Consider the following 57,671-nt stretch of genomic DNA (forward strand, 5'->3'; position numbering starts at 1 on the left):
CAGATGCTGCAGCCATGGTTGACCGGGGTGAGGTTTGTTATGGGGAGTATAAGGGCGAGAAAGTCCTCGGCATGCGTGTGAACTGGCACAAGCGGTATATTACCTTGGGACCGGTAGCCACGGTATTGGGACTAGCTTTCAAACTCTACGATCCAGAGCACATTTTGGGAGACAAGGAAGCGCTGGGAATTACCGTTGCACTAGTACCCACCGATACTCCCGGAATCACAATTGGCCAGCGTCATTTACCAGCCATGCAATCTTTCCAGAACGGACCTAATTGGGGAAAGGATGTTTTTATTCCCATGGATTGGATTATTGGTGGCGAGGAAAATGTCGGGAAGGGCTGGGAAATGCTGATGAGTGCCCTGGCTGCAGGGCGCGGTATTTCTTTACCCTCACTGTCTACTGGCGGGGCCAAGATGGCGGCGCGTACCACAGGTGCCTATGCGCGTATTAGAGAACAGTTCAATGTGCCAGTTGGGCGTTTTGAAGGAGTACAGCGACGCCTGGCAGAGATTGCTTCTATCGCCTTCGTGCTCGATAGTGCCCATAAAACCACAACCCGAGCCCTTGACCATGGACGAAAGCCAGCGGTAATTACAGCCATAATGAAGGCTAATGCCACCTCTGGATTGCGTCATGCAGTTAATGATGCAATGGATATCCATGCTGGCAAGGCGATAATGGATGGCCCCCTGAATTACCTGGGGAATGCCTACCGTGCCGTACCGGTAGCGATCACTGTAGAGGGTGCAAATCTACTGACCCGCAGCCTGATGATTTTTGGTCAGGGTGCAGTTCGTTGTCACCCCTACTTACTGGATGAAATGTTAGCGGCGGAGAATCCAGATGAAGAAGAGGGCTTGGACCAGCTGGATAAGTTATTGCCCAAGCATATGTGGTTCCAGGTAAAGACTCTGTTACGAGGGTTTTTCCATGGCTGGACAGTAGGGCTTTTCGCCAGCAGTCCTCGCAATGTCGGCGGGGCAGCAAAATACTATCGACAATTGAATCGCTATTCGGCAGTGCTCACTTTAGTAACAGAAATTTCTTTGATGAGCCTGGGTGGAGAGTTGAAAAGAAAAGAACTGATTTCCTCGCGCTTGGGAGATGTTCTCAGCCAGCTCTATTTACTCAGCTGCACTTTGAAGCGCTTCTACGACGACGGAAACCCCAAGGATGATTTACCCCTGTTGGAATACTCCATGCGTGATGGACTACACAAGATAGAGGTGAATCTTCTTGAAGTTTTTCAGAATTTTCCTCGACCATTCCTCGGCCAGGTTATGCATTTTCTAACCATGCCCTGGGGACACAGTGTACATACCGCATCAGATCGCCAGGCTCATGCTTGCGCGGAATTATTGCTGACTCCCTCTAAAACCCGGGATCGTCTCACTAGAGGTGTATTCCTGGGCAACCCTGGTGATGGGGTGGATATTGTCGAGCAGGCATTTATAAAAGTTTGCGCGTCAGAGAGAGCTAGGGAAAAGCTCAAGAAAGGGGGAGTGCGTACCCTGAGCCGTGAGAGTGTGGATGAGGGCTTGCAGCGTAATTTGATTAGTGATGAAGAGGCTGATGCTTTGCGTGATGCTGCTGATGCCGTGGATAAGGCAATCCAGGTCGACCACTTTGAGCATTTGGGGGAGGAGTCTGGAAAGATAGAATAACGCTACGTGGAACAAAAAAACTCCATGGAAGGCTCTTCCAAAGAAGCTCCAAGACGCTTTGCCAGTGTCGAGGAGTGTATTGATGCTCTGTTGGCAAAAGTTGGCAAGAAGGTTGTACTGGGTTTACCCCTTGGACTTGGTAAGGCCAACCATTTTGCCAACGCTCTTTATGCCCGCGCTGTTGCCGATCCCTCAATTTCCCTGACCATATTTACGGCTCTCACACTGGAACGGCCTCAGGGGGACAGCGATATCAGTCGTCGTTTTATCCAGCCATTACTGGATCGTTTATACAGTAGTTACCAGGACCTGGGTTATGTCTCACCACGCAGAAAGGAACATCTACCAAAAAATATTAATGTTATTGAATTCTTTATGGAGCCAGGTGCACTGTTGGGAAATCACTATGCCCAGCGACATTATGTAAGTGCGAATTACACCCAGGTGCCTGAAGATCTTCTGCGCTTTGGAGTGAATGTTATTGCCCAGATGGTGGCACCGATGGAGGGGGGAGGACGTTACAGCTTGAGCTGTAATCCCGATTTGACTTTACCTTTGTTGAAACTGACAGCCAATCGGAAAGATCATCGGTTGTTCTTAGTGGGGGAGGTCAATCCGCAGCTGCCTTATATGACCGGTAGCAGTGAATTGGAAGAGAGTGAGTTTGACCTGCTGCTAGAAGGGGAGGTTTTTGATACCCCTTTATTCGCGGCCCCGGCTATCCCGGTCAGCTTTACCGAATACAGTATCGCATTCCATATTGCTAGCATGGTCGCCGATGGAGGAACCTTGCAAGTGGGTATTGGGGCTTTGGGAGATGCGGTCTGCCATGCACTGCGTTTGCGGCATAAAGAAAATGCCCATTACAGAAGTATCATTGAAAAACTGGTTGATCGTGAATCACTCCATTACCGGAAAGATCTTCCGCTGCTTTTGGAAAGTTTTAAGCAGGGTTTGTATGGCGCAAGTGAAATGGTGCCCCATGGTTTTCTGCACTTGCGCAGGGCGGGGGTTTTGTCCCGGGAGGTTTATCAGGATGCTGGGCTGCAACAGTTGTTGGATGGGGATGAAATCACCCATACCGTAAATGAGGAAACCCTGCTCGGATTGAAGAATGCAGGTCGTATCAGTTGTCCTCTCACTCCCGAAGATACAGAATTCTTACAACGCTTTGGTATAGTCGACCCCAGCTACAGTTGGCGCGGGCACAAGCTATTAACGCCTGACGGTGAGGAAGAAGAGTGTGACCTGCACAGCGAGCATGGCCGCAGACGCCTGATTGGCAGCTGCCTGAATAAGAAACTGCGCGGCGGGATCTGGTTGCATGGAGGTTTCTACTTGGGGCCGGAATTAATGTATCGGGAGCTGCGGGATCTTTCTCCTGATGAGCGCGCGGGAATTGATATGACCGCCATTGACTTCACTAATGATCTGCAGTCCCAGGGAGAACTGAAGCGCGCCCAACGTAAACAGGCTCGCTTTATCAATTCCGCCATGATGGTCACGCTGGGGGGCGCAGTGGTTTCAGATGCGCTGGTGGACAACCAGGTCGTCAGTGGCGTGGGTGGCCAGTACAATTTTGTTGCTCAGGCATTTGCGTTGCCGGGAGCACGCTCGGTGATTGCATTACCCAGCACTCGTGTGCGCGGTGGTATATGCGAGAGCAATATTGTATGGGAGTACCCCCATGCCACTATTCCCCGGCACCTTCGCGATGTAGTGGTTACTGAATATGGCGCAGTGGACCTGCGCGGAAAAACCGATCGGGACGTAATGGTTTCCATGCTGAGTATTTGTGATAGCCGTTTCCAGGCAGTATTGTTGGAGCAGGCAAAATTCGCCGGCAAAATCGAAAAGAGTTTTGTCATCCCGCAGTCTTTTAATAACAACACCCCGGAACATATCACTGAAATTTTCTCCGTCGAAAGCACACTGGCGATATTGCCTTATTATCCCCTGGGTACAGATTTCACTGATGAGGAGGCCCTGCTTGCAGTCTCATTGCAGCAGTTGCGTGCGGCGGATCGCAGCTGGTGGCGAATGCTGATGGCAGTGATCCAGGGACGTAAAGTGTGGCATGACAAGTCGACAGGCACTGAGTGGTTACAGCGTTGTTTGGCGCGAATGGGTTACGATCATACCGAAACTTACGAGCACCGCCTGGAAGCTTACATTGTTGCCGCTGCATTACGGAATCACATCGACAGGCGCCGCCCACTGCGTTGGGAGTAAGCCGTTGCCTGCTTAGTATTGTTTTTAACCCTGATAATCACGTTGTTGCGCCTGAATTGCCGTGAGTGCGATGGTGTAGACAATATCGTCGACCAGGGCACCGCGGGATAAATCATTCACCGGTTTGCGCAACCCCTGCAGCATGGGGCCAATACTGACCAAGTCCGCACTGCGCTGCACAGCTTTATAGGTTGTGTTGCCTGTATTCAAGTCGGGAAAAATAAATACCGTTGCACGTCCAGCAACAGGGCTATGTGGTGCTTTCTGAGCGGCTACATTTTCGGTAACGGCCGCATCGTATTGTAGGGGGCCATCGATGATCAGCCTGGGCCTTTTGCGTTTGGCAATTTCGGTTGCTTCGCGAACCTTGTCTACATCTGAGCCACTGCCTGAGGTTCCTGTAGAGTAGCTGATCATGGCTACACGAGGCTCTACGCCAAATGCTTTCGCTGAATCGGCGGACTGAATAGCAATCGCTGCCAGTTGCTCTGCGTTTGGGTCGGGGTTAATAGCGCAGTCCCCATAAACCAAAACTTGTTCGGGCAGCAGCATAAAAAATATAGAGGAAACCAGCTCTTCACCCGGTGCGGCTTTTATTAGCTGCAGAGCGGGACGGATGGTATTGGCGGTGGTGTGAATAGCCCCGGATACCAGTCCATCGACCTCATCCAGAGCCAACATCATAGTGCCGAGTACTACATTGTCATGGAGCTGCTCCTTTGCGACCACTTCTGTCAGGCCCTTGCTCCTACGCAATTCCACCATGGGCTCAATATAATTGTCACGCACAGTTTCCGGATCGGTAATGTGAATTTTGTCAGAGAGTGTTAGACCTTGCTGCTCTGCGACCCTGGCAATGGTTTTTGTATTGCCGAGCAGAATAGGTTCGGCAATATCGCGCTCGGTGCAAATCAATGCTGCCCTGATGGTGCGTGGCTCTTCACCTTCGGGAAGTACAATACGCTTTTTTTTTCGGCGGGCCAGTTCCGTCAGATGATATCGGAAGGCTGGAGGGGAAAGTCTCCGGGGGCGGTTGGAAACCTGGCTCAAAGAATTCACCCAGTTTTCATCCAGGTGACTGGCAAAAAAATCTTGCACCCGGTTCACCCGCTCACGGTCATCTGCCGGTGTACGCAGGTTGAAGGTCTGTAAGTCCACTACAGTGCGCCAAGTATTGCCACTTACCAGCATTACTGGCAGGCCGGTCTCCATTGCTGGTGTGCAGAGTTTATGGACTTCACGATCCAGCCGATAACCCCCAGTTAGCAGCAGGCATCCGATTTTTACCCCGTTCATAGCTGCCAAGCAGGCCGCGGTGACTACATCAGGTCTATCGGCAGAAGTAACTAACAAAGCCCCGGGCTGAAATCGCCTGAGCATATTGGGGAGTGAACGGGAGCAGAAAGTTACATTGTGTAATCTCCGGGTCTCCAATTCTCCCCGGTTGATAAGTTGAGCATCGAAATGCCGCACCAGATCTAATGCGCGGGGAGCCAGAAGATCTGCATTCCAGGGTATACAGCCGACAATACGTAGAGGGGTTTGCCGGTAGAGGGATTCCCTGGTGATTGTGACTTTGTTTTCTGCGGGATCTTCACGTCCGGCACGCATACCTGCCGGTTGAGCACCGGGAGTATCAGTTTGCTCTTCAGGGGCTCCAACCTTATTGATAATGCAGCCCACTACACGGTTGGATTTTTCTCCGCCGAAGGAGTGAACAGCGAACTGTAACCGCTCTCGCAATTGCCTGATATCTCCACCATGAGGGCAGGCTACCAGTACTACTTCCGCATCCAGTGTCTTGGCAATCTGGTAATTGAGTTGGTTGGCAAACTGATTTTCACTGCTGGGTAGTACGCCTTCGATGACGGTCACGTCTGCATGCTGGCCGCCGCTTTGATATCGGGCCAGTATTTCTTCTAACAGATCTGGCATTTTCCCTGTAGAGACCATGGACTCAACATGTTTGGCACTGAAGGAGCGTGGAATATCCAGGTTGGAAACCTGCCGCAATATTTCGTTGGTCCGTTCAATGGTACCGTCTGGAGGCGGCGGCTCGGCCACAGGCTTGTAGAATTTAACTTCCACCTGGATACGCTCCAATGCCCGAATTAAGCCCAGGCTTACGGAAGTAATTCCGACTCCAGCGGCAAGGGGAACGAGCATCAGTGTGCGAGTGCGATGAGACATTTCTAGCGCACCTCAGATGCGAGCCTTGCGGCATCCCTGGCGATTACCCAATCCTCCCTGGTTGGGATTACAAAGATATCCAGCGTACCCGCCTTGGATATGAGCCCCTCGGCACCGAAGCGGGTTGCCTCATTGCGCTCCTGATTCAGTTGATAGCCGAGTGCGCTAAGCCAGCTAATGGTCCTATGGCGTACCCAGGAGGAGTTTTCTCCAATGCCCCCGGTAAATGCCAGGGCGCTGACCCTGCGCAAGGGCACAGTGTAGGCAGCGATATATTTAGCCAATCTATAACAGAATACCTCCAGGGCCAGGCGGGCTCCCTCGTGGCCGTTTTCCATTGCCTCTTCCAGTTCGCGACAGTCATTACTCAAACCGGATAGGCCGAGCAGGCCGCTCTCTCTATTCAGCAGCTGCTCCAGCTCGGCCAGGGAATAGTCCAGGGATTCTCCAAGGTGCAATAGCAGGCCTGGGTCCAGGTCGCCACAGCGGCTACCCATTACCAGTCCTTCGAGGGGCGTGAGTCCCATACTGGTATCCACACTGTGCCCGCCTTTGATAGCGGCAATGGAAGCGCCGTTACCCAGGTGTGCGGAAATTACGTTGGCCTCAGTAGTTGGTTTTCCCAATAGCTCGGCACTGCGCTCGGCAATATAGCGGTGGCTGCTCCCATGCATGCCGTAACGTCGAATATGGTGATCCTGGTATAGCCGGTAGGGCAGTGCGTAGAGGTAGGCATAGTCCGGCATACCCTGGTGAAATGCTGTATCGAACACGGCAGCTTGGGGTACTTGGGGAAAAGCGATCAGGGCAGTCTGGATCCCTTGCAGAGCAGCCGGGTTGTGCAGTGGTGCCAATTCGCAGCAGGAGCGAATTGCGGTCAGGACCTGCTGGTCTATCAATACTGAATCTGCGAATAACTCGCCGCCGTGGACCACCCGGTGGCCAATGGCGAGCAGACGGGCTTTTAGTCCGAGCCAGGTCCCATCAAACCGCTCAACCAGCCAACCAATCACACTTTCGCAGTCATCGCTTGGGGAGAGCGGCTGGCTGTTGTCCTCACTGCAATAACGCCAATTGAGAACTGCCCCGGAACTTCCCAGGGCATCGGCTTGACCTGATAAGTATTCCTCTCCACTGAATGGATCGAGTGCGGCAAACTTCAGTGAGGAGCTGCCACAGTTCAGAATTAGTACTAAGCCGGGGTTGGGCATAGGATGGGTGTCCCTGCGTATATACCCTAAGGCTAGCCAAGTTGGCGCAAAAGTCTTTTGAAAACATGGCTGGGGGTGAGAATAAAAAAGGGCCGCGATTGCGGCCCAAATTTAAAATGCAGAGATTAAAGCGCAGTTTGCTTCAACTGTACTTCTTCAGCAGAAACTTAACTCTCAGGCTGAGAGAAATCGTCAGCTTTTATCAGAAGAAGGCGGCTGGCGCCGCCTTAAACATACCTTTTGGGTATATAAAGAGGGCTTAGCCGAACTGGTTCATGGTGTTGTCTTTACCAGCAGCCTTCAGGGCAGCTTCACCAGCGAAGTACTCTTTGTGGTCGTCACCGATGTCAGAACCTGCCATGTTCTGGTGCTTAACACAGGCAATGCCCTGACGGATTTCTTTACGCTGAACGCCTTTCACGTAGCCCAGCATGCCTTGCTCACCGAAGTACTCCTTGGCCAGGTTGTCGGTAGACAGGGCTGCAGTGTGGTAAGTTGGCAGGGTGATCAGATGGTGGAAGATGCCTGCTTCGCGAGCCGCGTCGGCTTGGAAAGTACGGATCTTCTCATCAGCTGCTGCAGAAAGGTCAGAGTCGTCGTACTCGGCGCTCATCAGGTTGGCGCGGTCGTAAGCGGATACGTCTTTGCCTTCTTCACTCCAGGTATCAAAAACCTGCTGACGGAAGTTCAGTGTCCAGTTAAAGGACGGGCTGTTGTTGTAAACCAGTTTCGCATCGGGAACGACTTTACGGATTTCATCCATCATGCCGCCAATCTGGCCGATATGGGGCTTCTCGGTTTCGATCCAAATCAGGTCAGCACCATTTTGCAAGGAAGTGATGCTGTCCAGGATGCAGCGAGCTTCGCCGGTACCTTTGCGGAACTGGAAAAGGTTGGAAGCCAGGCGCTTAGGACGCAAAAGTTTGCCTTCGCGGTTGATTACAACGTCACCGTTAGCCAGTTCAGAAGCGTCGATTTCTTCGCAGTCCAGGAAAGCGTTGTACTGATCGCCCAGGTCGCCAGGCTCTTTGGTCACAGCGATCTGCTTGGTCAGGCCGGCACCCAGGGAGTCGGTACGGGCAACAATAACTCCGTTATCTACGCCCAACTCCAGGAACGCGTAACGAACAGCCCGGATCTTGGCCAGGAAGTCCTCGTGAGGAACGGTCACTTTACCGTCCTGGTGGCCACATTGCTTTTCGTCGGAAACCTGGTTCTCGATCTGGATACAGCAAGCACCCGCTTCGATCATTTGCTTGGCCATCAGGTAAGTGGCTTCCGCGTTACCAAAACCGGCATCGATGTCAGCGATGATTGGTACAACGTGGGTTTTATGGTTGTCGATCTTGTCCTGTACTGCCTTCTCGGCAGCCTTGTTACCGGCCTCGCGGGCAGCATCCAATTCGCGAAACAGGTCGTTCAGCTCGCGAGCATCTGCTTGACGCAGGAAGGTGTACAGCTCATTGATCAGGTGTGCAACAGAGGTTTTCTCGTGCATGGACTGGTCGGGCAGCGGACCAAATTCACTGCGCAGTGCAGCTACCATCCAGCCGGACAGGTACAGATAGCGGCGGTCAGTATTGCCTTCGAAGTGCTTCTTAATAGAAATCATCTTCTGCTGGCCGATGAAACCGTGCCAGCAACCCAGAGACTGAGTGTACTTGGAGGTGTCCTTGTCGTAATTCTCCATGTCAGCGCGCATGATATTGGCAGTGTACTTGGCAATATCCAGACCGTTCTTGAATTTGTTCTGGGCGCGCATACGGGCAACAGATTCGGGATTGATAGCGTCCCAAGTGCCGCTTTTGCTGTCACGGAGCTTAGCTACCGCGTCGATGTCTTGAGTGTAGGTGGACATGACAGTGTTTCCTTAAAACGGTGACTGCGATTAGGTGTTGAGTATCTTAGGAGGAGTGGCATAATTTGCCTAATTTATTGATTTTATTTTCACTATCGATCTGGCGAATGATGTATGCAACTGGAAAGAGCTGACCTGAACCTGCTGGTGTATCTTGATGTACTGCTGCGAGAACGTAATGTAACCCGTGCGGCAAACTATCTAGGCCTATCCCAGCCAGCTATGAGTAACGGCCTTAAGCGTCTGCGAGAGCTGTTCGATGACCCCCTTCTGGTACGCACTCGCGAGGGCATGATGCCCACCGAGCGTGCCCTGGAGTTGCAGCCGATGGTGCGAGAAGCCCTGTCCAGTATCGATCGGGTGATTCAGCCTAATCGGGATTTTGATCCGGCGAATACACGCCGAACATTTCGAATCATGGCCAGTGACTATGCAGAATCCACTTTGATTCCGCCGCTACTCAAGCAGCTGCGTGATGATGCTCCTGGAATCAGCCTGGATATCATGACCCCCAGTGATGTGAGTTTCGTTGATGTGGAGCAGGGCAAAGTGGATATGGTAATCAACCGCTTTGACAGCATGCCGCAGAGCTTCCATCAGGCTACTGTGTGGCGAGACAGTTTCTCCTGTGTGATGCGGGCAGATAACCCCATGCTTGAAGACTACAATCTGCAAAGCTATTTGAAGGCCCAGCATATCTGGGTCAGTAAAACGGGCATGGGGGTTGGGGTAGGGGTAAACCCAGAGGATGTTCAGAGGCTCGGCTGGGTGGATGAGGCTATTGGGCGCTTGGGGGAAAAGCGCGATATTTCCGTGTTTACACGCCACTATCAGGTAGCCATGCTATTGGCAGAACAGAGCGATTTGATAGTGACAGTTCCCACCCGGCTGGCGCAGCTGGCCAGCGATAATCCGAGGGTTGTGCGAAGGGATCCCCCCCTGGATATTCCACCTCTGGAACTGAAAATGGCTTGGAGCCCCTTATTGCAGCAGAGTGCGCCGCACCGCTGGTTACGCCGCCTGATCTTGGATATCGGTCGGGCTCTGTAAGTGACTGGTGAGTAAGGAAGCATGCGCCTTGTAGGTGAATGCGTAGTTTTACTGGTAAGGTTTCACGCGCCAACCGCATTCATAAAAATTTGATCTATGAATAGTGGAAATTGCGCCTATAAATTAGCGGTATGTCGAAATGGCTGTTTAGAATGCCGTAATTCCAACAATTAGCGAGAGGCCCAGGGTATGACGGAACGAGTCCAAATCGGTAATCTGCAAATCGCACCGGAACTATACAATCTGGTTAGCGAGGAGGTGATTCCAGGAACCGGGGTCGATGCCGATAAATTCTGGGGTGGGCTCGATGCCATCGTCCGTGATCTGGCGCCAGTTAACCGCGAATTACTGCAAAAGCGTGATGAACTCCAGGAAACCCTGGATCGTTGGTACACAGAGAACCCCGAGGGTGTTCGCGACCTGGAAGGGTATCGTGAATACTTGCGTGAAATTGGCTACCTGGTAGATGAGCCTGCTGATTTTGCCGCTACTACCGAAAATGTCGACGAAGAGATTGCCACTCTTGCGGGGCCACAGTTGGTGGTGCCGGTGATGAATGCCCGTTACGCACTCAATGCAGCCAATGCCCGCTGGGGCAGCTTGTATGATGCCCTGTACGGCACTGACGTGATCAGCGAAGAGGGCGGTGCGGAAAAAGGCACCGAATACAACCCTGTACGGGGTGCCAAAGTTATTGAGTTTGCTCGCAACTTCCTGGATCAGTCTGCTCCACTTACCTGCGGCAGCCACAAAGATGCTGTGCAGTACCGCGTAAATGGCTCCCTGCTGGAAGTGGTACTGGCGAATGGTGATATCGCCACCGTCAAAGATGGTAAACAGTTTGTCGGTTATCGCGGTGACAGCGAAGAGCCCAGTTGTATTCTGCTTAAACAGCACGGCTTGCACTTTGAAGTTCAGGTAGATCGGGAAAGCCCTGTCGGTAAGACTGACGATGCTGGTGTAAAAGATGTGCTGCTGGAATCTGCTTTGACCACCATTATGGACTGCGAAGATTCCGTTGCCGCGGTCGATGCCGAGGATAAGGTTGTCGTTTATCGTAACTGGCTCGGCCTTATGCGAGGAGACCTGAAAGAAACCATTAATAAAGGTGGCAAGACCTTTGAGCGTAATTTGAATGCCGACCGTGAGTACACTACTCCAAATGGCAATCAGTTAACTTTGCCAGGTCGCAGCCTCATGTTTGTACGCAATGTCGGCCACCTGATGACTAATGATGCTGTTTTATTTGGTGATGGCCAGGAGATTCCTGAAGGCATCCTTGATGGCATGATTACCAGCCTGATCGCGCTACACGATCTACGCGGCGATGGAGAGATTAAGAACTCCCGTACCGGTAGTATCTATATCGTGAAACCAAAGATGCATGGTCCGGAAGAAGTGGCTTTTGCCAACATCCTGTTCAACCGTATTGAAGATGTCCTTGGCCTACCGCGTTTCACTGTAAAAATGGGCATTATGGATGAGGAGCGTCGTACCACGGTAAACCTGAAATCCTGTATTGCCGAAGCTAAAGAGCGTGTGGTATTTATCAATACCGGCTTCCTCGATCGCACTGGCGATGAAATCCATACCTCAATGCTTGCTGGTCCGATGATTCGTAAAGGCGATATGAAACAGTCTACCTGGATCAATGCCTATGAAGAGTGGAATGTAGATGTTGGTTTAAACTGCGGCTTAAAGGGCCGGGCTCAAATCGGTAAGGGAATGTGGCCAATACCTGACCAAATGTCAGCTATGATGCACGCCAAGCTTGCCCATCCCATGGCCGGTGCCAATACTGCCTGGGTTCCCTCTCCAACTGCCGCGACACTGCACGCATTGCATTACCACAAGGTAGATGTAAACCGCCGTCAAGAAGAAATCCAGCATCGCCATCACGCCAAGCTGGAAGATATCCTTACCGTACCCGTGGCTAATAATACCAATTGGAGCGCCAAAGAGATTCAGCTAGAGCTGGATAATAACGCCCAGGGGATACTTGGTTATGTTGTACGTTGGGTAGAACAGGGTGTAGGTTGTTCCAAAGTACCGGATATCAACGATGTTGGCCTGATGGAAGACCGCGCAACTCTGCGTATTTCCTCCCAACATATTGCCAACTGGTTGAAACATGGCATTGTTAGTGAGAAGCAGGTGCGAGAAACCATGGAGCGTATGGCAGCGATAGTAGATCGCCAAAATGCGGGTGATTCCAACTACAATAATATGGCCCCTGACTTCGATAAAAGCATTGCCTTTCAAGCTGCTTGTGAATTGGTTTTTGAGGGTTGTGCGCAGCCTAATGGTTATACTGAGCCGGTTCTGCATCGTCGCAGGCGGGAATTTAAGGCTCTAAATGCATGATGATTTTGCTGCAAGACCCCTTAAGGGGTCTTTTTACTGGTCAAATCATTATGAAATCAAATCTAGCGCATACTTTAACGAGCTAAGGCGGTCGTCAGTACCCTCCTCTCTATGGGGAAGTTGATAAGAAATACCTACTAGACAAGGAAAGGGGTGCAGAGGTAACTGACGTAAGATCGTATATCCCGGGAATCTAGCAATTAGCCTTCCGGGAGACATTTACTAAAATACTGAATGAATTAGTATTTTATTTGACATATATAGATCTTGGAGACAGTGATTATAAGTTGGGTAAGCTATAGTTATTCTATAATTTTGGGATAAAAACAGTTCCGTAATTTAAAAACACCCAAATAATAAGAGAGCCTTCAATTTATTTATTTGTAATATATACATATAGAATACGTGCTAACCGAAAAAATCACATTTCATTAAGGTCAGCTGAATTAGAGTTACGAAATAGTTTCCAACAATATCAGTTTAAAAAATGATATCTATCAAAGTTGGTGTGTTGTTCAAGACACCAAGTAATCTTTAATGAAATGCTTTAAGCTATCAAGTATTATGAAAAGCTTAAGGAGCTACTTGTAGAGAATAATAACCAGGGCTATATAATCTTTCACGTTGAATTCAGGTAGTTTTCTTTATAGTATATTTCAGTTTCTGTTGCAAAAAGAGGGGCGCCTCTATAAGTTGCACTTTCCTTAAATTTAGTTTCCTCATAATATTGGCTAGAGGATGCTCGAGCAATATTTTGTAGAGAAGCCAAGCCTTAAGGAGGGTTTTCGGAGTTCTTAGTGTTTTATTTTCCCTGCTTTATAGTTAGGTGTTTAATTAAACATGGAGGATGTTTTGATGTTTCCTGGATTGATTCGGTGTTTAAGAACTGTATTTTTAATTAATTTTTTTTCTGCATCTATTTTTTTCAATATAGCAATTGCGGAGTCGATTATTGATCCACCAAAGAACCCATTCTTGGCTGATTCTCCCTGGCCGATGAGCCATAGAAATCCCTACAACCAGGGGTCTTCATATTTAAAAGGTATAGAGTTGGATGATATTGCAAGCCTTCAAAAGGAGCTCTCTGAAACGATACCTGTTCCAATTATCCTTGCTTACTCTCCAATCTATGAAGTAAATGGTAAGAGAGTGGTTTGGGGAAGTACACTTGGATCTGTTTTTAAAATGGACATGAGTGGAAATCAGATAAATAGGATTGATACAAAGTTAAAAGATGAAATGACAGGAGGGCTCTCTGGTGCATATGTCCTTGTGGATAAAGATTACAAATTTTATGTGCCGGATGGCTCAAGTTTGTTGGTTTATGGGGATGCAATAAAGGGCGACCCAGGATCGGGTATAAATCTATATAAAAAGTTTGATATACCTGAGGAGCTTTTGACTGCTGAGAGTGAAGTAATTGTTGGGATGAATATGACTTACGATGGTTATATTTGTCTCGCAACCTCCAAAGGGTTGGTATTGGTAATCAATAGAAGTCTAGATAAGTTCTATCATACAAAGGTTGATGAAGGTGAGGAGGTATCAAACTCAATCTCTATAGATGAAGAAGGAGGTATCTATGTTGTTTCCAGTAAAAAGATGTATCGATTTCAGTGGTCTGGAGATAGGGTGAGCGCCGACGAAGGAAAAGGAGCCTGGAAGGCAGCCTATGAAGCTGGGGGAGAGACACCTTGGCCGGGTCGACTGGGAATTGGTTCCGGCTCCACGCCCACATTAATGAATGCGGGTAATGATAAGCTGATAGTGTTTACTGATGGTCAGGAGCTTATGAATCTGGTGGTGATGTGGCGAGACCAGATACCGATGGATTGGAAACCGATTTCTGAAGAGAAAGATAGAAGAATTGCAGCGGAAATTCCTATTACTTTTGGTAATCCCAATGCGACAAGGAGTATATCTGAGCAATCGGTCTTGGTTCGAGGTGATCGAGCAGTTGTTGTTAATAATGACTATGGCTGGGATTTTTCGCGATTGCCGGGTGTTCCCCAAAGGCTTACGGTGTTGTTTTCTAATTTCCCTGAGAATGCCCCCTATGGTATCGAGCAATTTCATTGGAATTCTTACAGTCGCAGTTTGAGTAGTCTTTGGGCGAATAAAGAAATAAGCTGTCCTAATGGCGTGCCGACCATGAGCGAATCCTCTAATTTAGTTTACTGTTGGGGGCAGCGACAGGGTATGTGGACACTAGAGGCTGTGAATTGGGATACGGGTGACAGTGTGTTTCATATTCCGTTAGGATATCGAGAGAAATATAATAGTGTTTATTCAGCTGCTCAAATTGGGGGTAAGGGCGAAATAGTATCGGGTACTTTTGGAGGTGTAGTTCGTCTGCAAACTTCTAAATATTAAAGTGCTGATCAGCCCCACTTCCTCTTAAAGTAAGTAGGGTTGATCTTATCTCGTAAATACACATTTAGGTAAATAAAGCTGGCCTTAATATCATATTCCCATTAGGTATAGTGGTTTAGAGTTGATCTAACATTTATCGGTTTTTCCGGAAGTGTTCTGTCTGGCCAAATTCAGTTTACAACCCTCTCCCCAGATGCTTTTCCACCTTCAAGTGTGGCTATCGGTATGCGGCCATTACACTTTTTACTCTGGTAGTGCAATCATTATAGTAATGTACTAGAGGCTGCTTCATAACTAGCAATCGACCATTCTCGCACACTCTCGGAGTAAAAAGACAAGTAGTTGTGAGCCGATTCAAGTCAGAGTTGGCCCGACGATCAGTGGAAAGTAATTCATCCTTGCCTTCCCCAGCTAAAACGTGGGAAGGGTGGCGCGAAACCCATTGATAACCGAGCCTGTTTTGAAGGTATTTTATGGGTTTTGAGCTTATGCGCAAGAAGGAAAGAGCCTCCCTCTTATTATCTATCATCGAGTGCTTGCTGGAGATGGCTTCAATTTTGGGAAGAGCAAGTAGCTTGGTTGCAAGCCTTGAGCCAGCAACACTTGGCCGTTGTATTTTCCATTAGTCTAAGGATTGTGCAGAGATTAGAGAAGACCGAAAGTGCTTCCCGGGAGTCAGTAAAATCCATAGCTTCGGCATTTTCCATGGCGCCAGAAGGTATTCTTTTGGTTGAGAAAGAAAAAGAGCCTGTTAAGGAAAAGAGAACGGGGATTGGTGGGTGTATATAAGCATATAGAAATTGCTATTGTGGTTGTTATGTCGACATTTGTATATGCATTATTTAGCACTGCATCACCTATGATGCTAAAAGTAGATGCAATCCCCAACGGTGCTAAATTGGCCTCTTTACACTTGCTAAATGAAGGGGATGTAGAAAGTGAAATACATTTAGATAAATTAATTAAGCTCCTATTATTAGAAGAACAAACACCTGAAGGCCAGCTTCGTGTAGTCGCAAGTATATATGAGTATCAAGAAAGTAATGGCTATGTGAATTTGGCGACTCCTACACTAATTACCTCTTATAATGTCCCGGCAGAAGTTAAGTTTATTGATTCTAGTGGCATGCCATTTAAGGTGGTGATTACGCCGGAGATCTGAGCTGAAAAAGGGGAATATATATTTTGAATGGGTTTAGTCGTCATTGTATTTTAATTTCTCTCATCCCATTGCCTAAGAGTTATATATCCAGTGCTTGCTCTCAGGATTGCATGTCATTATTTATATTGGCATACCTTTTCGCCAAGCGATCATGGAGTATTGGAGTATAAAATTCTGACGTTCTTTGATGACAATCAACCCCCATTGACACTTTATAATACAGTCCATACTTACCATATCTATTTATAAATCCCTGATTTTATTGCTTCCTTATATGCCATACTTCTTCCTGTCAAATAAACAATCCCGTAGTTAATTAGTATTTTGGCGTCATTGAATAAAAAGGCGTAACCGCTATATCGTGAAAATTCTCGGAGATAAAGTTGCACCTGTCTCGTAATGCGAAAGAGTCGATAAAAATTGCGCTGGCTCTGGTAATTGTTTATGCCATTGCAATGGGTATTAATTGGGAGAAACCTTTTTGGGGTGGATTTGCAGTTATTGTGTGTAGCCAAGCAAATCTCGGACAATCCTTAAATCGCGCCATTTTGTGGATCTTGGGGACTCTTTTTGCGCTATTAGGCGGCTGGATAATCGTTGCGTTGTTTCCCCAGGATCGCTGGCTCTTTATGATTGCCCTTTCTACTTGGGTTGCAAGCTGCGTATATTTTCTGCAGAGATCAAAGCACCAATATTTTTGGATGACTTGTGGCTATGTCATCTTATTGTTATGGGATGCGACAGGAGGTGACTTATCAATTTCCTATGAGGAAGGCATTTTACGTATCCAGGAGTCATTGCTTGGTATTATCGTCTATGGCCTAGTCGCTGTGCTGATATGGCCGAATTGTAGCCGTGAAGAACTACATCAAGCCGCGGTTTCCCTACTAGATGCTCACCGCGCATTTGCAGATAGGTGTTTTACAAGGATTCTAGATCGAAAAAAGGTGAAAATTCGTAGAGAAAAGAGAGTTGAACTGTTAAAAGCAGATGCACGCTTACGTACTGCAATTAATGATGCCAGTTCTGACAGTTACGAAATCTGGGAATGCCGTAGGCAGTGGAATCATTTGGGATGTCGTGCAACAGCGGTTACCCAGTCGTTGCTTAAATTAGAAGAAGGTCTGGCTCTATCCAGTGATCTGGGAATAATGAAGTTTCTTCTGGGAATGAAAGACTATTTGGAGGATATGAAGAGCCGATTTAAGAGATTGCGCTTCGCCATTGCTGAAGACCAGTTAGCAGGCAGTGCTCAGGAGAGAGTGATTAGAGGAAATATTGATAAGGTAAAGGAACTATCAACCTCGGAGACCGCGGCAATAGCCGTGACACGACGTTCATTGAATGATCTAGAGGTTGAAACTCGAGCACTAATAAGCTCTGTCAATGATATTAAAAGTTTAGGGAGTTCGTATTTGAAATTCCCTGGTGAAGAGGGCGCATATTGGTTTGGTTTGCTGATGCCTGATCCGGATAGGCTTGCCAATGTTGTTCGTGTGCTTGTTGGTATATGGATTTCCTATCTGGCCTATTTGTTTGTTCCGGATATGATTGGCGGATTGCTAGTTGTATTGTTGATTACAATCATAGCAATCATTGCTGCTGTTAGTCCACAAATTAGATTGTTTGAAACTTGTGCCTACACGATTCTAGTTTGTTTAATGTCTGCGCCATTGTACTTTTTTTTAATGCCCAAGCTTCCTGGGTATTATGCTTTGGGGTCGATGATCTTTGTCTGGACTTTTGTTATCTCTTACTTTGCGAATAAGTATTTTGGCGCTCAATCTATGATAAGGACTTTGGTTCTTATTTTTCCGCAGATCATATTCAATTTTAATAATGATCAAGTTTATAGTTTTGTTGTATATACAAACTATATATTTGTCTTGGCGATAATTTTTTGCATACTAGCTATATCAAGAAATATTCCCTTTTCCTCACACCCAGAGAGAAACTTCAAGAAAAATATAGATAGGCTTCTTGATAGTGCTGCTCGTCTCGTGGTTGAGGGCGATATACAACGTTTAAAAGATCGGTCGATATTCCATCGGCTATATGTCTTATATCATCTTAATATCGTTATGATTTCACATAAGAATATCCTCTATTGGAAAGAGGGAATCAATGAAAAGACTATTAAGGGTATGTCTACTGATCAAATGCGGAGGATTATTGATTTGCTTATGCTGGTCGCCAATCAAGTAGAAATTTTATATGGAATTGATAGGTCAAAAATGAATTTAGTGGCGACAAAAAGAATGCTCCGAGAAGCATTCATATGGCGGTGTCTAGCAGGAAAAATATTTTTTTATTTGTCAGGTAGAAAACGAAGGATTCATATCGATTCATTAAAGAGAGGGTATAGGCGGATATTTGATAGGGCCAACGTCGATGTCGGCGAACTAATGGAGCTTAGAGAGTGTAGCGAACAGTCAAAAGAAGGAGTGTCTAATTTCTTGTATTTTTTGGGTGTTACGCATTGTATTAATAACTATCTGGCTGAATTTTTTCGTTTGTCAGAATCAGTGGACTGGAAATACTTCTGTGAAGAGAGATGCCTCTGAACCGAATAGGTAAAAGTATGGAAAAGGTACCTCACGATGTATCTATAGGTGGGTTTTTTATTTCTCCTGTTCTGGTTGCAGGCGTACTTGGAGTTATAGCGGCATTACTTACAGCTAGGGTTCTGGATCGTTATCGTCTATCTAGATACTTTGCAAATCCGCCAATTGTAGTTATTTCGTTAAGCATAATTTACTCAGTCTTTATTGGGTCGGTATTTGTGGGTATATGAGGGTGAAAAAGCATAGAAAATACATACTGACGGGAGGTATGGTTTTCCTTGCTTTATTTTCGCTGGTTCTCCAGTTCTGGAAATACCTTAATAATCCGTGGACAAGAGATGGGAAAGTCCAAGCGGATATAATTCAGGTTACTCCCAGAGTTTCTGGTCAAGTAGTAGAATTACCAATTCGAGATAACCAGTTTGTCAATGCAGGCGAACTCCTATTCCAAATAGATCCAAGAATCTATGAGGCTGCCTTGGCGGAAGCCCGGGCTCAATATGAAGAGGCAATTGATACCTATAACGCACAAAGGGAAAATATTCTGGCTTATGAAGCCAGACTGCGGGAATCCTCTGCAGCAATAGACCTGGCTCAGAGTAATATCAATGCTCTGGATGCGGAAATCATGAAATCCAGAGCAGAGTTTGAGCGTCAACAGGAATTACTTCCTCAACGTGCCACTTCAGTGCGGTCCCTTCAGGCTGCGCAAGCTGATTATGAATCCTCTGTGGAGTATCGTGCGGGTGCAGAGGCCAGCCTCGCTGAGTCCTTAGCTGTTTTAGAGCAGTCACAAGCAGATTTGGCGAGAGTTCGGGCGCAACTTGGTGCTCTTGGAGCGGATAATCCAGGTGTGCGTGCAGCTCTTGCGATGGTGCGACAAGCTGAACTCAATCTTGAGTACACAACTGTTACTGCACCAGTTTCAGGTTATGTGACAAATCTGGACTTTCGCTATGGTGATCAAGCTGTAGCGAACCAACCGGCACTATCAATAGTAGATGTTAGTACTTACCGAATAGAGGGCTATTTTCGAGAGACCTTTATCCGTCGAATTTCGCCAGGGGATAAGGCAATTGTGACATTGATGGCTTATCCTCATAGGCCCCTCAAGGGTTATGTAGAGAGTATTGGCTGGGGGATAGCGCAGGATGATGGAACTGCTGGTAATGACTTGCTGCCAAGGGTAAACCCAACATTTGAATGGATTCGTCTAGCACAGCGGATTCCTGTGAGAGTTCACTTGACGGAAAGGCCTGAGTCTGTTGATCTTCGTGTTGGGTTTACCAGTTCAGTGCTCATATTGAGCGATACTGCGAGCGCCGAACAAGATGAAGCGGCGCACTCTCCATAACTCCAGCTATATAAGCTCTATAAGCCAACGATTGGCTCTGGGCATTATTTATCTATTTATTGGCAGCGGCTGTATGCTGGGCCCAGACTATGTACCACCTCCCGTAACCATTGAGGATTCATGGGTTTACCAAAATGATAAACGCCTAGATATCCTGGAGGCGGTCAATCCCTTTTGGTGGCAATCGGCTTTCTCTGACCCGGTACTGGATGAGCTTGTAGCCCAAGCAATAGAAAATAATCTGGAGTTAAGATCTGCTGCTCTCAGGGCACTGCAAGCGCAACAGCTTTTGGCTATCGCAATTGGAGATCAATATCCACAAATACAGCAAATTGAAGGGCTTGTGGATCGTTCAAAATACGTTCGCTCGGGAATAACTGGAAACCTACAAAGTGAATATTATCTTAACTTTAATTTAACTTGGGAATTGGATATGTGGGGGCAGCTGAGGCGTTTGGTGAACTCGGCTGCAGCGGATTTTGAAGCTAGTATGGCTGAATATGATGGGCTACTCATTTCTATCATTGCGCAAGTAGCTCAGACATATATCAATATACGCACCGTCAAGCGTCGAATTGAAGTAGCAAGAGAAAATATTCGTATACAGAGAGAAGGTTTAAGAATTGCGGAAGTGAAATTTCAAGCAGGTGAAGTTAGTGCATTGGATGCTGAACAAGCACAAACTTTACTGAGTAATACAGAAGCTACTGTTCCCGGATTGGAAATTATTCTCCAGCAACTAAAAAATACCTTGGCAATACTGCTTGGTATGCCTCCGCATAGTCTGAACGATATACTTTCCGTATCGCCAACGGTACCTCATGTACCCGCAATCACAGCTATTGGTATGCCTCAAGATCTCTTAAGGCAGCGCCCGGATATCCGACAGGCAGAGCGCCTACTTGCTGCTCAGGGGGAACTGATTGGGGTTGCGAGAGCTGAGCTTTACCCAAACTTTTCGATTGGGGGGTTGATCGGAGCGATCGATATCAGAGGGGGGCAGCTTAATGGTAGTAGCGATGCATGGGATATATTTTTGGAATTTGATTGGAATATCTTTAATTATGGACGACTGCGTAATAATGTCCGCTTACAGGATGCAACCTTCCAACAGCTTGTTTCAGACTACCAACAAGTTGTTTTACAAGCGCAGGTGGATGTAGAAAATGCAATAGTTGCTTATCTTAAATCACAAGAGCAACAGGTTTTCTATGAAACGGCTGCTCAGGCATCGAGGGAATCTGTAGACCTCTCATTTACACAATATATAGGTGGAGAAATAGAATTTAATACGGTCATTACAACCTTGGTTTCCAACCTTAATCAGCAGGATATACTTGTTGTCGCACAGGGTGCAGTGGCAACAAGTCTGGTGCAGGTATATTTGTCTCTTGGGGGAGGGTGGCAAATAAATGATGGACTTATGCCTTTAGAATTACTACCAGAGGAAACTATAGAGGATATGCTTAGACGTACTCATTACTGGGATAAGCTTTTAGATTAACTCATTACTATTAATCCAGATTCAGTTGTTTGATTATTCAATTGAGAATGGGCTCACTAACTTTAAAATATAAGATATGTATTCTTGATTATTAATTTAGAAATTTTTAAGCTTGGCTTTTCCGGGTAGTTCTGAGATTTTTTTTGCCCCGACCTGTTGCATTATCTGTGTTAGCTGTGCTTTCAATAGGTAAATTGCATGATCTGCTCCCTCTTTACCTAGTGCACAAACACTGTACATAAAAAAACGACCCAGAAAGCTGAATTGCGCTCCAAGAGAAAGGGCACTTGCTACATCTGCGCCCGACCTAAGCCCACTGTCTATAAGAAGTGGAATCTTACTCTGGTATGTCGTTTTAAGCTCCTGAACTAAGGGTAATGTAGCCTCTCCTTGGTCTAGTTGACGTGCGCCATGATTCGAAATAATCACTCCATCGGCACCTAATGCGATTGCTTTATCAACATCGGGTTTGCTCATAATACCTTTGATGATTAGTTTGTGTGGCCAACGATCTCGAATACTTTTTAAACTGTCAAAATCCAGTGGCCCCATAGTAGCTGTATTCATAAACTCAGTGAGTTCCAATTTCTTGCTCTCTTTGCTCATATATGGAGTAAGGTTCTTGAACTGGGGCAGCCCGTGCACGAGAGTGGCTAAACTCCAATGAGGCCGGATGGCTGCTTGATAGATGTTTTTTAGTGTAAGTTTTGGAGGCATAGCAAGACCATTGTGGAAGTCCCGCGGCCTTAAACCGAAGGTGGGTACATCAACGGTAATTGCTAGATTTTGATATTGAGCTCTCTCCAAGCGCTTAAGAAGATCGGTTAGGATGGAAGGTTCAGTGGGATTATATAGTTGGTACCACGCCATTCCCTGGGTTACTTCCGCTATGCGTTCTAGTGATTCAGAGGATACGGTACTGAGAATGTAAGGAATTTCATGTCTATAGGCAGCATCTGCCAGTATGACAGGAGCATCTGGCCACATTAGTCCCTGGAGACCTACGGGTGCAATTCCAAATGGTGCGCTGTAATGGTAATCAAACAGTTTGCAGCTTATATCCGGCTCAGTCGGCCGCTTGATGTATTGCGGTGTGAATTCGACAGATTTAAAGGGAATTCGATTTCGGCTAAGGCCTATATCATCCATACAGCCTTCAGTGAGGTAGTCATAGGCAAACTTCGGAATTTTCTTTTTAGCTTTCTTCCTTAATCTTTGGCTGCTTGCGAAGTGCCGATTAAATAGTTCATTGATTTGTACCATTTGGTATTTCCTGCCCGGTTATTTCCTTCAGGTTAGCAGTTGAAGTGTGAAGTATTAGTTCTTATTGAATTGCAGGAATCTTGGAGAGTATTAATTGTATCCAGGCTTCCTGTTCTGCTTTCGGTGAAAACATAGAGCATAACTTTAAATGTGCGACCTCAGTTTTCCAGTTTTATCTAACTCGAACCGTTTAAAGTCAGAAGCTAGTTGTAGATTGCCTCTGTATACAGATTGAGCTTCGAGGTATATGTCATTAATTGAGGGAGTTATATCAGCTCTTGATTGGTATCGCGGGCTGAAATGGGTCAAAATCAGGTTGGGTACAGTTGCTTGCTCTGCAAAAGATGCCACCTGCTTGGCACAGCTGTGTCCGACCTTTACAGCTTTTTCAGCCATATCATCAGTAAAAGTAGACTCATGAACGAGAAGGTCACACTCTACGCAGGCTTTTTTTAACAATTCTGGGCTGTCATTATCTCCACAGATCACAATTTTTCTTGGCTTTTGCTTTTGGTGAAGAAACTCTGTAGAAGAGTATTCCCGGCCATTATGGATAATATTAATCCCGGCTCTCAGTTTGCCCCATAAGGGCCCTTGGGGGATGCCTGCTAGACACAATTTTTCGATATCTAAGGAAGCCCGTATTTTTCTCTCGGTAAAACTGTAAGCGTACGAGGGCACCCTGTGGGAAAGTTTAGTCAGGGAAATCATAAACTGTCCTTGGTCCAAGGTAGGTAATTTCTCCGAAGGAAAAAAATTCAACTCAAATGGTAGGTAGAGTTCAGTGCATGCCTGCGTAGATATAAGCCAGTCACGTATAGCCTTTGGTGCTACTACAGTCAGTGGTTTAGCTCTGCCTTGCATCCCCGCACTTGCCAATAGTCCTGGTAGTCCATAGCAATGATCACCATGGACATGGGTGATGAAAATTGCGCTTAGAGAGTTTAAGGACAGGGGAGTATGAAGGATTTGATGTTGAGTTCCCTCACCGCAGTCGATCAGGTACCAGCTTTTACCTTGACTTTCTATTAATGCGACAGCGCTTACGTTTCTGTCCTTTGTGGGAGTACCGGACGATGTACCCAAAAACAATAGTTCCAATGAGCATTTACCTCTGTTGTTGCCCCCAATCATACACACGATGTCAAGTCGGGAAGAGGGAATCATAGTTAGTATATTTGGCGATATCACAGTAACCAAGAAGCTGGGTAATCGGTGTTGACCTAAAGTAAAGTTGAGGTATTAAACTACTTTGCAAAATTGATTGGCAAAGAGGAAATGAGACAAATGACCGCAGAAACACAAAGAATCAACTTGCGAGGTTACTTGGAGCGTATCGGCTATAACCGCATGCCTGCTGTTGATTTACCGACGCTCAAGGGTCTCTTATCCCATCATGTGCGGACAATTCCTTTTGAGAATGTGACATCTTTTTTAGGGGGGGCAGTAGATATTGAAATTTCCGCTATCGAGGATAAGCTCGTACGCCACTTGAGGGGGGGATACTGTTTCGAGCAGAATGCTCTCTTGCGCGCTGCTTTGCAGCAGATAGGCTTTGCAGTTATCGGCCTTGCCGCGCGTGTCCTTTGGCAAACCCCTGTGGGACATCAACCTGCACAATCACACATGATACTGTTGGTAGAAGTAGATGAAGTCCCTTACTTGTTGGATGCAGGGTTTGGCAGTAATACACTCACTGCGCCGATGCGTTTGGATTCCACAGATCTCCAGACTACTCCCCACGGCACTTATCGTTTGACCCGAACAGATAATAGAGATTACCTGTTACAGGTAAAGGTCGAGGGGGTTTGGCAAGCTATGTATAGCTTTGATTTGAGCCCCCGTACGGCTGGTGATTATAAAATCGCCAATTGGTATTGCTGCACCCACCCGGAATCCCGCTTTGTAGAACACTTGATTGCAGCGCGGGCATTTTCCGAGGGGCGACATGCTTTGATCAATCGTCAATTGAGCTACCAGCCGATTATTGGCCCCAAAAGCGTAATAATGCTCGCCAATGTTAAGGAGCTTCGCCGAACTTTGTTGGATGTATTTGGTATTGAGGTGCCGACAGGTGCCGAAGTTGATCGGAGGCTGGCCAGTATTTTTCAGGGGCAGTCTTTCCATCAAGGTACAAAAAACGTCGGTGCAACAATCAGCAGAGTAGCCTCATGATTAAGGTGGGAGTTGTTTACCATTCAGTTTGCGGCACTACCAAGGCACTCGCAGAAGCTGTTGTAAAGGGGGTTAATAATCTAACCGGGTGTGAGGGGATAGCCTTGGCTGTTGAGGGACAGCATATACGGGCAGGGCGCTTCGATAACCAAAGAATAATGGCTCAGTTGGACGAGTGTGAGGCGATTGTGCTGGGTTCGCCAACTTTTATGGGGAATGTTTCAGCGCAATTTAAGTCATTTATAGATGCTGCCAGTGATCGTTACAGTGAGCTTAAATGGGCGGACAAGTTGGCTGCGGGATTTACTATTGGCAGCAACTACAGTGGAGATCAGCTTAATACCATCCAGGCCCTGCAGATATTTTCCTCCCAAATGGGAATGCTCTGGGTCCCTCTCGATATCTTACCTAGTCGGGATATGCAAGGGAGAAATCGAGGTGGTTGCCAGTTGGGTTTGATTGCCGTAGAGGAGAGTGGGGGTGGTATTCATGAGCTGGATCGGCTAACTGCAGTATATTTGGGAGAGCGGGTCGGGCGTGTTGTCTCTAGAGGAAATTATACCGCCAGTATTTCTACGGTCGCTACCCTGCAAAGAGAGGAGGTGGAGAGAGTTTAGAGCCAATTAATTTGGCAGTCTTCTCCTGGGAGTAGTGCTTGAATTTTGGCTACTTGTTACTCATCTATCGACCTACCAAGTGCGAAGGGTTCGTAAATACCTGTGGCGCCATATGCAATTGCAAGTGAACAGCAACCTTTCGCTGCGGGATGCTTCTCCCGCAGCGAAAGGGCTGGGAATCGATTGACCCACCAATAGCATTAGCATCAAGTCTTTTATCTTTTGAATACAGCTTGGGGACTGCATATTTAGCCAACAGTAAATGTAAAAACTATACACTTACAAAGTCGTTATCATATATTTTAACTAATTAATTTAAAAATCCGAGTATTCGGTAATCAGAAGGTAAGGTTGAAGTTATATAGCGAACAAAGGGCGACTATTTGCGCTAGCAGCGGCTAAAAGAAGGGTTTGGACTTAACTTAGTAATAGCTAGCTTTGCGCGATAGAAATGATGCAACACAAGTCCTTTTTGTCTAGTCGTATCAATGCACTCAGTGATGGCGTTTTTGCTATCGCCATGACCCTGCTGGTGTTTAACATTCAAATTCCTGACTTGGTAGATATTAAGCCGGGCGAGGATTTTCAAACCAAAATGCAGCAACAGATTCCTCATATATTTTCCTGGCTATTGAGTGTTGCAATCCTTTGTCGTTTATGGATCAACCACAATCACTTGATGGCTGATCATGAGTCTAAGTCTGTGGGCTTTACCAGCCTTAACTTTCTATTACTTGGTGCGGTTGCTTTTATTCCTTTTCCATCGGCTTTGTTGGGAGAGTATCCAGATCAAGCCTGGTCGGTAATTTTATTGTCCATCAGTTACGCAGTTGCTGCGCTGGCAATTGCAGGAATGTGGTTTATTGCTCCAAATAGAGCGAGTGTGAGTGGGAAAAGGGTGCTATTAGTGAGCATGGTCATGTTGCTGACCAGCATTTTGGCATGTCTCTTAACAATCTTTAATCCCTATTGGGGATTGGCGCTTTGGATAACGTACGTTGTGGGTATAGCTCCATTAGCTTACCTAATGGAGCGTTATGTCTTTGTCGAGGCTGATTAGTCTCTGATGGGAAAGGCCTGTACAGTGTAATACTACGGTTAACTCTTTTGTAAGGGGCAGTCGAACTCTTGCAACATTTTAATATGAGGGATTCCGGCTTCATAAAAAACAGGCCCCTCCGTTGTAAAACCAGCTTTAGCATAAAAGCCTTTGGCATGTTGTTGGGCGTGAAGGTAGACTTTGCGATAACCATGCTGTTTAGCATGATTACAGATTGCTATTAGTAGTTGAGCACCGAGTCCCAGGCCACGGGCAGCTTTGCTAATCGCCATGCGGCCAATCTTACCATCTGTTGTCAACCGACCAGTGCCAACTGGAATGCCTGTACGAAAAACCAGGAAGTGTTGTGCGCTTTCTTCTTGATCATCCCACTCCAATTCCATGGGAACATTTTGTTCTCGCACAAATACGGCTTCTCGAATTGCCCGAATTCTCTCCCTTTCACTATTCCATTCAGCTGGGCGAATGAGAGTGTCCATTTCAGAAGTCCTCAGGTGGATAGATCAATGTGCCCTGTGCAACCAGTTGATCGAGAAGGCCGCTGACTTCGGCTATTTCCGGGAAAGCTTCGATATCATTCCAGGTTACTTCATGGGAGTCAGCGAACTGTTCGGCAAATACCAGTGGGCAGGGGAAGGCCTCACCATCAACAAACAAAGTGGCTGGTTCGCGGCAAAAGGCAGCGCGGGAGGCGGGGTTTAATACCAGTTGTACTCCCTTGGGCATCTGCTCGCGCCAATCTACTGCGTCATCTGCATCCAATGCCACTGTGTCCGGGTATTTTGCTTCAGTCATAACCGCGCCAAACCACTGGGCGATTTTTTCCGGTTGCTGCAGCCACTCGCCGAGCTGTTGTTGCAGGCGGGCAACAGAGGCGGGATCAATTTCCGCTGGGTTTTTCGCCACTTCAGCACCGGCATCGGTGTAGCGCTGGCTGTCCGGTAAATCCATAGCGATTTCAGCGGCGAGATCTTCGAGGATCGCGGCGGCGGAAGGGGCGCGGAAACCAATGGAAATTGTGGTGCATCCGCCTTCGGCTATTCCCCAGTGGCTGTATTGGGGCGGCAAGTAAAGCATATCGCCGGGCTCTAGTACCCAGCTGTTTTCTGCTTCGAATTCTTTCAGGATATTGAGGGACGTTCCTTCAAGGCGAGGATTGCTTTCATCCACCTTGGGGCCTTGTTGCCACAAACGCTTGCCTTCGGCCTGGAGAAGAAACACATCGTAGTGATCGTAGTGGGGACCAACGCTGCCCTTATCGGCGGCGTAACTGATCATCACATCATCCAGGCGCCAGTCGGGGATAAAGCGGAAGAAATCTTTCAGTTCAGCAATTTCTGACATCCACTGATCGACAGCTTGTACCAGCAGGGTCCAGTGGGTTTTAGGGAGGGAAAGAAAATCTTCTTCAGTGAATGGACCTGTGCGCAGCTCCCAGGGACCGCTCTTGCCATTCTCCAATACCAAGCGAGATTCGACCGCTTCCTCCAGGGCCATACCTGCGAGTTCTTCCCCGGAAATGGGCGACTCAAAATTGGCGAAAGCATTGCGTATCAGCAGGGGTTTCTGCTGCCAATAGTCACGCATAAAAACTTCGATGGGCATGTCGCCAAGGTGGGTAAGGGGGCTGGCCACGGTAACTCTCACTGTCAGAAGGCTGGGGTTTGTGTCTGGATATTCTGAGGCTCGGAAACTATCCAGCGTACTTTTGTATTTTTTAAAAGATGACCAGCCGCACCAGGTGCGGCTGGTAGCCGGACTCGTTTAAATTTTACGAGCCTGTTCCACGGCGTTACCGATATAGGATGCCGGAGTCATTTCCAGCAGGTCGCTCTTGGCTTCCGCGGGAATCTCCAGGTTCTCGATAAATACTTTCAGGGTTTCACGGGTGATGCCCTGGCCACGGGTGAGGGCCTTCAGTTTCTCGTAAGGCTCTTCAATGTTGTAGCGACGCATAACCGTTTGGATCGGCTCTGCCAATACTTCCCATGAATTATCCAGGTCTTCCGCCAGGCGCTCGCGGTTGATTTCCAGTTTGCCCAGGCCTTTCATGGTGGCGGCATAGGCAATGGTGGAGTAGCCCGCACCCACCCCCATATTGCGCAGCACGGTGGAGTCTGTCAGGTCGCGCTGCCAGCGGGATACTGGAAGTTTGGCTGCCAGGTGCTGGAATACGGCGTTGGCGATACCCAGGTTGCCTTCGGAGTTTTCGAAGTCAATGGGGTTAACTTTGTGCGGCATGGTGGAGGAGCCAACTTCACCGGCAACGACTTTTTGCTTGAAGTAACCCAGGGAGATATAGCCCCACACATCGCGGTCAAAATCGATCAGGATGGTGTTAAAGCGGGCAACAGCGTCGAACAGCTCAGCAATGTAGTCGTGGGGCTCGATCTGGGTGGTGTAGGGGTTCCAGGTAAGGCCCAGGGAAGAAATGAATTCTTCAGCATTTTGCTCCCAATCAATATTGGGATAGGCGGACAGGTGAGCGTTGTAATTACCTACCGCGCCGTTAATTTTACCCAGTAGCGGTACCGCTTTAATCTGTGCTACCTGGCGGCGCAGGCGCGCGGCCACGTTGGCAAGTTCTTTACCAACAGTAGACGGGCTGGCTGTCTGGCCGTGAGTACGGGACAGCATGGGTACGTCGGCAAAGTCCTGGGCCAGGTCTACGATAGCGTCAATCAGGGCTTCCATCGCAGGCAACATGACGTTGTCGCGACCGGCGCGAAGCATCAGGGCGTGGGACAGGTTGTTAATGTCCTCAGAGGTGCAGGCAAAGTGTACGAATTCGCTCACTGTTGCCAGCTGGGCATTGCTGCTGATTTTATCCTTGAGGAAGTATTCAACCGCTTTTACATCGTGGTTGGTGGTGCGCTCGATTTCCTTGATGCGCTCAGCATCTTCCAGGGAGAAGTCGGCCACAATGCTATCGAGCAGCTTGTTGGCAGCTTCGTCAAACTGCTCAACTTCGGCGATCTCTTTATGTGCGGAAAGTTTTTGCAGCCAGCGTACTTCCACTTCAACGCGGGCGCGGATCAGGCCGTATTCACTGAAAATTTCACGCAGGGGGGCAGTCTTGCTCTCGTAGCGACCATCAATAGGGGATACCGCTGTGAGTGCGGAAAGCTCAACTGTCATAGTAAATCTCCGGGATTAGTGTTCTATAGATTCGATATGTGCGATCCATTCGTCGGTCGCACGCAAAAGCTTTTTGCGTTGGAACAACAGGTGTAGGCGACGCCCACCCAGCTGTCGCCATAGTGTCGCCGAGCGAACACCGGCAAACAGCATTGAGCGAATTTGATTGGCGATACGTTGCTGTTGCAGGTAGTTAAAATCGCCAAGAACCTGAATACGAAAGCGGAAGGTGCCGAGGGTGTCACTATAGGTGCTGGCCAGATTGGAAAAGATATTTTCGTGAGTCAGTGAAAAGTGTTCGGCTTGACCCTTGGCTTTCTCCAGGCGGCTGCCGATAACGGAAAGCAGGTCCTTTTTCTTGCTCAATTGTCGTTGCAAGTAGAGGACGGAGAGTGTGTAGCGCAGGCAATCTGTGTACTCGGGATGTTGCCGGGACTGCAATATTTGTTTGGAGACCTTAAGGCCGGGCAGCAGGTGCTTTGCCCCTGCAAAAATATCCTCAGTGCGGTCGGGGTTAATCTGGAAGAGGCTGTACACCCCCGTTTCCAGTTGCGCCTGGGGCGCCGTGCCAGTTTTGGCAAGGCGCTCCACCAGAGTTGCGGATTGAAAAATTCCGGCCAGTGCCAATGCCTGATCCCGCCAGTTATTCAAAATTGCTCCTTAGTGCTTCTTGTATTTTTCCGGTATGGCGGAGCCGATGCCTGTGGCTCGCTCAATAACCGCGCCACCGAGGCAAACCTCGCCATCATACAGTACCAGGGATTGACCTGGCGTGATGGCACGCTGCGGCTCATCAAACGCTACGACCAAGTTCCCATTTTCCTGTACATGCACTGTGCAGTCCTGGTCTGGTTGGCGGTAGCGGGTTTTAGCCTGGCAGCGGAATGTTTCACCTGGTGCGGCTGCGTTAATCCAGTGCGTCTGGCTAGCCTCTAAGCCAGTTGCGTATAGCAGGGGATGATGTGCGCCTTGTGCGACAATTAATACATTGCGCTCCAGGTCCTTACCCACAACATACCAGGGTTCTTCACCGGCGCCTTTTACGCCGCCGATACCCAGGCCTTGGCGCTGGCCAATGGTGTGGTACATCAGGCCCGCATGACGCCCCATTGTTTCACCTTCCGGCGTTTCCATATCCCCGGGTTGTGCGGGCAGATATTGCTCAAGAAAGTCCTTGAAGCGACGCTCACCGATAAAACAGATACCGGTGCTGTCCTTTTTATTGTGAGTAATAAAGCCATTTTCCTCGGCAATACGTCGGACTTCCGGTTTCTCCAGCTCCCCCAGCGGAAAAAGGGAGCGGGCAAACTCTTCTTCTCCAACGGCGTGCAGGAAATAGCTTTGATCCTTATTGCCATCGAGTCCTTTGAGTAGATAGGTGCGGCCATCTATATCACGGCGGCGAGTGTAGTGCCCGGTAGCAATCGCATCAGCCCCGAGAACCTCGGCATATTCAAGGAAAACCTTAAATTTGATCTCCCGGTTACAAAGGATATCCGGGTTGGGGGTGCGTCCTTCTTTATACTCTGCCAGGAAATATTCGAATACATGGTCCCAGTACTCTGCGGCAAAGTTAGCGGTATGTAATTTGATACCAAGCTTTTCACAGACTGCCTGGGCATCCGCCAGGTCTGCCATGGCGGTGCAGTATTCTGTGCCGTCATCTTCATCCCAGTTTTTCATGAACAGGCCTTCCACCTGGTAGCCCTGCTGGATCAGCAGGTGTGCAGCTACAGAGGAATCCACACCGCCGGACATACCGACGATGATGCGCTTTGGCTGTTTGTTGAGGGTGGAATCAGGCATAAGAAGAACAGTCACTACTTCACTGGCATGAAAGGGGGGCGAATTTTACCTGCGAACGCCCCATTTGACCAAGACCGCTTTGATCTTCCGTTATAGATTATCGCTTTCGGCGAGGTCGATTGCGGTTGAGTGCTGGTTTTGTTCGGGGTTTGGGGGCGCCAAAAACCTCTTCTGTTCGATACTCGCCAGGCTTTAATGAGTCGAGCTTCCAGCTGCCTATCGCCACCCGGATTAGCCGCAGGGTAGGGAAGCCGACCGCTGCAGTCATCCGCCTTACCTGGCGATTCCGCCCCTCGGAAATAGTCAGCTCCAGCCAGCTGGTTGGAATCGACTTGCGTTCGCGAATTGGCGGTGTGCGGGGCCAGGGCTCCATATCAGGCAGGCGCCTGGCCTTGGCCGGTGCGGTTCGGCCATCCTTCAGGTCTACCCCTTGCCTGAGCATATAAAGAGCATCATCAGTAATTTCACCCTCCACCTGGGCCCAATAGGTCTTGGGCATCTTCCGCTTGGGGTGGCTGATTTGATGTTGTAGCGCTCCATCATCAGTCAGCAGTAGTAAACCTTCAGAATCGTAGTCCAGGCGGCCCGCCGCATAGAATCCCTTGTGCTGGATATAGTTAGCCAGAGTGGCGCGATCCTGATCATCTGTAAATTGGCTTAATACGCCAAAAGGCTTGTTGAGGAGAATAATCTTTGCCATAAGAAAAATTGAGTATTGTAATCCAACTACAAAAATTAACCGAGGCTGCTATAATCCCGCCGTTTTTTATCCCCGCCCAATGGTCCCGGGGGAGCGGTGCAAGCAACGCTGGACCTAAAAAGTCATAGAATTTTGGGAGTTTACGCAATATGGGTCATATCCAAGTGCCGGCAGACGGCGAAAAAGTTACAGTCAATTCCGACGGTTCGCTGAATGTTCCGAATCGCCCGGTTATTCCTTTCATCGAGGGTGACGGCATCGGTGTGGATATCACCCCGGTAATGCGCAAGGTGATCGACGCGTCTGTAGAAAAAGCTTTCGGCGGCGAAAAGAAAATCGAGTGGATGGAAATCTACTGCGGTGAGAAAGCGGCAGAGACTTACGCTGGCGACTGGTTCCCGGCTGAAACCCTCGAAGCGATCAAAGACTACGTTGTTAGCATTAAAGGCCCTCTGACCACTCCAGTAGGTGGAGGCTTCCGTTCCCTGAACGTTGCCCTGCGTCAGGAGCTGGATCTGTACGTATGTCAGCGCCCGGTGCGCTGGTTCAGCGGTGTACCTTCTCCGGTTAAAGAGCCGAACAAGGTAGACATGGTTATCTTCCGTGAAAACTCCGAAGATATCTACGCTGGTATCGAGTGGAAAGCCGACACTGACGAAGCTAAGAAAGTTATCAAGTTCCTGCAGGACGAGATGGGTGTTAAGAAGATCCGTTTCCCTGAGAACTGTGGTATCGGTGTTAAGCCGGTTTCTGCAGAAGGTACCAAGCGTCTCGTGCGCAAGGCTATCCAGTACGCTGTCGACCAGGATCGCGATTCTGTAACCCTGGTACACAAAGGCAACATCATGAAGTTCACCGAAGGTGCCTTCGCTGATTGGGGTTACGAGCTGGCTCGCGACGAGTTTGGCGCTCAGCCGCTGGACGGCGGCCCCTGGCACAGCTTCAAGAACCCGAAGACTGGCAAGGAAATCGTTGTTAAGGACGTAATTGCTGACGCTATGTTGCAGCAGATCCTGCTGCGTCCGGCGGAGTACGACGTAATTGCTACCCTGAACCTGAACGGTGACTACCTGTCTGACGCACTGGCTGCACAGGTTGGTGGTATTGGTATCGCTCCGGGCGCAAACCTGTCCGACGACGTTGCCCTGTTCGAAGCGACTCACGGTACTGCGCCCAAGTACGCTGGCCAGGATAAAGTTAACCCGGGCTCCCTGATTCTTTCCGCTGAGATGATGCTGCGTCACCTGGGCTGGAACGAAGCTGCTGACCTGGTAATCAAGGGCATGGAAGGTGCTATCGAAGCCAAAACTGTAACCTACGATTTCGAGCGTCTGATGGACGGTGCTGAGCTGAAGTCCTGTTCTGCGTTTGGTGACGAAGTTATCAAGCACATGGCATAAAGGTGCCAAATTGGATGCCGGGCTTTGAGGCTCAGCTCCGATAGTAAAAAGGCCCTTCACTGTGCAGTGAAGGGCCTTTTTTTGCGTGCGAACTTGCCGCAATAAGGCTAGTCGAGAGCCTCCGCTTCCTTTTCTCTCGCGCTCTCGGCATAGGCCGGTTCGGAGTTTGGAATGGAAGGTTTGCTGGCAGTGGGCATATCGCCCGAGGGCACAGTAGAAATATTGGCGGCGTGGTAGCCTTTATCGCCCCTGACGATATCAAAGGTGACTTGCTGACCAGCTTTCAGGGTTCGGTAGCCTTCCATCTGAATGGCGGAATAGTGCGCGAACAGATCCTCCCCTCCTTCATCTGCAAGAATAAACCCATATCCCTTTGCGTTGTTGAACCACTTCACGGTACCGGTAGGCATAACGAATTCCCTCTAATTGCCTGAGTGACCAGTTGGCCACCTTACAGAGTTTTTATATTTATTTGACCTGCGGATTAATCGACTGCGATCCTATCTGCGATTAACGGCTGTGAACGTGCAGGCACTAACTCTTGTAGTCAACTGGTATGGGAATGTCAAGAAACGCAGGTGGACTCTGTGATGTCTCTGTGTCGTTGGTCAAATAAGGTTACAATGGCAGGTTGTTGATGGTTGCGCAGGTTGCAACATCGAGGCTTTAAAAAATTCATTGATAATTGTTATGAGTATTCCGCAGATCATTACACTAAGCTCCGATATGTCAGAGGGAGACAGTTACGACTTGGAGGATTCCGATGGCGGGCTTGCACTGGAGGAGGCGCCACCCAAGTTAAAGCAGCCTCCCATGTATAAGGTCATTATGCTCAACGATGACTACACCCCCATGGACTTTGTTGTAGAGACTTTGGAACTGTTTTTTTCAGTCAACCGGGAGCGCGCCACGCAGTTGATGCTGCAAGTACACACGCGGGGAAAAGCAGTGTGCGGTGTCTATACTCGGGATATAGCGGAGACAAAGGCCGCGCAGGTCAATCAATTCGCCCAGGAGAATGAGCACCCCCTGTTATGCGAAATTGAGGCGGATGAAAGTAAAGAAGATTGATCTTGAATAGAGCTGCTTTTAAACAAGGGTCCCGTCACCTGAAGGGAATCAGCCAGGATATAGACGCCGGCAAAGGGTGCGCGCCTACCAGCGGAGTCGGCGGGAAATATTGGCGATTAGGGTTTGAGGTTTAGATGCTCAGCAAGGACTTAGAGGTAACGCTTAATCTGGCGTTCAAGGGTGCGCGCGCTAAACGGCACGAATTCATGACCGTAGAGCACCTATTGCTGGCGCTTTTGGACAATGAATCTGCGGCTGATGTGTTGCATGCCTGTGGAGCCGATCTAAGCGCGTTGCGACGTGAGTTGCTGGAGTTCGTAGACTCCACAACGCCATTAATCCCAGAGGCTGATACAGACCGTGAGACTCAGCCCACACTCGGGTTCCAGAGGGTCCTGCAAAGGGCCGTTTTCCATGTCCAGTCATCCGGTAAAAAGGAAGTCACAGGGGCTAATGTCCTCGTTGCTATTTTTTGTGAGCAGGAAAGTCAGGCTGTTTACTATCTGAAACAGCAGAGTGTTGCTCGTATTGATGTGGTGAATTACATCACCCATGGCATTTCCCGCGTAGGATCCAGTGGTAATAATCACCACCATGGCTCCGATACGACGCCTGAACAGGTTGATGAAGAGATCAGCGGGGGTGCAGAGCCAGGTGGCTCCGATCCACTGGAAAGTTATGCGACCAACCTGAACCAAGAGGCTATCCTCGGCCGCATTGACCCCCTGGTAGGGCGTGGGCCCGAAGTGGAACGGGTAACCCAGGTTCTGGCCAGGCGCCGTAAAAACAATCCGCTGCTTGTTGGTGAGTCTGGTGTTGGTAAGACCGCCATTGCTGAGGGGCTTGCTCGCCGTATAGTGGACGAAGATATTCCTGAACCGCTCAAAGACAGCACTATTTATTCCCTTGATCTTGGCTCCCTTCTGGCCGGGACAAAATACCGGGGAGATTTTGAAAAGCGCTTTAAAGCATTGTTGGCTGAATTAAAAAAGCGCGAGCACGCAGTACTGTTTATTGACGAAATTCACACGATTATCGGTGCGGGTGCGGCTTCCGGTGGAGTGATGGATGCCTCCAATCTGCTTAAGCCACTGCTTTCCAGTGGCCAGCTGCGCTGTATAGGCTCAACGACATTTACTGAGTACCGTGGGATTTTCGAAAAAGATCGGGCACTTTCCAGGCGCTTCCAGAAAATTGATGTCAGTGAGCCTTCGGTTGAAGAAACCATCCAAATCCTGCAGGGGTTACGGAGTTGTTTCGAAGACCACCACAAGGTGCGTTTTACCGATGCGGCCCTGGATGCCGCGGCACAGCTTTCCAGTCGCCATATCACCGAGCGATTCCTGCCGGATAAAGCAATTGACGTTATTGATGAGGCCGGCGCCTACCAATCCCTGCTACCTGCGGAGACTCGGAAGGAAGTAATTGGAGTTGGTGAAATTGAGTCCGTGATTGCGAAAATGGCCCGGATTCCAGCCAAGAGCGTATCGGCATCGGATAAGGAACAGTTATCCAAATTGGACGACAACCTGAAGATGGTTGTGTTTGGCCAGGATAGTGCCATTGAGGCGCTGAGTACGGCGATCAAGCTTAGCAGGGCGGGTCTCGGTGCGGAGGAGAAGCCCATAGGTTCCTTCCTCTTCTCTGGCCCAACCGGTGTCGGGAAGACTGAGCTGTGTCGCCAGTTGGCTAAAGTGATGGGAATCGAGTTGATTCGTTTCGATATGTCCGAGTATATGGAGCGCCATACGGTTTCCCGTCTGATTGGTGCTCCGCCGGGCTATGTCGGTTTTGATCAGGGCGGACTGCTGACTGATTCTGTGACCAAGCATCCCCACAGTGTTGTGTTACTGGATGAAATTGAGAAAGCACATCCAGAGGTGTTTAACCTGTTATTGCAGGTGATGGATCACGGTACTCTGACTGACAATAACGGCCGCAAGGCTGATTTCCGCAACGTTATTCTCATCATGACCACCAATGCAGGTGCTGAGCTGATGAGTCGGCGTTCTATTGGCTTTTCAAATCAGGATCACTCCACCGACGGCATGGAGGAGATCAAGAAAATGTTCACGCCGGAATTCCGCAATCGCTTGGATAGCATTATCCAGTTCGGGTCATTGCCGCTGGATGTGGTGAAGACGGTGGTGGACAAGTTTATTGTTGAGCTGCAGGCGCAACTTGATGATTCCCGCGTAACCTTGGCTGTAGATGATGAGGCCCGCGAGTGGCTGGCAATTCGTGGTTATGATGAAAAAATGGGTGCGCGTCCAATGTCGCGCCTGATTCGTGACAAGCTGCGCAAGCCCCTGGCCGAAGCTGTGTTGTTCGGTGAATTGGCCGAAGAGGGTGGGCGTGTTGCGGTCACTATCGAGGGTGATGAGCTGGCGATAAAAACTGCGGTTCCAGCCTGACTTTACCTCAGGTTCAACCGAAAAAAGCCACCTTGCGGTGGCTTTTTTTTGTCTGGACAAGCGGCCCGTAAGGCACTTCCCCAGGCGAGCAGTTTAACGGGCGCGGTAAGTAATGCGGCCCTTGCTCAGGTCGTAAGGGGTGAGTTCCACCTTGACCTTATCGCCAGTGAGGATACGAATGTAGTTTTTGCGCATTTTTCCAGAGATGTGCGCAATTACCACGTGTCCGTTTTCCAGCTTTACGCGGAAAGTGGTATTTGGCAGGGTGTCAATCACCTCGCCTTCCATTTCAATATAATCGTCTTTTGCCATGCGGCAGCAACCTTCAAATAACTTGATCAGACCATTTACCCCGGTGGCGCTTTGGCCTAGCCGCGGCTTGACGGGCGAGCATTTTGCACGAAAAGGCTGAATAGAGCAAAGGGCGTGTGCTAGTGCTTTAGAGAGACTTCAGGCTCCAGCGGTTTTCCTTAAGCATTTCAATCGGTCGAAACTGGCTTTTGTAGGCCATTTTGTGGCACTGCTCTATCCAGTAACCCAGGTAGAGATTGGGGAGTCCGAGTCGCCTGGCCCATTCAATCTGGTAGAGAATGCAGTAACTGCCCAAGCTGCGCTTGTCCTCATCCGGGTCGAAGAAAGTATAGATGGCAGAGAGGCCAGCGGTGAGCAGGTCAGTAACAGCTACTGCAACCAGCTTGCCTCTAGCGCGCAACTCAATATAGCGGGTGGCTCCCCAAGCCTGGCTCAGGAAACTTCGGTATTGCTCCCGGCTGGGTGGATACATCTCTCCGTCGGCATGGCGTTGCTCAATGTAGCGAGCATACAACTCGTAGTGCTCGTCAGTATCAATAGATTCGATGTGGAAGATATCCAGGTCTCGATTGCGTTTCCAGCAGCGGCGCTGGTTGCGATCTGGTACAAACAGGTTCACCGGCACCCTTGCCGGAATGCAAGCCCTACATGTGGCACATTGTGGGCGGTATAGGTAGGCGCCACTGCGGCGGAAACCCAGCTCGGACAGACGGTTGTACAGGCGTTGGTCCACCTCTGTCTGGGGGTCCACAAATACTGTGGTGGCCTCCCGGTCCGGCAGGTAGCCGCAGGGGTGGGGCAGCGTGGCCAGCAAGCGTACAGAATCCAGTTGCGAATATTTACCCATAAGTCCAACAAAGCTTCCAAGGCTGTGGAAACGCGGGCTGTTTAATACCGCTTTCCAGCAATTGTTCGAAATCCCTACGGCACAATTCAATGGCCCCCAGGCTGGTCAGGTGCGGGTTACTAACCTGGCAGTCGATGAGCGGGCAGCCCCACAATTCTAATTGCCGAATGAGGTGGACAAAAGCGACTTTGGAAGCCTCTGTTTCTCTGTGAAACATCGACTCGCCAAAGAACACTTTGCCAATGGCCAGTCCATAGAGTCCTCCAACAAGCTTGCCCTCTCGCCACACCTCTACAGAGTGGGCATGGCCGAGATGATGCATATCTACGTAGGCCTGGCACATCTCATCAGTGATCCAGGTGCCATCTTCGCCGGACCTGGGCGCGCGGCAGGCATCGATGACCTCCTCGAATGCCTGGTCAAATGTAACCTGAAAGGCTCCGCGGCGCAGTACTTTGCGAAGGCTTCGCCCGATCTTAAAGTCGTGGGGAATAACTACACAGCGTGGTGAGGGGCTCCACCAGAGAATGGGTTGCTCGTCGGAGTACCAGGGGAATATCCCGCGTCGGTACGCTGCGAGCAGCCAGTCTGGTGACAGGTCACCGCCAACTGCGAGCAAACCGTTGGGATCATCCAATGCCGCTCTAGTAGGGGGGAAGTCGATATGGTTTTCATCGAGCCACATCAAGCGGCTTTGGGTATTCCTTGCCACAAGCTGACTCCTGTCCGAGGAGATGGTGGGGGTCCGGGCGGAGAGATTCCGCCCGGAGTGGGAGGGTGTTACTGGGCGTCCAGGAAGCGCTCGGCGTCCAGGGCTGCCATACAGCCGGTGCCGGCAGAAGTTACAGCCTGACGGTAGATATGATCAGAGACGTCACCGGCTGCAAATACGCCGGGAATGGATGTTTGGGTGGCATTACCCTCCAGGCCGCTTTGAACGATGATATAGCCACCATTCATTTCCAGTTGACCTTCAAAGATGCCGGTATTTGGCTTATGGCCAATGGCGATAAATACACCGGACACATCCAGCTCTTTGGTGGAATCGTCCTGGGTGCTACGAACCCGCAGTCCCGTTACGCCGTTGTCATCGCCCAAAACCTCATCCAGGGTGTGGTGCCAGCAAACCTTGATGTTGCCGTTTTCCACTTTTTCCATCAGGCGGTCCTGCAGAATTTTCTCCGCACGCAGTTCATTGCGGCGGTGAATCAGGGTTACTTCACTGGCGATATTGGACAGGTAAAGCGCCTCTTCAACGGCGGTGTTACCACCACCTACAACTGCTACTTTTTGATCGCGGTAGAAGAAACCATCGCAAGTTGCACAGGCGCTCACACCGCGCCCCTGAAAGGCTTCCTCGGACGGAAGACCTAAGTACTGGGCTGAAGCGCCAGTGGCGATGATCAGTGAGTCACAAGTGTAAGTCTCATTGCCCTTGAGGGTGAATGGGCGCTGGTTGAGGTCAACAGATTCAATGTGATCGAAAATGACCTGGGTGTCGAAACGCTCTGCGTGTTGCTGCATTTGTACCATCAAATCTGGGCCCTGCAGATCAGGGATGCCGCCCGGCCAGTTTTCAACTTCGGTTGTGGTGGTCAGCTGCCCACCTTGCTGCATACCGGTGATAACTACAGGATTCAGGTTAGCGCGGGCAGCGTAAATGGCGGCAGTGTAGCCTGCGGGGCCCGAGCCGAGAATGATCAGTCGATGATGATTGTTGCTCATGAAATTCTCTTTAAGACTGTCGGTGTGCAAAGTTTCCCCGGCGAACCGGGTTTCACAAGTCTGGCTACTTTTTGATCAGCCGAGACTATCAAGTTGGCGGATATAATAGGCGATAGTTACAAATGGGCGAAATAGTTTGCCTTAATTTGTTCCATTGGAAAGTGCTATCTGTGAGAGAGGTGTGTGACAGAGGCTCCCCCGACAGTGGTTAAATGATGACAGATCATGTGAATAAATTACCTTAGTAAGATAAGCTAATTCATTGATATATATGAAATTATATTTAATCAAAGTTAATTCTTGGAACGGAACAAGGTTGTGCCTAAAGGTTAGGCGCCAGCCAGTTTTATATTGGTTCAGATGTTGCCCTTGGATTTTAGGTAGAGGCAGGTGGGGGCCTGAGACTGTCAGCAGCAGGATAGGGCACCCCGCCCTTATTTCAGTTTGAATGAGGCAGTCCAGACCTTCGCATCAGTGAGAGATAGTGGATGACGTTTTTTCTATCCGGCCACTTTTTGTTTTGAAGCCCTGTGGACACCATCGTGCAAGCCAGCACGACCACCGGACTTGGCGGAGATCGTATCGCTCAGCCTTAAAGCCAGGTGCGATATTGTTGCGGATGGGTACAATGTCTGCACTGTGGATGTTCTTGGCGCCACAAAGATTTCCCCGGAAGTGTTGAAGTCTTCGTTAAAGACGCCAGGCATTGCCCTCCAGAAGGAATCTTTTGATGCGGTGGTGCACAAAATGGGCTTGCACTAGGTGATTAGTGTTGATCAGCCAATAGTCATTCAGGGGGCTTATTGAGATTGAAGCCTGGAGGACGGCTCATAGTTTGGGGGTTATTGCCTGGTACTGGCATTCTGCAGGCTGCTTTTATAGATTTTGTACAAAAATTCAGCATGCCAGTTCATTGTGAGTGCCAGGCGTTTGATCGCTAATTTCTCTGAGAGAATCAGTTGCTATGGCACTTCAAGAGTGCTGACTTTGATGAAGTAGTACAAGTTTCTGTACTGTCTATCGTTTTAGTATGGAAGCCATACTGGGTGCTGAATTGGCCGAAGACCGCAGTAAACTGGTTGCTTTGAACCGGTTTGCGCGAAATAGGATATCGGTGAGCTTAAGACATGGGGCATCCTGGAAGGAAAGTGGGGAGGATCCATCTATCAAGGTATCTACTGCTTCTTTCGCGCATATAAGCCAAGTTGGCGAAAAACAAATGTGCACAATCCGCGAGCGAACTAACTGAATGTTACTCATAAAAAGACTAGGGTAGAGAGCTGGATAGAAAACTGGGTCAAAGTTAGATGGTAAGGCTGGCCCCAGCTGAGCTGAAAAGCTTTATATTTAGCCAATCTTCAAAAAATCGGCATAAATTTTAGACAGGTGCCGGTTTTGCTAATCATTCTACAAACAACAAATTAGTATTGAGGTAAGCCATTGAAGGCCGAAAGTGCTACTGAAGAGACCTCTGACAAGAGCGGTGCTTTGCCGGATTCACTGATCGCCCGTTTGATTCGCGAAGGCGCATTGATCAGTTTACTAGCTGGGGCGTTATTACTCGCGATCAGTCTGCTGAGTTACGACTCTCAGGATCCCGGTTGGTCCCATACCGGGCAGTCCAGTCAAATTCACAATGCTATCGGCCCAGCTGGCGCTTGGCTTGCGGATGTATGTTTGTCATTGCTTGGTTGGATGGCTTACATATTTCCATTGCTGATCGGCTTGCGCGCATACCGTATTTTGCGTGATCGCAATGCTCGCTTCCATGGTCCTCTCTTTGCCCTCAGGGTTTTTGGATTAATCCTGGTGTTGGTCAGTGGCGCAGCGTTGGCGACATTATGTTTTGCTCCAGCGGACAACCCGTTACCGTTTTCCAATGGTGGAATTATAGGTGCAGCGCTTTCCAGTGCTACCGGTGCAAGCCTTGGTTATGTGGGAGCCACAATTTTATTACTGGCGATATTTGCTATTGGCATTACCGTGTTTACAGGCTTGTCCTGGCTAAAATTGGCGGAATCTATTGGGCGCAACGTGCTGGGATTGTTTGCTCTGCTCATTAGTTTTTATAAGCGCTGGCGCCAAAAACGAACCGAGGTGCGGGTAGCGCGTGAGGCCATAGTGGTGCGCAAAGCTGCGGTAGAAGAAGAAAAACAACGTACAGCGAAGCGAATCCCGCCGAAAATTGAAGCCACAGCACCCAAGCCCAAGCAAAGCCCGCGTGCAGCCAAAGAGAAACAGGGAGAGCTTTTTAAAAGTGGTCCTGTTACCGGTACTTTGCCGCCTCTGGGATTATTGGACCCTGCCGACCAAAACAAGAAAGCAGGCTTCTCACGAGAGTCTTTGGAGGCCCTATCCCGGCTGCTTGAGTTAAAGCTAAAGGATTTTGGAGTGGTCGCTGAGGTGGTATCTGTTCTACCCGGTCCGGTGGTAACTCGCTTTGAAATCCAGCCAGCTCCAGGAGTGAAAGTCAGTAAAATTTCCAACCTGGCCAAAGACTTGGCGCGCTCCCTGGCGGTGATTAGTGTGCGCGTTGTGGAGGTAATTCCTGGCAAGTCAGTGGTGGGAATTGAGATTCCTAATGAGAATCGCCAGATGGTGCGTCTTAGTGAGGTGTTATCGGCAGATGTTTACGATAATGCCAAGTCGCCATTAACCCTGGCCCTGGGCCACGATATTTCCGGGCAGCCTGTAGTGGCTGATCTTGCGAAGATGCCACACCTTCTTGTAGCCGGGACTACCGGCTCCGGTAAGTCGGTCGGCATCAATGTAATGTTGCTCAGTCTGCTCTACAAGTCGACTCCTGAAGAGGTCCGCCTGATTTTGGTAGATCCAAAGATGTTGGAGTTGTCTGTTTATGAGGGCATCCCCCACCTTCTTACACCGGTTATTACTGATATGAATGATGCAGCCAATGGTCTGCGCTGGTGTGTTGGTGAAATGGAGCGCCGCTATAAGCTGATGGCTGCGATGGGTGTGCGCAACCTGGCAGGTTTTAACCGCAAGGTGAAGGAGGCGGAAGAAGCTGGGGAGCCACTTCTCGACCCATTGTGGCAACCGGATCCTGCTCTGAGCGTGCCCGAAGAGGATCAGACCGCTCCAGCGCTGAAATCGCTTCCCGCTATCGTGGTGGTTATCGATGAATTTGCCGACATGATGATGATCGTCGGTAAAAAAGTGGAGCAGTTGATTGCGCGCATCGCGCAGAAGGCCCGTGCCGCAGGAATTCACTTGCTACTCGCGACCCAGCGCCCCTCAGTAGATGTGATTACTGGTTTGATCAAGGCAAATGTGCCTACCCGTATTGGTTTCCAGGTTTCTTCTAAAGTGGATTCTCGGACTATTCTCGATCAGGGTGGTGCTGAGCAGCTACTCGGGCACGGTGATATGTTGTACCTGCCCCCCGGCAGTGGTGTGCCTGTGCGGGTACATGGTGCTTTCGTGGATGACCATGAGGTGCATAAGGTAGTTGCAGATTGGGGGCGTCGCGGACAGCCAGATTATATTGATGGCATCATTGATGACAGCAATAACAGTATCCCAGTACCCGGCCTGCAATCTGAGGGAGGGGAGGATGAAGACCCAGAGGCTGATGCCCTCTATGATGAGGCGGTAGCCTTTGTAACAAAATCCCGGAAAGCCTCTATTTCTTCTGTGCAGCGCCAATTGCGTATCGGCTACAATCGGGCCGCGCGAATTATCGACGCCATGGAGGCTGCTGGTGTTGTTTCCCCTGCGGGGCATAATGGCAACCGCGAGGTATTGGCACCGCCTCCCGCTTAAGCTGAAGAGTCCAAGGGGAGGTGGGGGTTAAGCTACAGTTCACTTGGCTGCGGCTAACCTTTAAGGAAATCAACACACTGGAATTCAATTATGAAAAGTGTTCTGCGCAACTTATTACTAAGTTTGGCCGTTGCGACCAGTGCCGCCTGGGCCGATGCTACCGATGATCTCAGCAAACAGTTGCAACCACTGGCGGCGCTGTCTGGAAACTTCAAGCAGACCCTTATTGATGAGCGCGGGAAGGTAACCCAGGAGAGCAACGGTAACTTCTCTGTGCAACGGCCGGGAAAGCTCCGCTGGAAAACAGGGGAACCTTATGCGCAATTGTTGGTTACCAACAATAAAACCCTGTGGCTTTACGACCCGGACCTGGAGCAGGTAACCGTGCGGCCGGTTGACACCCGCATTAAGGAAACTCCGGCGTTGTTGCTTGGAGGCAAAGTAGAAGAGATCCGTAAATCCTTTGATGTAAATCTCAAAGATGGTGTTTATCACCTGACTCCCAAAAACCCCAAAGCCCCTTTTAAGGCAATGGAAATCCACTTTGCTAAGGATGGCTTGCCTGATTCCATGACTGTGCGTGATGGAATGGGGCAGACCACCAAAATTAAATTTAGCGGTATGAAGGCAAACCCGAAATTGTCCGACTCTATATTTAACTTTAAACCGCCAGCTGGTACCGACATTATCAAAGATGAGTGATCTGTTTCATTCCCCCCAAAGACACCAACCCCTGGCTGCTCGTATGCGGCCTAACTCTCTGGCCTCTTATGTGGGCCAGTCGCATTTATTGGGGGAGGGAAAACCGTTGCGCGAGGCGGTGGAGCGTGGTCAGCTGCACTCAATGATTCTTTGGGGGCCACCGGGAGTGGGTAAAACTACTTTCGCCCGATTACTCGCCCAGGAGTGTGATGCTCGCTTTGCCACACTTTCTGCCGTACTGGCTGGAGTAAAGGATATTCGCCAGGCAGTAGCGGAGGCCGAGCAACACAGGATGCAATCCGGCCGCGGCACTATCCTTTTTGTGGATGAGGTTCATCGTTTCAATAAGGCCCAGCAGGATGCGTTTCTTCCCTATGTGGAGGAGGGCACTGTAACTTTCGTTGGCGCCACCACCGAGAACCCCGCTTTCGAGTTAAATAATGCGCTCCTATCGAGGTGCCGAGTTTATCTGTTACGCAGCATTCCCGAAGATGATCTAGCGGGCCTTTTGCAGCGTGCATTGAGAACCGATCAACAGTTGCTCTACCGCAATACCTGTGTACCAGATGAGGTGTTGCTCAAGATTGCGCGTGCGGCCGATGGCGATGCGCGCAGTGCGCTCAATCTACTCGAGGTGGCCTGTGACCTCGCCAAAGAGCAGTCGGGACAGTTGGTTGTCGATGAAAGTGTACTTGCTGAAGTGCTCAGCGCTGATGTGCGTCGTTTCGATAAAGGTGGTGATTATTTTTACGATCAGATTTCTGCCATGCATAAGTCTGTACGTGGTTCCGATCCAGATGCTGCACTTTATTGGTTTGTACGGATGCTGGATGGTGGTTGTGATCCACTTTACGTCGCCCGCAGAGTGGTGCGTATGGCCAGTGAGGACATAGGCAACGCAGACCCGCGCGCATTACAGTTAGCTCTCAACGCCTGGGATGTGCAGGAGAGACTTGGCAGCCCAGAGGGGGAATTGGCAATCGCCCAGGCGATTACGTATCTCGCTGTGGCAGCGAAAAGCAATGCAGTCTATTCGGCTTATAAGCGCGCAGTTGCAGATGTACGTCGCGAGCCTAGCTACGATGTGCCGGTCCACTTGCGCAACGCGCCCACCAAGCTGGCAAAAAGCTTGTCCCATGGAGCTGAGTATCGCTATGCACATGACGAGCCCGATGCCTTTGCCGCGGGAGAAAACTATTTTCCAGAAGAAATTGCGGATCGCCAGTATTACCAGCCTGTCCCGCGGGGGCTGGAATTGAAGATCGCTGAAAAATTGCAGATGCTGCGCCGTCTCAATAGCGAGAGTGGCCAGCAGCGCTACAAATTCAAGCCATAGGTATTAGGGGGAAGCAGTAATGCAGTGGCTGGCTATTGCCGTTGGCGGTGCTCTCGGGGCAATCTTTCGCCACTTGGTTACTATATGGTGCTATCCGGTATTCAACGGTAAATTCCCCCTGGGTACCTTGGTGGTTAACATTGTCGGTTCATTTTTAATCGGAATTGCCTATATATTGATCACTCACCGTGCAATGCTCGGGGAGGAATGGCGACTCCTGTTAATGACCGGGTTGTTTGGTGCCCTAACTACCTTTTCCACTTTCTCCCTAGAAAGCTTGATACTGTGGCACAATGGCCAGCCATTGGTGGCAATTGGCTATGTTGTCGGCAGCCTGGTGAGTTGTCTGTTAGCCACTGGAGCCGCTGTCGCCTTGGCGACACGCTATTTTTAACCCAAGTTTATTTAATTTTAAGTTGTAGGAGCCTGATAGCAGGCGAACTGGAAACGATGCTCGATCCCAAACTGATTCGCACGGATATGGACCAAGTGGCCGCAGCTCTAAAAAAGCGTGGTGTAGAACTGGATACTGCCAAACTGGAAGCCCTTGAGGAGCGCCGCAAAGAATTGCAGGTGCGCACTGAGAGCTTGCAAAGCGAGCGCAATAGTAAATCGAAAAATATTGGCCGTGCTAAGGCCAATGGTGAAGATATTGCGCCCTTGCTGAAAGAAGTGGAGTCCCTTGGGGGTGAGCTGCAAAATGCCAAGCATGCATTGACTGAGTTACAGGAAGAACTCGATGCGATCCTGTCGGCAATCCCGAACCTGCCAGATGCATCTGTGCCTGAGGGCGAGAACGAAGATGATAACGTTGAGGTTCGTCGCTGGGGGCAGCCACGCGCATTCGGCTTCGAAGTTAAGGATCATGTGGATCTTGGAACCCAGTTGGGTGGCTTAGATTTCGAAATGGCCGCAAAGCTGACAGGCTCACGTTTTGCCGTAATGTCTGGCGAGGTCGCACGTCTGCACCGAGCCTTGGCGCAATTCATGCTGGATACCCATATCGAAGAGCATCGTTACCAGGAAACTAATGTACCGGTAGTTGTGAACAGTGACTCCCTCTACGGTACTTCTCAGCTACCCAAGTTTGAAGAAGACCTGTTCAAGCTTAAAGATGAACGTGGTTTCTACCTGATTCCAACTGCGGAAGTCCCACTAACCAATATGTACAGAGATCATATTGTTGAGGATGCAGAAACCCTGCCGCACAAACTGGTTGCTCACACGACTTGTTTTCGGTCTGAAGCAGGCTCCCACGGTCGTGACACCCGCGGCATGATTCGCCAGCACCAGTTTGAAAAAGTGGAACTGGTTTGGGTAACACGTCCGGAACAATCTGAAGAGGCTCTGGAAACCCTTACACAGAATGCAGAAACCATTCTGCAAAAACTCAATCTGCCATATCGCACTGTAGTGTTGTGCGGTGGCGATATTGGCTTCGCCGCCCGCAAGACCTACGATATCGAAGTTTGGATACCTTCCCAGGATAAATACCGCGAGATTTCCTCCTGTTCTCTAGTAGGTGATTTTCAGGCCCGCCGTATGAAAGCCCGCTGGCGCAATCCGGAAACTGGTAAACCGGAGCTGGTGCATACCCTGAATGGATCAGGGCTCGCAGTGGGACGAACCCTGATCGCGGTTTTGGAAAACTACCAGCGCGAGGATGGCAGCATTGAGATTCCTGAAGTGCTGCGTCCCTATATGCGCGGCCAGGAAGTTATCTCAGCTTCCTAAGGGCAGTTATCTGAAAGGGTGGGCTTTGTGCTTGCCCTTTTTTGTTGCCGGAACTTATTTTGCTCCGCCTGCTATTTGATGGAATAAAAAGTTGCGCTATTTACCCCTCGCATTTGATGTCAGACAACGCCCCTGCCTAATAGTTGGCGGTGGTTCTATTGCCACCCGTAAAGCGCGTTTGCTCAGTAAAGCTGGTGCGCGCTTGCTAGTGGTTTCCCCGGATATTACCGATGAGCTTCGCCAACTGGTGACAGATTCAGCTGGGGAATGGTTTGAAGCTGGTTATTCTGCTGAATATTTGCAGCGAACAGAACTGGTTGTGGCGGCATCTGACAGTACGGAAGTCAATGCGCAGGTTTCTGCCGATGCGCAGGCCGTACGCTTACCCGTTAATGCAGTGGATGCTCCGGATCTGTGTACTTTCACTTTCCCGGCAATTGTGGAGCGCGGGGATCTATCTATAGGGATCAGCAGCGGAGGAGCTGCCCCGGTCCTGGCACGAAGAATTCGTGCCCAGCTTGAGGCCTTGCTATCGCCGAGTGTCGCGTCCTTGGTGGACTTAGCTTCCCGGATGCGCGCTAAAGTTAAAGCGGCACTGCCAGAAAGCCGGCGTAAGAATTTCTGGGAGTGGGTATTTGCCGGGCCCGTCGCCAGTCGAATGGAAGCAGGCCAGCTGGCAGATGCGGAGAGAGAGCTACTTGAAGCGTTACAAGAGTGGCAAGGCAGCCCCAACCCAGTAGGGGAAGTTTACTTAGTGGGTGGGGGACCAGGAGATCCCGATCTTCTTACTTTTCGTGCATTGCGCCTGATGCAGCAGGCGGATGTTGTACTTTACGATCGTTTAGTATCTCCAGAGGTACTTGAGTTGGTACGTCGGGACGCCGAACGCATTTACGTTGGAAAAAGGAAGGCGTTTCACTCGGTGCCCCAGGATGATATCAACCAGCTACTGGTTGACTTGGCGAGTAAGGGGAAAAAGGTGTTGCGCCTGAAAGGCGGGGACCCCTTTATCTTTGGTCGCGGCGGCGAAGAGATCGATAGGCTGGCTGGAGCGGGAATCCCATTCCAGGTAGTACCGGGTATTACTGCGGCTGCGGGTTGTGCGAGCTATGCGGGTATTCCCTTGACGCATCGAGATCATGCCCAGTCGGTACGATTTGTCACCGGACATTTAAAGGAGGGCAATCTCGACCTGCCTTGGAGTGATCTGGCGTCGCCAGGCCAAACATTGGTTTTCTACATGGGCCTGACAGGGCTGCAGACAATTTGTACCGAGCTGACCCGTCATGGGTTGCCACCTGAAACACCTGCAGCTCTGATTGAAAAGGGGACTACGCGGGCGCAGAGAGTGACTGTGGGAGACCTCTCCACATTGCCAGCGCTGGCAGAAGAAAAAGCTGTGCGCGCCCCAACCCTGACCATTATCGGTGGAGTCGTCAGTTTGCATGAGAAGCTGAACTGGTACCAGCCTGGCTGAGAAAGTAGCCTGGAAGACCTGCGTGGGTTAGGGTCCAGCTGAGTTTGGCACAGAACCTATACTGAGAGTAATTTTTCAGTGGGGTTTGTGGCATGCTGCTGGCGATCCTTTGCTTTTATTGCACTAATATTGTGCGCTTTTTCCTTCCGCAACAGCGGGAGTTTCCATTAGTTGATCCAGCTGACTACTATTCCCGCCGTTACACTTATCATTACCGGCAAAAGAAAGAGTTGGTGAAATGGCTGTGGATAGGGGTTTCACTGGTGATGCTATGTTTCCCACTATTGCCTTTGGTGCTTGGGCTCAGCTTCTTCACCCTTTTCCTGTCTTTTGCCATTCTCGATGAAACGGCGTGACACCCCTGTAAGAGGTGTCCTTGCAATTTTTACTTTAGTGAAGTGTGAGCTTGTAGTGGGTTTCCTGTTCAATCAGGGGGGAAGGGTTTCCCTCTACCCAGTCACGATGTCCGCTGTCGAAAAATGGGGAGAGGGGATGGCCACTCTGCCCGGTTGCCATATGGAATATTCCCAAGTCCTCACGTCCAGGTGAAATCACCATGCGCTCAGATGCCCCATGAGTGGGCGACTGGAACCGGGGCATATGTGTATCCCCCGCCAGTGCATCGCTGGGCATTGCAGCAAACCAGTTTATGGCAGGGATAGCTCTTGCAAGTGGGTGGCGAATAGTAGCCGTATTTTGAGCGCCCCAGGTTTGCTGTTGTAAAGGGCTTCCTGTTGCAGCCATTTTATCCAAGACCTGGTTCAGTGCTGCGAGTTTGAGGGCTGTCCAGGATTCAAAATCTGGATTAAGCAATTGCTGTGGTTCCTGCTGAGCCAGTGCCCAGATAGGATACTCAAATTGTCTTTTTAATTGGCCAAAAGAAAACTTGGGGTCAAACTTGCGCATGTAGGCCAGGATAGGAGCAGTGCTAAGTTCCATAAATTTAAGGCGGTAATTGCGCACAATTCGGTAGCCCACTGAATCGGCACTGGCGCGAGTGCCCCAATCCTGAACCTGCTGGTAAACTTCGCTATAGCCCTCCTGATTTTTTAAAAAACCAGCCAGGTGCTCTTGCCACCGTTGCAGGAATATAGCGCGGTCATCGAGTTGGATATTTAGTAAGCTTTGTTCGTCGAACTGCTCAAGAGCGAGCAACCCATCGCGAATTTGCTGCTGGCGGGCACCGAGGGCATAGCCGTGGTCACCCATCAATTTCAACCAGTCTCCGTCGGTTGTGCGGGCATTGGCGGTCCAGATACGGTGAGTGGGTGGATTGTAAATGCGTGGCTGCTCTTCGGTTGAAAGGTATCCATTCCAGTAGGCTTCTCCATCAGCCCAGCTGACTGAGCGACTACCATCAAAGCCAACACGACGGGGGATAGCCCCAGCCACAGTCCAGCCGATATTGCCATCCCGGTCACCGACAACAAAATTCTGGTGGGGAATGCCAATTTCTGGTCCAAGATCCAGAGCCTGTTGTGTGGTGGTGGCTGACTCAATGCGCAACAGGTTCATGTTGCCACCTCGAATATCATGGGCTATCCAGCGGTAGGCCAGCGGGACTCCACGATAGTTTTGGCCGATGACCGGCCCCCAGATTGTTTTGCGGACCTCTAGTGTCTCATCCTCTTTACCCTTAATTGCAATAGTTTCTTTCTCGAAGGTGAAGTCCCGCCAGCCATCCGGGGTTCGATATTTGGTAGCGCCCTCATTTAACTCCAGTGGGATAAGATCGCCCCAGTCACCGCCGGTATTGGTGAACCCCCAGGCTACCGCACCGTTACTGCCAGCCACAATAATTGGGCCGCCGGGTAGGGTGACGCCGCGTATTTTTCTATCGCTCCCGGGAATATTCCAACCGGCGCGATACCAGATGTTCGGAACACTTAACCCTAGATGCATATCATTGGCTAAGATGGCACTGCCATGCTCGGTCAATTTTCCACCAACTACCCAATTGTTACTGCCGTAAACTTTATCGTCGCTCTCCATCTCCTGATAAACAATAGGATCGTCCGCTTTCAGCAGTGTAGATATGGGGGTTTGGGGAACAGGGATCTCGGCTTCATTTGGGCCGAAAAGAGGGGCATCCCAAGTCCCGCCTGCAGGGAAAAAGAAAGCGTATAGGTCTTCAGGCAGGAGTTCGGCTAGCGCAGTATCGCGACGTTCAAAATTTCCTTCCTCACTTTGTAACGTCAAGTACATGCTGTAAGTTGCCAGCAAGCTGTCGGCGGCATTCCAGGGGCGGGGTTCTTGTCCCAGTAATAAATACTCCCAAGGTTTTGCTCCGAGTTGAGTCAAGCCGAAATTGACCCCTTGTACATAGTGATCGAGCAACTCACGTTGATCAGAGGGCATGACAGCAATATTTCGCTCTGCCCGCTTGCGAAATTGGTGCCTTCTCACCTTTTTATCTTTTTTCAAGGCGGCTTGGCCCAGTAACTCGGATAGTTCACCTGCGGAGTTGCGGCGCAACAAGTCCATCTGGAAAAAGCGCTCCTGTGCATGCAGAAAACCCAGGGCGAAGGCGGAGCTGTTTCGGTCCTGGGACTGAATCATGACCACCCCTTGGGCATCGCGCTGGATTACGACGGGCTCCTCAAGTGAGCCAGTTTCAATTTCGCCACTCAGAATTGGCAGGCTTGATCGCCACCAGGCCCAAATGGAAACTGCAGCCAGAACAAAAATGACTGCCAAAATAATTGGTAAGCGGAACTTCCAGCTTTTTAGATAGGACGTGCGCGCCATAATTCTTCCTGCAAAATATTATTTTATTGGGTGTTGGCCATATCGGGTTAGATTACTATTCGACTTGTGCGAGTTACTACAGAACACACATTGGTAACTTTTCGTGACGTTACTTTGTACACAATTTCCCACATTAACCTGTCTTTTCGCACATTCCTTCGCAAAACTGACCAGTCACCAGAAAAAGGTCATATCGGGGTTTTAAATCCGAAAATGCGATCGTAAGATGGCGTGGAATAACAAAAATAATAAACCGAGATCATCACGCTGTATAACAATAAACGCGAGGACGCGATGATGCACGATGTTGGTAGAACCGCAAAAACCCGTCAATTTAATCTATCTATCCTCTCTGGAGCCGTTGCCTTCATTACCGCTGTCAGTGGTAATGTGCAGGCTGCTGAAATTGAAGAGGTAGTAGTTACTGCCCAGAAGCGCGCGGAAAATCTACAGGAAGTTCCAATCGCGATTACCGCTTTTACTGGAGATAATATAAAAGAGTCAGGTGTCAAAAATCTGACTGACCTGGGGAGATATACGCCAGGCGTTGAAATGCACAATGATACTGCGCTGCAGCCTACTTACAGTGTACGTGGCATCCAAACCAATGACTGGACCGTGGGATCAGATCCCGCTGTTGCTGTTTATGTGGACGGAGTTTATACCGGTCGTGGGGCTGGTGCCGAAATACCCCTAACCGATATCGAGAGGGTTGAAGTACTTAAAGGGCCGCAGGGTACTTTATTTGGTCGCAACGCAACCGGCGGTGCGATCCATATCATCACCACTAAGCCGCAGGCAGATGACTCCACACAATTGAGTCTCACTGCAGGTAATTATGGGCGCCAGTCATCGGACTTACTGGTGAACCGCCAATTTACAGATAATCTGTATGGGCGCTTTTCTGCGTCGACCAATCGCCGAGATCCTTTTGCAGACAACTTAGCTGGCGGCTTCTCCGTAGGTGACCAGGATACCCAGACCTACCGGGCTTCTGTGTTATGGGAGCCTACTCAAGATACTGAAGTGTTGTGGCGTGCTGACTATGGCGTGATGGATCAGGGCAGTGCTTTACGTACGACTATAGTGCCCAGTCTACAGGGTGAAACAGACGTATTTGGCGATTTTGCCCTGGATACACCAACTATTGAGGATCGTGACTCTTTTGGTACCTCACTGACAGTCACAAGCGATTTCGATAACTTCACTTTTACTTCGATCACAGCATATCGTGAATTCGATGCGCACCTCCAGCAGGACGAAGACGGCACTGCAAACCCGGATTATATGTTTGGCTCGGCCAATACGGACGATCAGAGCCAGTTCTCCCAGGAATTCAGGTTGAATGGAGCCACAGACAACATTAAGTGGACTTTGGGTGCTTCTTATTCCCAGGAGGAGGTAGACCATACAACTTATGCTTACTTCACCACCGGTTCAGTAGAATCCTTTGCTGTGTATGAGGGCGTTAAGGCCGCTTATCCTGACCTCACTCAAACAGAGCAAGAGGATATGGCGGTTATTACACGTCAACTTCTTCAGCAAGCTGGGCGTGAAGGTGTTGCCAGTGCCACTTTTGTGTATGACCTGATGCTCCAAACTGGGCAAGTAGATGCTCTACTTGCCGCCCTAGGAGCACCGAGTACGGTAACGGGAAGTATGCTGCAGGCTGATGCCGTAGTGGCGCAAATGATGGCTGGCTTTCAGCCTTGGGTTGCTTCAGATACGCCATGGAATGAGAGTGTTCGTAACACCGGGGATTATCGCTCAAGTGCCATATATGGAGATATGACTTGGAGTATCACCGACAAAATGGACCTTACGGTAGGTGCACGTTATACCTACGATCAAAAGGATTTCACGATTGAAACAGCCTATGGCAACAGTATTCCACTGTCACTTTCTGGTGGGCCAGTGCCCCTAGTCGATGGTGATGGAAATGTTATCGATGTAATCACGTTCCCAGAAATAGACCTGGGCTCTCAGCTATTTGGTATCGCCTTCTTTAATAATGGCCAGCCAGTTCTAGACTCCAAGTTGAGTGATAGCTGGAGTGATATTTCCGGTCGTATCGTGCTGGATTATCGTTGGACTGAGGAGATGATGACCTATATCTCTCTGGCTGATGGCTTTAAGGCCGGTGGGTTTAACAGCCTCAATTTTGGACCGGGCGTTGAACCCTCTTTTGATCAGGAGGATGTTGTTAACCTGGAGGTGGGTCTTAAGAGCAGCCTGTTTGACAATCGGGTACGCCTGAATGCTTCACTGTATAGCTATGAATACAAAAACTTACAGGAACTGGACCTGGTCGGTACTCCCATTCCCAGTTATAACCTGAGGAACTCCGATGCGGAGGGTACAGGTGCTGAGATAGAAGTGCAGTGGGCTGCGACAGACAACCTGTTCATTGCCGGTAATTACTCTTACTTGGATACCGAATTCACTGATTATCAAATCATCGAGGCTATTGGTGAAACGGAAGAAGACTCAAAAGTGGGTCAGGCAAGGGTTTCCACTCCAGAGAATAAATTTAATCTAATGGCAGAGTACACCGTAAACCTTGCCAGCGGGGGAGAATTTATTTTCCGTGGTGATTACAACTGGACCGATGAGCGGATTGGTTCGATTACTGATCGCACTCGTATCGTTGATGATTACCAGTTGTTTAACTTGCGAGCCGCCTGGAATAGTGCTTCGGATAATTATTCTGTAGCTCTCTGGGTACAGAACCTTACTGATGAGGAGATTGCTGGTGGCTATGGCGGCACAGGTGCGGCCATTGGCGCCAGTCCAGCGTGGCGATTTATGCCGAGAATGTATGGGGCTGATTTCACTGCACGATTTTAATTGAATATTTAATGTTAACATGATGAGAGTGCGGGCCGGTTTTACCGGCCCTTTTTTTTGCATAGTTCTGTTTCTGTAAACAAACTGGCGTGATTTCATTCATGTAGGCCTGCAAGCTCGTGGGAATACACCTAAAACTGCGTATGATGATTTCAATAGAACAGGAATGTGGTGTAACCGATTATTGATATGGCAATTTTTGCAGGCGAAGTATCTTTAGAAGAAGTACAGCAGCAAATTCTTACAGCATATCGAAGAGTTCGGGGGGAGACAGAGCGTCTTGCTGAGCCTTTGTCCGCTGAGGATATGCAGCTCCAATCCATGCCGGATGCCAGCCCTACAAAGTGGCATTTGGCCCATACCAGTTGGTTTTTTGAGACCTTTGTGCTTAATTCCCGCCTACCGGGATACAGGACTTTCGATCAACACTTTCATCATCTTTTTAACTCCTATTACAACAGCTTGGGAACACCATTCACGCGATCGCAGCGCGGCTTGATTTCCCGTCCGGATATTGATCGAGTTTACGCCTATCGCAAGTCTGTAGATACTGGAATTGAGAAGCTGTTAAAAGATTCCCCGTGCTCATCAAACTTGGCGTCACTCATAGCTCTGGGCCTCAATCATGAGCAGCAGCATCAGGAGCTTTTACTAACAGATATTAAGCACGCTCTGTCGCTGAACCCTTTGGCTCCTGCTTATAGTGATGGGATACCGGAAGAGGAATCTGCAACTGCTGAGCCACTGCGCTGGTTGGAGATTCCAGGTGGCTGCTATGGCATTGGTAGTGAGGGTGAGGACTTTTTCTTTGATAACGAGGGTCCTGCCCATCAGCAGCTTGTACAGGAATTTTCCATAGCATCCCGCCTGGTAACTAATGGAGAATACCTCGCATTTATTGAAGATGGTGGTTATCAGCAACATCGCTTGTGGTTGTCGGACGGCTGGGCTTTGGTTCAACAAAATCAGCACAGACATCCTTTGTATTGGAGGGAAACTGAGAACGGTTGGCAACAGTTTAGCTTACACGGATTACAGCCGTTGAATGAGGCAGAGCCTGTACATCATTTGTCGTTCTATGAGGCTGATGCTTTTGCCACATGGGCCGGTAAGCGCCTACCCACGGAATTTGAGTGGGAGGCTGCTGCTTGTCACTTGCGCCAGCTTGATCAACTGGCTACTGCCAATCTGCTGGAAAAACGCTTCCTCAAACCTCTGCCTGCCCGTCGAGGGCAAACCCAATTCCTGGGGGATCTATGGGAGTGGACTTCCAGCTCCTACCTGCCGTATCACGGTTTTAAGGCTCGTGAAGATGCTGTAGGTGAATATAACGGCAAGTTTATGTGTAATCAGAAAGTTCTTCGAGGCGGTTCATTTGCTACGCCATCGGATCATATCAGAATCAGCTATAGAAATTTCTTTTATCCACATCAAGCGTGGCAATTTACCGGGGTCCGTTTAGCAGGAGACTAAATGTGAAAGCAGCCTTATCGTCCGTTCCAGAAAAGCAGCAACAGGATAGCGAATTTCTCAGGGATGTTCTGGAGGGGTTGGGAGGAAAAAGAAAAACATTGCCCTGTAAGTATTTGTATGACGAAGTAGGCTCTCGCCTTTTCGAGGACATCTGTGAGGTTTCGGATTATTACCTGACCCGTACAGAGGCAAGTATATTTGCCACTAATCTTAAGGATATAGCCGATAAAATTGGACCTGAAGCGCTGCTAATCGAACCCGGTGCAGGTAATTGTGAAAAAATCGAAGCACTACTTGCTCAATTGGAATCCCCAAAAGGTTACTACCCGATTGATATATCCCCAGAGATACTTCTAAATGCTGAGCATAGAATCAAGGCGAATCAACCCGAGATGCAAGTCTGGAGTGCGGTTGGTGATTTCACTCAGCCGGATGTATGGGACCAGTTAACCCAGCTTCCCTCTCGCAAGAGAGTCGTCTTCTTCCCTGGGTCAACAATTGGAAACTTCGAGCCGGATAAGGCTGAGCAGCTACTTGAACTATTTGCTGCGAACTTAGGAGTCGGTGATGGGTTGCTTATTGGTACTGATTTGGTCAAGGATTCGGTGAGGCTTGAGCGAGCCTACCATGACAGCGAACATGTTACCGAGAGGTTCAATAAAAACCTTCTAAATCGTATCAATACAGAGCTTGAGGCAGATTTTGACCTTTCCCTGTTTGCCCACCGTGCTTTCTACCACCAACTTCGCAAACGGGTTGAAATGCACTTAGTTAGCCTGAAGGACCACAGTGTATCAGTAGCTGGAACGCGTGTGGAGTTTTCCGAGGGGGAAACAATACATACGGAAAATAGCCACAAGTATTCCATCAGTGATTTTAACCAGCTGCTTGCCAGGGGTGGATTCAGGCCAATCTGTCACTGGAAAGATGCTGCTGCATCTTATGCGATTCACTATGCCCAGGCCATTTAACGTTCTGGTAAAGGTTTTTTCATTATTTGTAGTAACAGCCCTCTTTGTCAGTGCTGCTATCGCTGAGCAGGACGATGATAAAATCATCGTCTATAAGCATCCGCTCTGCTTTTGCTGCAAAAAGTGGGTTAGCCATCTGAGAGAGAATCAATTGCAGGCATCATCTGTCTTCAAAGTAGATATGCAAGCAGTAAAAAAGCAATGGGGAGTACCCAAAGGTATGGAGGGGTGTCATACGGCTGTGTGGCAAGGGCGGTATGTATTCGAGGGGCATGTGCCCGCGCAATTCATACAAAAGTTCCTGGCATCGCCCCCTAAAGATAGTGTTGGCCTGATGGTGCCGGGGATGCCGATAGGCAGCCCCGGTATGGAAGCCAAAGATAAATTTGAGCCTTACAACATCTACTTGTTGTTGCAAGATGGGGATTACCGGCTCTATGCGCGCATAGAGGACCCGAGAGCTATTCAGTTAATGGATAGTAAACCTGCAGAATAAATGTCTAGATGTTTTTCCTTGGTTGTTTAAAGCCTTTCCAG

At 49.3% G+C, this 57,671-nt stretch carries 45 protein-coding genes and 1 pseudogene (1 of these 46 running past the window's edge); 28 read left to right on the forward strand and 18 right to left on the reverse strand.

What is annotated here, in order from left to right:
* Positions 1-1,673, forward strand: partial view of an acyl-CoA dehydrogenase gene (locus tag ABWV76_RS04300; protein WP_281166132.1) — the 3' portion only. The gene continues 583 nt to the left of window position 1, outside the view; 1,673 of the gene's 2,256 nt are visible here — the last part of the coding sequence; the start codon falls outside the window, past its left edge; it ends in the stop codon at positions 1,671-1,673.
* A 6-nt stretch (positions 1,674-1,679) separates the two neighbouring features.
* Positions 1,680-3,905 carry an acetyl-CoA hydrolase/transferase C-terminal domain-containing protein gene (locus tag ABWV76_RS04305; RefSeq protein WP_353375332.1) on the forward strand — a complete coding sequence of 742 codons (2,226 nt, stop codon included), beginning with the start codon at positions 1,680-1,682 and terminating at the stop codon, positions 3,903-3,905.
* Positions 3,906-3,929: 24 nt separating this feature from the next.
* Here the strand turns inward: ABWV76_RS04305 and pta are convergent, their stop codons facing one another.
* The 3 genes from pta to ABWV76_RS04320 all read right to left on the reverse strand — a co-directional run bounded on the left by pta (position 3,930) and on the right by ABWV76_RS04320 (position 9,164).
* Entirely contained in the window at positions 3,930-6,095 is a 2,166-nt protein-coding gene (pta, locus tag ABWV76_RS04310; RefSeq protein WP_353375333.1) for a phosphate acetyltransferase, read from the reverse strand.
* A 2-nt stretch (positions 6,096-6,097) separates the two neighbouring features.
* Positions 6,098-7,306, reverse strand: coding sequence for an acetate kinase (locus tag ABWV76_RS04315; RefSeq protein ID WP_020415237.1), 1,209 nt, complete (start codon positions 7,304-7,306; stop codon positions 6,098-6,100).
* Positions 7,307-7,565: 259 nt separating this feature from the next.
* On the reverse strand, positions 7,566-9,164 hold the full coding sequence (locus ABWV76_RS04320) for an isocitrate lyase (RefSeq protein ID WP_020415239.1): 1,599 nt from the start codon (positions 9,162-9,164) through the stop codon (positions 7,566-7,568).
* A 114-nt stretch (positions 9,165-9,278) separates the two neighbouring features.
* Here ABWV76_RS04320 and ABWV76_RS04325 point away from each other — a divergent pair, with 114 nt between their 5' ends.
* The 9 genes and pseudogenes from ABWV76_RS04325 to ABWV76_RS04365 all read left to right on the forward strand — a co-directional run bounded on the left by ABWV76_RS04325 (position 9,279) and on the right by ABWV76_RS04365 (position 21,535).
* Positions 9,279-10,214 (forward strand): LysR family transcriptional regulator, encoded by a 936-nt coding sequence (locus ABWV76_RS04325; RefSeq protein WP_020415240.1) that lies wholly within the window; start codon positions 9,279-9,281, stop codon positions 10,212-10,214.
* A gap of 189 nt (positions 10,215-10,403) precedes the next feature.
* Positions 10,404-12,578 carry a malate synthase G gene (locus tag ABWV76_RS04330; RefSeq protein WP_020415241.1) on the forward strand — a complete coding sequence of 725 codons (2,175 nt, stop codon included), beginning with the start codon at positions 10,404-10,406 and terminating at the stop codon, positions 12,576-12,578.
* An 840-nt stretch (positions 12,579-13,418) separates the two neighbouring features.
* Positions 13,419-14,951 carry a hypothetical protein gene (locus tag ABWV76_RS04335; RefSeq protein WP_353375334.1) on the forward strand — a complete coding sequence of 511 codons (1,533 nt, stop codon included), beginning with the start codon at positions 13,419-13,421 and terminating at the stop codon, positions 14,949-14,951.
* Positions 14,952-15,335: 384 nt separating this feature from the next.
* Positions 15,336-15,740 (forward strand): annotated as a pseudogene (locus tag ABWV76_RS04340) (transposase); the annotation flags it as partial.
* Entirely contained in the window at positions 15,682-16,113 is a 432-nt protein-coding gene (locus ABWV76_RS04345) for a hypothetical protein (RefSeq protein WP_353375335.1), read from the forward strand. The pseudogene ABWV76_RS04340 and the gene ABWV76_RS04345, both read left to right, overlap by 59 nt.
* 383 nt (positions 16,114-16,496) lie before the next feature.
* On the forward strand, positions 16,497-18,677 hold the full coding sequence (locus ABWV76_RS04350; protein ID WP_353375336.1) for an FUSC family protein: 2,181 nt from the start codon (positions 16,497-16,499) through the stop codon (positions 18,675-18,677).
* A 17-nt stretch (positions 18,678-18,694) separates the two neighbouring features.
* Positions 18,695-18,907 carry a DUF1656 domain-containing protein gene (locus tag ABWV76_RS04355; protein WP_353375337.1) on the forward strand — a complete coding sequence of 71 codons (213 nt, stop codon included), beginning with the start codon at positions 18,695-18,697 and terminating at the stop codon, positions 18,905-18,907.
* 2 nt (positions 18,908-18,909) lie between these two features.
* Positions 18,910-20,031 carry an HlyD family secretion protein gene (locus tag ABWV76_RS04360; protein ID WP_353375338.1) on the forward strand — a complete coding sequence of 374 codons (1,122 nt, stop codon included), beginning with the start codon at positions 18,910-18,912 and terminating at the stop codon, positions 20,029-20,031.
* Positions 20,009-21,535, forward strand: a complete 1,527-nt coding sequence (locus ABWV76_RS04365; RefSeq protein ID WP_353375339.1) for an efflux transporter outer membrane subunit — start codon at positions 20,009-20,011, stop codon at positions 21,533-21,535. Before ABWV76_RS04360 ends, ABWV76_RS04365 begins: the two co-directional genes overlap by 23 nt.
* Before the next feature lie 96 nt (positions 21,536-21,631).
* On the opposite strand, the gene ABWV76_RS04370 is transcribed toward ABWV76_RS04365, so the two are convergent.
* Both ABWV76_RS04370 and ABWV76_RS04375 read right to left on the reverse strand, forming a co-directional pair.
* A complete protein-coding gene (locus ABWV76_RS04370; protein ID WP_353375340.1) occupies positions 21,632-22,798 on the reverse strand; it encodes an alpha-hydroxy acid oxidase in 1,167 nt (388 codons plus the stop codon).
* Positions 22,799-22,942: 144 nt separating this feature from the next.
* Entirely contained in the window at positions 22,943-23,899 is a 957-nt protein-coding gene (locus ABWV76_RS04375; protein WP_353375341.1) for a ribonuclease Z, read from the reverse strand.
* Between the two features lie 186 nt (positions 23,900-24,085).
* Here ABWV76_RS04375 and ABWV76_RS04380 point away from each other — a divergent pair, with 186 nt between their 5' ends.
* The 3 genes from ABWV76_RS04380 to ABWV76_RS04390 all read left to right on the forward strand — a co-directional run bounded on the left by ABWV76_RS04380 (position 24,086) and on the right by ABWV76_RS04390 (position 26,650).
* Positions 24,086-24,973: an arylamine N-acetyltransferase family protein gene (locus ABWV76_RS04380; protein ID WP_353375342.1), complete on the forward strand. Its 888-nt coding sequence runs from the start codon at positions 24,086-24,088 to the stop codon at positions 24,971-24,973.
* Complete coding sequence (locus tag ABWV76_RS04385) at positions 24,970-25,590, forward strand: flavodoxin family protein (RefSeq protein ID WP_353375343.1); 621 nt, start codon at positions 24,970-24,972, stop codon at positions 25,588-25,590. Before ABWV76_RS04380 ends, ABWV76_RS04385 begins: the two co-directional genes overlap by 4 nt.
* A 451-nt stretch (positions 25,591-26,041) precedes the next feature.
* The gene (locus ABWV76_RS04390) at positions 26,042-26,650 is read left to right on the forward strand and encodes a TMEM175 family protein (protein WP_353375344.1); all 609 of its coding nucleotides are present in this window, start codon (positions 26,042-26,044) and stop codon (positions 26,648-26,650) included.
* A 38-nt stretch (positions 26,651-26,688) separates the two neighbouring features.
* Here the strand turns inward: ABWV76_RS04390 and ABWV76_RS04395 are convergent, their stop codons facing one another.
* The 6 genes from ABWV76_RS04395 to ABWV76_RS04420 all read right to left on the reverse strand — a co-directional run bounded on the left by ABWV76_RS04395 (position 26,689) and on the right by ABWV76_RS04420 (position 32,294).
* Complete coding sequence (locus ABWV76_RS04395) at positions 26,689-27,129, reverse strand: GNAT family N-acetyltransferase (protein WP_353375345.1); 441 nt, start codon at positions 27,127-27,129, stop codon at positions 26,689-26,691.
* Between the two features lies 1 nt (position 27,130).
* A complete protein-coding gene (locus ABWV76_RS04400) occupies positions 27,131-28,285 on the reverse strand; it encodes a cupin domain-containing protein (protein ID WP_020415254.1) in 1,155 nt (384 codons plus the stop codon).
* Positions 28,286-28,414: 129 nt separating this feature from the next.
* Positions 28,415-29,788 carry an adenylosuccinate lyase gene (gene purB, locus ABWV76_RS04405; RefSeq protein ID WP_020415255.1) on the reverse strand — a complete coding sequence of 458 codons (1,374 nt, stop codon included), beginning with the start codon at positions 29,786-29,788 and terminating at the stop codon, positions 28,415-28,417.
* A 15-nt stretch (positions 29,789-29,803) separates the two neighbouring features.
* Positions 29,804-30,439: a high frequency lysogenization protein HflD gene (gene hflD, locus ABWV76_RS04410; protein ID WP_020415256.1), complete on the reverse strand. Its 636-nt coding sequence runs from the start codon at positions 30,437-30,439 to the stop codon at positions 29,804-29,806.
* A 9-nt stretch (positions 30,440-30,448) separates the two neighbouring features.
* Positions 30,449-31,594: a tRNA 2-thiouridine(34) synthase MnmA gene (gene mnmA, locus ABWV76_RS04415; RefSeq protein ID WP_353375470.1), complete on the reverse strand. Its 1,146-nt coding sequence runs from the start codon at positions 31,592-31,594 to the stop codon at positions 30,449-30,451.
* A 97-nt stretch (positions 31,595-31,691) separates the two neighbouring features.
* Positions 31,692-32,294, reverse strand: a complete 603-nt coding sequence (locus ABWV76_RS04420) for a pseudouridine synthase (RefSeq protein WP_020415258.1) — start codon at positions 32,292-32,294, stop codon at positions 31,692-31,694.
* 149 nt (positions 32,295-32,443) lie between these two features.
* On the opposite strand from ABWV76_RS04420, the gene icd reads away from it, so the two are divergent.
* Complete coding sequence (gene icd, locus ABWV76_RS04425; protein WP_020415259.1) at positions 32,444-33,694, forward strand: NADP-dependent isocitrate dehydrogenase; 1,251 nt, start codon at positions 32,444-32,446, stop codon at positions 33,692-33,694.
* 107 nt (positions 33,695-33,801) lie between these two features.
* Here the strand turns inward: icd and cspD are convergent, their stop codons facing one another.
* Positions 33,802-34,104, reverse strand: coding sequence for a cold shock domain-containing protein CspD (gene cspD, locus ABWV76_RS04430; RefSeq protein WP_020415260.1), 303 nt, complete (start codon positions 34,102-34,104; stop codon positions 33,802-33,804).
* Positions 34,105-34,384: 280 nt separating this feature from the next.
* Between cspD and clpS the strand changes: the two genes are divergently transcribed.
* Positions 34,385-34,765 (forward strand): ATP-dependent Clp protease adapter ClpS, encoded by a 381-nt coding sequence (gene clpS / locus ABWV76_RS04435; protein WP_020415261.1) that lies wholly within the window; start codon positions 34,385-34,387, stop codon positions 34,763-34,765.
* 134 nt (positions 34,766-34,899) lie between these two features.
* Positions 34,900-37,179, forward strand: a complete 2,280-nt coding sequence (clpA, locus tag ABWV76_RS04440) for an ATP-dependent Clp protease ATP-binding subunit ClpA (protein WP_020415262.1) — start codon at positions 34,900-34,902, stop codon at positions 37,177-37,179.
* A 93-nt stretch (positions 37,180-37,272) separates the two neighbouring features.
* On the opposite strand, the gene infA is transcribed toward clpA, so the two are convergent.
* The 5 genes from infA to ABWV76_RS04465 form a co-directional block, all read right to left on the reverse strand.
* Complete coding sequence (infA, locus tag ABWV76_RS04445; protein ID WP_010130378.1) at positions 37,273-37,491, reverse strand: translation initiation factor IF-1; 219 nt, start codon at positions 37,489-37,491, stop codon at positions 37,273-37,275.
* Positions 37,492-37,618: 127 nt separating this feature from the next.
* Positions 37,619-38,338 carry an arginyltransferase gene (locus ABWV76_RS04450; protein ID WP_020415263.1) on the reverse strand — a complete coding sequence of 240 codons (720 nt, stop codon included), beginning with the start codon at positions 38,336-38,338 and terminating at the stop codon, positions 37,619-37,621.
* Positions 38,331-39,023 (reverse strand): leucyl/phenylalanyl-tRNA--protein transferase, encoded by a 693-nt coding sequence (gene aat, locus ABWV76_RS04455; protein WP_502914760.1) that lies wholly within the window; start codon positions 39,021-39,023, stop codon positions 38,331-38,333. The genes ABWV76_RS04450 and aat overlap by 8 nt, the downstream gene beginning before the upstream one ends.
* Positions 39,024-39,118: 95 nt before the next feature.
* Positions 39,119-40,063 (reverse strand): thioredoxin-disulfide reductase, encoded by a 945-nt coding sequence (trxB, locus tag ABWV76_RS04460; RefSeq protein WP_020415265.1) that lies wholly within the window; start codon positions 40,061-40,063, stop codon positions 39,119-39,121.
* A 500-nt stretch (positions 40,064-40,563) separates the two neighbouring features.
* Positions 40,564-40,770, reverse strand: coding sequence for a hypothetical protein (locus tag ABWV76_RS04465; RefSeq protein ID WP_157533713.1), 207 nt, complete (start codon positions 40,768-40,770; stop codon positions 40,564-40,566).
* A 733-nt stretch (positions 40,771-41,503) separates the two neighbouring features.
* On the opposite strand from ABWV76_RS04465, the gene ABWV76_RS04470 reads away from it, so the two are divergent.
* The 7 genes from ABWV76_RS04470 to ABWV76_RS04500 all read left to right on the forward strand — a co-directional run bounded on the left by ABWV76_RS04470 (position 41,504) and on the right by ABWV76_RS04500 (position 49,451).
* The gene (locus ABWV76_RS04470; protein WP_445365956.1) at positions 41,504-43,846 is read left to right on the forward strand and encodes a DNA translocase FtsK; all 2,343 of its coding nucleotides are present in this window, start codon (positions 41,504-41,506) and stop codon (positions 43,844-43,846) included.
* A gap of 90 nt (positions 43,847-43,936) precedes the next feature.
* Positions 43,937-44,548 carry an outer membrane lipoprotein periplasmic chaperone LolA gene (lolA, locus tag ABWV76_RS04475; protein ID WP_353375347.1) on the forward strand — a complete coding sequence of 204 codons (612 nt, stop codon included), beginning with the start codon at positions 43,937-43,939 and terminating at the stop codon, positions 44,546-44,548.
* The gene (locus ABWV76_RS04480; RefSeq protein ID WP_353375348.1) at positions 44,541-45,884 is read left to right on the forward strand and encodes a replication-associated recombination protein A; all 1,344 of its coding nucleotides are present in this window, start codon (positions 44,541-44,543) and stop codon (positions 45,882-45,884) included. The genes lolA and ABWV76_RS04480 overlap by 8 nt, the downstream gene beginning before the upstream one ends.
* Positions 45,885-45,903: 19 nt before the next feature.
* The gene (crcB, locus tag ABWV76_RS04485) at positions 45,904-46,278 is read left to right on the forward strand and encodes a fluoride efflux transporter CrcB (protein WP_020415270.1); all 375 of its coding nucleotides are present in this window, start codon (positions 45,904-45,906) and stop codon (positions 46,276-46,278) included.
* A 56-nt stretch (positions 46,279-46,334) separates the two neighbouring features.
* The gene (gene serS / locus ABWV76_RS04490) at positions 46,335-47,618 is read left to right on the forward strand and encodes a serine--tRNA ligase (protein ID WP_353375349.1); all 1,284 of its coding nucleotides are present in this window, start codon (positions 46,335-46,337) and stop codon (positions 47,616-47,618) included.
* A gap of 91 nt (positions 47,619-47,709) precedes the next feature.
* Positions 47,710-49,095: a siroheme synthase CysG gene (gene cysG, locus ABWV76_RS04495; RefSeq protein ID WP_020415272.1), complete on the forward strand. Its 1,386-nt coding sequence runs from the start codon at positions 47,710-47,712 to the stop codon at positions 49,093-49,095.
* A gap of 92 nt (positions 49,096-49,187) precedes the next feature.
* The gene (locus ABWV76_RS04500; protein WP_020415273.1) at positions 49,188-49,451 is read left to right on the forward strand and encodes a hypothetical protein; all 264 of its coding nucleotides are present in this window, start codon (positions 49,188-49,190) and stop codon (positions 49,449-49,451) included.
* Positions 49,452-49,485: 34 nt separating this feature from the next.
* On the opposite strand, the gene ABWV76_RS04505 is transcribed toward ABWV76_RS04500, so the two are convergent.
* Positions 49,486-51,843: a penicillin acylase family protein gene (locus ABWV76_RS04505; RefSeq protein WP_353375350.1), complete on the reverse strand. Its 2,358-nt coding sequence runs from the start codon at positions 51,841-51,843 to the stop codon at positions 49,486-49,488.
* 294 nt (positions 51,844-52,137) lie between these two features.
* Between ABWV76_RS04505 and ABWV76_RS04510 the strand changes: the two genes are divergently transcribed.
* The 4 genes from ABWV76_RS04510 (at position 52,138) to ABWV76_RS04525 (ending at position 57,630) form a co-directional block, all read left to right on the forward strand.
* Positions 52,138-54,690, forward strand: coding sequence for a TonB-dependent receptor (locus ABWV76_RS04510; protein ID WP_020415275.1), 2,553 nt, complete (start codon positions 52,138-52,140; stop codon positions 54,688-54,690).
* A 189-nt stretch (positions 54,691-54,879) separates the two neighbouring features.
* A complete protein-coding gene (gene egtB / locus ABWV76_RS04515; protein ID WP_353375351.1) occupies positions 54,880-56,163 on the forward strand; it encodes an ergothioneine biosynthesis protein EgtB in 1,284 nt (427 codons plus the stop codon).
* Positions 56,164-56,165: 2 nt separating this feature from the next.
* Positions 56,166-57,134 carry an L-histidine N(alpha)-methyltransferase gene (gene egtD, locus ABWV76_RS04520; protein WP_353375352.1) on the forward strand — a complete coding sequence of 323 codons (969 nt, stop codon included), beginning with the start codon at positions 56,166-56,168 and terminating at the stop codon, positions 57,132-57,134.
* The gene (locus tag ABWV76_RS04525; RefSeq protein ID WP_020415278.1) at positions 57,118-57,630 is read left to right on the forward strand and encodes a DUF411 domain-containing protein; all 513 of its coding nucleotides are present in this window, start codon (positions 57,118-57,120) and stop codon (positions 57,628-57,630) included. The genes egtD and ABWV76_RS04525 overlap by 17 nt, the downstream gene beginning before the upstream one ends.
* Positions 57,631-57,671 lie beyond the last annotated feature (41 nt).

The organism is Microbulbifer sp. NBRC 101763, assembly GCF_040371615.1.
GTDB classification, from domain to species: Bacteria; Pseudomonadota; Gammaproteobacteria; order Pseudomonadales; family Cellvibrionaceae; genus Microbulbifer; species Microbulbifer variabilis.

Bases quoted from the DNA above. Each gene is read 5' to 3' on its own strand.
- ABWV76_RS04395 (WP_353375345.1), bottom strand. From the start codon at position 27,129: ATGGACACTCTCATTCGCCCAGCTGAATGGAATAGTGAAAGGGAGAGA.
- purB (WP_020415255.1), bottom strand. From the start codon at position 29,788: ATGACAGTTGAGCTTTCCGCACTCACAGCGGTATCCCCTATTGATGGT.
- ABWV76_RS04390 (WP_353375344.1), top strand. From the start codon at position 26,042: ATGATGCAACACAAGTCCTTTTTGTCTAGTCGTATCAATGCACTCAGT.
- clpA (WP_020415262.1), top strand. From the start codon at position 34,900: ATGCTCAGCAAGGACTTAGAGGTAACGCTTAATCTGGCGTTCAAGGGT.
- cspD (WP_020415260.1), bottom strand. From the start codon at position 34,104: ATGCCTACCGGTACCGTGAAGTGGTTCAACAACGCAAAGGGATATGGG.
- ABWV76_RS04510 (WP_020415275.1), top strand. From the start codon at position 52,138: ATGATGCACGATGTTGGTAGAACCGCAAAAACCCGTCAATTTAATCTA.
- serS (WP_353375349.1), top strand. From the start codon at position 46,335: ATGCTCGATCCCAAACTGATTCGCACGGATATGGACCAAGTGGCCGCA.
- pta (WP_353375333.1), bottom strand. From the start codon at position 6,095: ATGTCTCATCGCACTCGCACACTGATGCTCGTTCCCCTTGCCGCTGGA.
- trxB (WP_020415265.1), bottom strand. From the start codon at position 40,063: ATGAGCAACAATCATCATCGACTGATCATTCTCGGCTCGGGCCCCGCA.
- ABWV76_RS04500 (WP_020415273.1), top strand. From the start codon at position 49,188: ATGCTGCTGGCGATCCTTTGCTTTTATTGCACTAATATTGTGCGCTTT.
- ABWV76_RS04325 (WP_020415240.1), top strand. From the start codon at position 9,279: ATGCAACTGGAAAGAGCTGACCTGAACCTGCTGGTGTATCTTGATGTA.
- ABWV76_RS04370 (WP_353375340.1), bottom strand. From the start codon at position 22,798: ATGGTACAAATCAATGAACTATTTAATCGGCACTTCGCAAGCAGCCAA.
- lolA (WP_353375347.1), top strand. From the start codon at position 43,937: ATGAAAAGTGTTCTGCGCAACTTATTACTAAGTTTGGCCGTTGCGACC.
- ABWV76_RS04420 (WP_020415258.1), bottom strand. From the start codon at position 32,294: ATGGCAAAGATTATTCTCCTCAACAAGCCTTTTGGCGTATTAAGCCAA.
- aat (WP_502914760.1), bottom strand. From the start codon at position 39,023: ATGTGGCTCGATGAAAACCATATCGACTTCCCCCCTACTAGAGCGGCA.
- ABWV76_RS04505 (WP_353375350.1), bottom strand. From the start codon at position 51,843: ATGGCGCGCACGTCCTATCTAAAAAGCTGGAAGTTCCGCTTACCAATT.
- ABWV76_RS04335 (WP_353375334.1), top strand. From the start codon at position 13,419: ATGGAGGATGTTTTGATGTTTCCTGGATTGATTCGGTGTTTAAGAACT.
- mnmA (WP_353375470.1), bottom strand. From the start codon at position 31,594: ATGCCTGATTCCACCCTCAACAAACAGCCAAAGCGCATCATCGTCGGT.
- ABWV76_RS04355 (WP_353375337.1), top strand. From the start codon at position 18,695: ATGGAAAAGGTACCTCACGATGTATCTATAGGTGGGTTTTTTATTTCT.
- ABWV76_RS04365 (WP_353375339.1), top strand. From the start codon at position 20,009: ATGAAGCGGCGCACTCTCCATAACTCCAGCTATATAAGCTCTATAAGC.
- ABWV76_RS04315 (WP_020415237.1), bottom strand. From the start codon at position 7,306: ATGCCCAACCCCGGCTTAGTACTAATTCTGAACTGTGGCAGCTCCTCA.
- ABWV76_RS04465 (WP_157533713.1), bottom strand. From the start codon at position 40,770: ATGCCTGGCGTCTTTAACGAAGACTTCAACACTTCCGGGGAAATCTTT.
- ABWV76_RS04320 (WP_020415239.1), bottom strand. From the start codon at position 9,164: ATGTCCACCTACACTCAAGACATCGACGCGGTAGCTAAGCTCCGTGAC.
- icd (WP_020415259.1), top strand. From the start codon at position 32,444: ATGGGTCATATCCAAGTGCCGGCAGACGGCGAAAAAGTTACAGTCAAT.
- ABWV76_RS04480 (WP_353375348.1), top strand. From the start codon at position 44,541: ATGAGTGATCTGTTTCATTCCCCCCAAAGACACCAACCCCTGGCTGCT.
- infA (WP_010130378.1), bottom strand. From the start codon at position 37,491: ATGGCAAAAGACGATTATATTGAAATGGAAGGCGAGGTGATTGACACC.
- ABWV76_RS04330 (WP_020415241.1), top strand. From the start codon at position 10,404: ATGACGGAACGAGTCCAAATCGGTAATCTGCAAATCGCACCGGAACTA.
- clpS (WP_020415261.1), top strand. From the start codon at position 34,385: ATGAGTATTCCGCAGATCATTACACTAAGCTCCGATATGTCAGAGGGA.
- ABWV76_RS04525 (WP_020415278.1), top strand. From the start codon at position 57,118: ATGCCCAGGCCATTTAACGTTCTGGTAAAGGTTTTTTCATTATTTGTA.
- crcB (WP_020415270.1), top strand. From the start codon at position 45,904: ATGCAGTGGCTGGCTATTGCCGTTGGCGGTGCTCTCGGGGCAATCTTT.
- egtB (WP_353375351.1), top strand. From the start codon at position 54,880: ATGGCAATTTTTGCAGGCGAAGTATCTTTAGAAGAAGTACAGCAGCAA.
- ABWV76_RS04385 (WP_353375343.1), top strand. From the start codon at position 24,970: ATGATTAAGGTGGGAGTTGTTTACCATTCAGTTTGCGGCACTACCAAG.
- ABWV76_RS04380 (WP_353375342.1), top strand. From the start codon at position 24,086: ATGACCGCAGAAACACAAAGAATCAACTTGCGAGGTTACTTGGAGCGT.
- ABWV76_RS04450 (WP_020415263.1), bottom strand. From the start codon at position 38,338: ATGGGTAAATATTCGCAACTGGATTCTGTACGCTTGCTGGCCACGCTG.